Annotated in this window: 57 protein-coding genes, 1 pseudogene and 2 riboswitches (1 of these 60 running past the window's edge); of the genes and pseudogenes, 44 read left to right on the top strand and 14 right to left on the bottom strand. The window is 43.7% G+C overall.

Translation table 11 applies throughout. The features are described 5' to 3' along the window. From AWJ19_RS12605 to AWJ19_RS12565, 9 genes are all read left to right on the top strand, one after another. Nucleotides 1-224: the final stretch of a response regulator transcription factor gene (locus AWJ19_RS12605; RefSeq protein ID WP_082707860.1), read on the top strand. It extends 493 nt beyond the left edge of the window; the window shows 224 of its 717 coding nt (coding positions 494-717); its start codon lies beyond the left edge, outside the window; its stop codon occupies nt 222-224. After that, nucleotides 214-1599, top strand: coding sequence for a HAMP domain-containing sensor histidine kinase (locus AWJ19_RS12600; RefSeq protein ID WP_068724156.1), 1386 nt, complete (start codon nt 214-216; stop codon nt 1597-1599). Before AWJ19_RS12605 ends, AWJ19_RS12600 begins: the two co-directional genes overlap by 11 nt. A 17-nt stretch (nt 1600-1616) precedes the next feature. After that, nucleotides 1617-1799 (top strand): hypothetical protein, encoded by a 183-nt coding sequence (locus AWJ19_RS12595; protein ID WP_068724154.1) that lies wholly within the window; start codon nt 1617-1619, stop codon nt 1797-1799. Nucleotides 1800-2120: 321 nt separating this feature from the next. Continuing rightward, nucleotides 2121-2945: an acyltransferase domain-containing protein gene (locus AWJ19_RS12590; RefSeq protein WP_068724152.1), complete on the top strand. Its 825-nt coding sequence runs from the start codon at nt 2121-2123 to the stop codon at nt 2943-2945. A gap of 203 nt (nt 2946-3148) precedes the next feature. Next, complete coding sequence (locus AWJ19_RS12585; RefSeq protein WP_068724151.1) at nt 3149-4687, top strand: BCCT family transporter; 1539 nt, start codon at nt 3149-3151, stop codon at nt 4685-4687. A 94-nt stretch (nt 4688-4781) separates the two neighbouring features. Then, the gene (locus AWJ19_RS12580; protein ID WP_068724149.1) at nt 4782-4970 is read left to right on the top strand and encodes a hypothetical protein; all 189 of its coding nucleotides are present in this window, start codon (nt 4782-4784) and stop codon (nt 4968-4970) included. Between the two features lie 418 nt (nt 4971-5388). Then, the gene (locus AWJ19_RS12575; protein WP_068724147.1) at nt 5389-5832 is read left to right on the top strand and encodes a hypothetical protein; all 444 of its coding nucleotides are present in this window, start codon (nt 5389-5391) and stop codon (nt 5830-5832) included. Continuing rightward, on the top strand, nt 5811-9878 hold the full coding sequence (locus AWJ19_RS37275; protein WP_068724145.1) for a S8 family serine peptidase: 4068 nt from the start codon (nt 5811-5813) through the stop codon (nt 9876-9878). Before AWJ19_RS12575 ends, AWJ19_RS37275 begins: the two co-directional genes overlap by 22 nt. A 516-nt stretch (nt 9879-10394) precedes the next feature. Then, nucleotides 10395-11234: a hypothetical protein gene (locus AWJ19_RS12565; protein WP_068724144.1), complete on the top strand. Its 840-nt coding sequence runs from the start codon at nt 10395-10397 to the stop codon at nt 11232-11234. A gap of 286 nt (nt 11235-11520) precedes the next feature. Here the strand turns inward: AWJ19_RS12565 and AWJ19_RS36545 are convergent. The 4 genes and pseudogenes from AWJ19_RS36545 to AWJ19_RS12550 form a co-directional block, all read right to left on the bottom strand. After that, a pseudogene (locus AWJ19_RS36545) lies at nt 11521-11690 on the bottom strand (IS5/IS1182 family transposase); the annotation flags it as partial. A gap of 117 nt (nt 11691-11807) precedes the next feature. Next, nucleotides 11808-12278 (bottom strand): DinB family protein, encoded by a 471-nt coding sequence (locus tag AWJ19_RS12560; protein ID WP_068724142.1) that lies wholly within the window; start codon nt 12276-12278, stop codon nt 11808-11810. 60 nt (nt 12279-12338) lie between these two features. Then, complete coding sequence (locus AWJ19_RS12555; protein WP_068724140.1) at nt 12339-12905, bottom strand: TetR/AcrR family transcriptional regulator; 567 nt, start codon at nt 12903-12905, stop codon at nt 12339-12341. Beyond that, entirely contained in the window at nt 12902-13363 is a 462-nt protein-coding gene (locus AWJ19_RS12550; protein WP_068724138.1) for a nuclear transport factor 2 family protein, read from the bottom strand. The genes AWJ19_RS12555 and AWJ19_RS12550 overlap by 4 nt, the downstream gene beginning before the upstream one ends. Nucleotides 13364-13543: 180 nt before the next feature. Here AWJ19_RS12550 and AWJ19_RS12545 point away from each other — a divergent pair, with 180 nt between their 5' ends. From AWJ19_RS12545 to AWJ19_RS12525, 6 genes are all read left to right on the top strand, one after another. Next, nucleotides 13544-14164 (top strand): VTT domain-containing protein, encoded by a 621-nt coding sequence (locus AWJ19_RS12545; RefSeq protein WP_068724136.1) that lies wholly within the window; start codon nt 13544-13546, stop codon nt 14162-14164. Nucleotides 14165-14400: 236 nt separating this feature from the next. Continuing rightward, a complete protein-coding gene (locus AWJ19_RS12540; protein ID WP_157889998.1) occupies nt 14401-14997 on the top strand; it encodes a TetR/AcrR family transcriptional regulator in 597 nt (198 codons plus the stop codon). Then, a complete protein-coding gene (locus AWJ19_RS12535) occupies nt 14978-15217 on the top strand; it encodes a hypothetical protein (protein WP_068724133.1) in 240 nt (79 codons plus the stop codon). Before AWJ19_RS12540 ends, AWJ19_RS12535 begins: the two co-directional genes overlap by 20 nt. Nucleotides 15218-15819: 602 nt before the next feature. After that, nucleotides 15820-16125, top strand: coding sequence for a hypothetical protein (locus AWJ19_RS12530; RefSeq protein ID WP_068724131.1), 306 nt, complete (start codon nt 15820-15822; stop codon nt 16123-16125). Nucleotides 16126-16213: 88 nt separating this feature from the next. Beyond that, nucleotides 16214-16357: an SHOCT domain-containing protein gene (locus AWJ19_RS37600; RefSeq protein WP_347231111.1), complete on the top strand. Its 144-nt coding sequence runs from the start codon at nt 16214-16216 to the stop codon at nt 16355-16357. Between the two features lie 185 nt (nt 16358-16542). After that, nucleotides 16543-16944: a DUF1259 domain-containing protein gene (locus AWJ19_RS12525; RefSeq protein WP_068724127.1), complete on the top strand. Its 402-nt coding sequence runs from the start codon at nt 16543-16545 to the stop codon at nt 16942-16944. A 197-nt stretch (nt 16945-17141) separates the two neighbouring features. Here the strand turns inward: AWJ19_RS12525 and AWJ19_RS12520 are convergent, their stop codons facing one another. Together AWJ19_RS12520 and AWJ19_RS12515 are read right to left on the bottom strand one after the other, a co-directional pair. After that, nucleotides 17142-18257 (bottom strand): KamA family radical SAM protein, encoded by a 1116-nt coding sequence (locus AWJ19_RS12520; RefSeq protein ID WP_068724119.1) that lies wholly within the window; start codon nt 18255-18257, stop codon nt 17142-17144. Nucleotides 18258-18380: 123 nt separating this feature from the next. Further along, a riboswitch (cyclic di-AMP (ydaO/yuaA leader) is annotated at nt 18381-18522 on the bottom strand. Between the two features lie 64 nt (nt 18523-18586). Then, nucleotides 18587-19285 carry a DUF421 domain-containing protein gene (locus AWJ19_RS12515; protein ID WP_068724117.1) on the bottom strand — a complete coding sequence of 233 codons (699 nt, stop codon included), beginning with the start codon at nt 19283-19285 and terminating at the stop codon, nt 18587-18589. 165 nt (nt 19286-19450) lie between these two features. Here AWJ19_RS12515 and AWJ19_RS12510 point away from each other — a divergent pair, with 165 nt between their 5' ends. Together AWJ19_RS12510 and AWJ19_RS12505 are read left to right on the top strand one after the other, a co-directional pair. Then, nucleotides 19451-19810 carry a four-helix bundle copper-binding protein gene (locus AWJ19_RS12510; protein WP_068724116.1) on the top strand — a complete coding sequence of 120 codons (360 nt, stop codon included), beginning with the start codon at nt 19451-19453 and terminating at the stop codon, nt 19808-19810. Nucleotides 19811-19854: 44 nt separating this feature from the next. Beyond that, on the top strand, nt 19855-20202 hold the full coding sequence (locus AWJ19_RS12505) for a chloride channel protein (RefSeq protein ID WP_241781716.1): 348 nt from the start codon (nt 19855-19857) through the stop codon (nt 20200-20202). A gap of 67 nt (nt 20203-20269) precedes the next feature. Here AWJ19_RS12505 and AWJ19_RS12500 read toward each other — a convergent pair whose 3' ends face one another. Next, nucleotides 20270-21016, bottom strand: a complete 747-nt coding sequence (locus AWJ19_RS12500; RefSeq protein ID WP_068724112.1) for a hypothetical protein — start codon at nt 21014-21016, stop codon at nt 20270-20272. Between the two features lie 141 nt (nt 21017-21157). On the opposite strand from AWJ19_RS12500, the gene AWJ19_RS12495 reads away from it, so the two are divergent. Next, nucleotides 21158-22429, top strand: a complete 1272-nt coding sequence (locus tag AWJ19_RS12495; protein ID WP_068724111.1) for an MFS transporter — start codon at nt 21158-21160, stop codon at nt 22427-22429. A gap of 185 nt (nt 22430-22614) precedes the next feature. Here AWJ19_RS12495 and AWJ19_RS12490 read toward each other — a convergent pair whose 3' ends face one another. After that, nucleotides 22615-23067: a DUF305 domain-containing protein gene (locus AWJ19_RS12490; protein WP_068724109.1), complete on the bottom strand. Its 453-nt coding sequence runs from the start codon at nt 23065-23067 to the stop codon at nt 22615-22617. 179 nt (nt 23068-23246) lie between these two features. Between AWJ19_RS12490 and AWJ19_RS12485 the strand changes: the two genes are divergently transcribed. From AWJ19_RS12485 to AWJ19_RS34065, 3 genes are all read left to right on the top strand, one after another. After that, on the top strand, nt 23247-23705 hold the full coding sequence (locus AWJ19_RS12485; RefSeq protein WP_068724108.1) for a MarR family transcriptional regulator: 459 nt from the start codon (nt 23247-23249) through the stop codon (nt 23703-23705). 84 nt (nt 23706-23789) lie between these two features. Further along, a complete protein-coding gene (locus AWJ19_RS12480) occupies nt 23790-25313 on the top strand; it encodes a BCCT family transporter (protein ID WP_068724106.1) in 1524 nt (507 codons plus the stop codon). A gap of 72 nt (nt 25314-25385) precedes the next feature. Next, the gene (locus AWJ19_RS34065; RefSeq protein ID WP_347231110.1) at nt 25386-25958 is read left to right on the top strand and encodes a spore germination protein; all 573 of its coding nucleotides are present in this window, start codon (nt 25386-25388) and stop codon (nt 25956-25958) included. 504 nt (nt 25959-26462) lie between these two features. Here the strand turns inward: AWJ19_RS34065 and AWJ19_RS12470 are convergent. After that, nucleotides 26463-29420 (bottom strand): Tn3 family transposase, encoded by a 2958-nt coding sequence (locus AWJ19_RS12470; RefSeq protein WP_082707856.1) that lies wholly within the window; start codon nt 29418-29420, stop codon nt 26463-26465. A 49-nt stretch (nt 29421-29469) separates the two neighbouring features. Then, nucleotides 29470-30051, bottom strand: coding sequence for a recombinase family protein (locus AWJ19_RS12465; RefSeq protein WP_068724103.1), 582 nt, complete (start codon nt 30049-30051; stop codon nt 29470-29472). Nucleotides 30052-30368: 317 nt separating this feature from the next. Between AWJ19_RS12465 and merR the strand changes: the two genes are divergently transcribed. From merR to AWJ19_RS37590, 6 genes are all read left to right on the top strand, one after another. Continuing rightward, on the top strand, nt 30369-30794 hold the full coding sequence (gene merR / locus AWJ19_RS12460) for an Hg(II)-responsive transcriptional regulator (RefSeq protein ID WP_068724101.1): 426 nt from the start codon (nt 30369-30371) through the stop codon (nt 30792-30794). A gap of 248 nt (nt 30795-31042) precedes the next feature. Then, nucleotides 31043-31342 (top strand): hypothetical protein, encoded by a 300-nt coding sequence (locus AWJ19_RS34055; protein ID WP_082707854.1) that lies wholly within the window; start codon nt 31043-31045, stop codon nt 31340-31342. A 32-nt stretch (nt 31343-31374) separates the two neighbouring features. Further along, nucleotides 31375-31704 (top strand): mercury resistance system substrate-binding protein MerP, encoded by a 330-nt coding sequence (gene merP, locus AWJ19_RS12450; protein ID WP_068724097.1) that lies wholly within the window; start codon nt 31375-31377, stop codon nt 31702-31704. A gap of 3 nt (nt 31705-31707) precedes the next feature. Continuing rightward, nucleotides 31708-33348 (top strand): mercury(II) reductase, encoded by a 1641-nt coding sequence (gene merA / locus AWJ19_RS12445; RefSeq protein WP_068724096.1) that lies wholly within the window; start codon nt 31708-31710, stop codon nt 33346-33348. A 332-nt stretch (nt 33349-33680) separates the two neighbouring features. Continuing rightward, the gene (locus tag AWJ19_RS37595) at nt 33681-34094 is read left to right on the top strand and encodes a potassium transporter TrkG (protein WP_347231109.1); all 414 of its coding nucleotides are present in this window, start codon (nt 33681-33683) and stop codon (nt 34092-34094) included. Nucleotides 34095-34182: 88 nt separating this feature from the next. Further along, nucleotides 34183-35037, top strand: a complete 855-nt coding sequence (locus AWJ19_RS37590) for a potassium transporter TrkG (RefSeq protein WP_347231108.1) — start codon at nt 34183-34185, stop codon at nt 35035-35037. A 194-nt stretch (nt 35038-35231) separates the two neighbouring features. On the opposite strand, the gene AWJ19_RS12435 is transcribed toward AWJ19_RS37590, so the two are convergent. Continuing rightward, on the bottom strand, nt 35232-36098 hold the full coding sequence (locus tag AWJ19_RS12435) for an alpha/beta hydrolase (protein WP_068724094.1): 867 nt from the start codon (nt 36096-36098) through the stop codon (nt 35232-35234). Between the two features lie 277 nt (nt 36099-36375). Here AWJ19_RS12435 and AWJ19_RS12430 point away from each other — a divergent pair, with 277 nt between their 5' ends. From AWJ19_RS12430 to AWJ19_RS12405, 6 genes are all read left to right on the top strand, one after another. Further along, nucleotides 36376-37614 carry a cation:proton antiporter gene (locus AWJ19_RS12430; RefSeq protein ID WP_068724093.1) on the top strand — a complete coding sequence of 413 codons (1239 nt, stop codon included), beginning with the start codon at nt 36376-36378 and terminating at the stop codon, nt 37612-37614. A 51-nt stretch (nt 37615-37665) separates the two neighbouring features. Beyond that, a complete protein-coding gene (locus tag AWJ19_RS12425; RefSeq protein ID WP_068724091.1) occupies nt 37666-39246 on the top strand; it encodes a ClC family H(+)/Cl(-) exchange transporter in 1581 nt (526 codons plus the stop codon). A 68-nt stretch (nt 39247-39314) separates the two neighbouring features. Next, a riboswitch (cyclic di-AMP (ydaO/yuaA leader) is annotated at nt 39315-39453 on the bottom strand. A gap of 439 nt (nt 39454-39892) precedes the next feature. After that, nucleotides 39893-40558, top strand: a complete 666-nt coding sequence (locus AWJ19_RS12420) for an HAD-IA family hydrolase (RefSeq protein WP_068724089.1) — start codon at nt 39893-39895, stop codon at nt 40556-40558. Between the two features lie 36 nt (nt 40559-40594). Further along, nucleotides 40595-41800, top strand: coding sequence for a mannitol-1-phosphate 5-dehydrogenase (locus AWJ19_RS12415; protein WP_068724087.1), 1206 nt, complete (start codon nt 40595-40597; stop codon nt 41798-41800). Nucleotides 41801-42301: 501 nt separating this feature from the next. Then, a complete protein-coding gene (locus tag AWJ19_RS12410) occupies nt 42302-42784 on the top strand; it encodes a Na+/H+ antiporter subunit E (RefSeq protein ID WP_082707853.1) in 483 nt (160 codons plus the stop codon). 63 nt (nt 42785-42847) lie between these two features. Beyond that, nucleotides 42848-43621 (top strand): alpha/beta hydrolase, encoded by a 774-nt coding sequence (locus tag AWJ19_RS12405; protein WP_068724085.1) that lies wholly within the window; start codon nt 42848-42850, stop codon nt 43619-43621. A 242-nt stretch (nt 43622-43863) separates the two neighbouring features. Here AWJ19_RS12405 and AWJ19_RS12400 read toward each other — a convergent pair whose 3' ends face one another. Both AWJ19_RS12400 and AWJ19_RS34050 read right to left on the bottom strand, forming a co-directional pair. Then, nucleotides 43864-44904, bottom strand: coding sequence for an IS630 family transposase (locus AWJ19_RS12400; RefSeq protein WP_082707852.1), 1041 nt, complete (start codon nt 44902-44904; stop codon nt 43864-43866). Between the two features lie 1014 nt (nt 44905-45918). After that, entirely contained in the window at nt 45919-46476 is a 558-nt protein-coding gene (locus AWJ19_RS34050) for an NlpC/P60 family protein (RefSeq protein WP_241781715.1), read from the bottom strand. A 231-nt stretch (nt 46477-46707) separates the two neighbouring features. On the opposite strand from AWJ19_RS34050, the gene AWJ19_RS36535 reads away from it, so the two are divergent. From AWJ19_RS36535 to lgt, 3 genes are read left to right on the top strand one after another with little or no spacing between them, the layout of a single operon-like run. Further along, complete coding sequence (locus AWJ19_RS36535; protein WP_241781714.1) at nt 46708-47118, top strand: hypothetical protein; 411 nt, start codon at nt 46708-46710, stop codon at nt 47116-47118. A 38-nt stretch (nt 47119-47156) separates the two neighbouring features. Next, nucleotides 47157-47813: a YncE family protein gene (locus AWJ19_RS36530; RefSeq protein ID WP_241781713.1), complete on the top strand. Its 657-nt coding sequence runs from the start codon at nt 47157-47159 to the stop codon at nt 47811-47813. A 21-nt stretch (nt 47814-47834) separates the two neighbouring features. Beyond that, nucleotides 47835-48620, top strand: coding sequence for a prolipoprotein diacylglyceryl transferase (lgt, locus tag AWJ19_RS12385; RefSeq protein ID WP_068724081.1), 786 nt, complete (start codon nt 47835-47837; stop codon nt 48618-48620). Nucleotides 48621-48917: 297 nt separating this feature from the next. Here the strand turns inward: lgt and AWJ19_RS12380 are convergent, their stop codons facing one another. Beyond that, nucleotides 48918-49511 (bottom strand): hypothetical protein, encoded by a 594-nt coding sequence (locus tag AWJ19_RS12380; RefSeq protein ID WP_068724079.1) that lies wholly within the window; start codon nt 49509-49511, stop codon nt 48918-48920. A 179-nt stretch (nt 49512-49690) separates the two neighbouring features. Here AWJ19_RS12380 and AWJ19_RS12375 point away from each other — a divergent pair, with 179 nt between their 5' ends. From AWJ19_RS12375 to AWJ19_RS12345, 8 genes are all read left to right on the top strand, one after another. Further along, nucleotides 49691-49972 carry a hypothetical protein gene (locus tag AWJ19_RS12375; protein WP_068724078.1) on the top strand — a complete coding sequence of 94 codons (282 nt, stop codon included), beginning with the start codon at nt 49691-49693 and terminating at the stop codon, nt 49970-49972. A 14-nt stretch (nt 49973-49986) separates the two neighbouring features. Then, nucleotides 49987-50130 (top strand): hypothetical protein, encoded by a 144-nt coding sequence (locus AWJ19_RS35205; RefSeq protein ID WP_198536555.1) that lies wholly within the window; start codon nt 49987-49989, stop codon nt 50128-50130. A 431-nt stretch (nt 50131-50561) separates the two neighbouring features. After that, nucleotides 50562-52238, top strand: a complete 1677-nt coding sequence (locus tag AWJ19_RS12370) for a methyl-accepting chemotaxis protein (RefSeq protein WP_068724076.1) — start codon at nt 50562-50564, stop codon at nt 52236-52238. 436 nt (nt 52239-52674) lie between these two features. Further along, nucleotides 52675-52992 (top strand): metal-sensitive transcriptional regulator, encoded by a 318-nt coding sequence (locus AWJ19_RS12365; protein WP_054940734.1) that lies wholly within the window; start codon nt 52675-52677, stop codon nt 52990-52992. Nucleotides 52993-53016: 24 nt separating this feature from the next. Continuing rightward, a complete protein-coding gene (locus AWJ19_RS12360) occupies nt 53017-53217 on the top strand; it encodes a copper ion binding protein (protein WP_054940735.1) in 201 nt (66 codons plus the stop codon). A gap of 80 nt (nt 53218-53297) precedes the next feature. Then, nucleotides 53298-55727, top strand: a complete 2430-nt coding sequence (locus tag AWJ19_RS12355) for a heavy metal translocating P-type ATPase (protein WP_068724074.1) — start codon at nt 53298-53300, stop codon at nt 55725-55727. A 1068-nt stretch (nt 55728-56795) separates the two neighbouring features. Beyond that, nucleotides 56796-57146, top strand: a complete 351-nt coding sequence (locus tag AWJ19_RS12350) for a four-helix bundle copper-binding protein (RefSeq protein ID WP_068724072.1) — start codon at nt 56796-56798, stop codon at nt 57144-57146. Between the two features lie 236 nt (nt 57147-57382). Continuing rightward, nucleotides 57383-57568, top strand: a complete 186-nt coding sequence (locus AWJ19_RS12345; RefSeq protein WP_054940736.1) for a hypothetical protein — start codon at nt 57383-57385, stop codon at nt 57566-57568. The last annotated feature ends 103 nt before the right edge of the window (nt 57569-57671 follow it).

Here is a 57671-nt window from a genome sequence, read left to right as displayed (position 1 = left end):
TTCTGGCCACTCTGGCACAAAACATCCAGCGGGCCTATACAAGAGAGGAACTGGTGGAACGCTTATGGGGATATGACTTTGAAGGAGAGATCCGGGTAGTAGACACGCATATCAAAAACATACGGGAGAAAATGCATAATTCCGGTCTGAAGTATAATCCGATCCAAACGGTCTGGGGGGTTGGCTATAAATTTAACATTTCCGGTGATACCAATGAAAACTAACCGCATCGGTTTTAAATTAGGATTTGTTATTATCACTCTGTTTCTGATTGTATTGGTATTTCTGGGCTTTACGGTAGACCGTTTATTTACGGGCTTTTATAGCGACCGGATGCGTACGGAGACGGAGGAATTGGCTTCCCACTTTGCAGTGATGGCCCATTCGGATAATACGTCTGATGAAACAATGAAAACCTTTGCCGAATTCTCAAATGTTAGTATTTTCAACGTCAAACCGGATGGGGAAGTCGTTCTGCACTCGGGAACTCATGATTCTTCCGATCAGAAGATTATTCACAGCACCGATCTGGACAACATTTTTGCAGGAAAAAAAGTCAATTTCTTATATACCGAACCTTCGGGAATTCGTTACTTTGTATCCGGCCAGCCTATTTATGAGAATGGGGTGGCTACCTCTGCACTTTATGTAATGTCTTCTACGGAGAAAATGGAGCAGTCCTTAACGTCTGTCCGTAATCTTTTGATATTGTCAGGAATAGGCGCTTTTCTGCTGGCCCTTGGCATCACATGGATTATCGCTCAATATTTATCACGGCCACTACTCAAAATGCAGCAGGCTACCCGAAAAATCGCAGCAGGTGATCTGGAAACACGGCTTGACATCAACAGCAAAGATGAAATAGGCAGCCTGGCTTATGCAATCAACGATCTCGCAGTGGATCTTCAGCGGTACAGGGATACCAGACAAGAATTTTTCGCCAATATTTCTCATGAGCTGCGAACACCGATTACCTATCTGGAAGGCTATTCTCAAGTGCTCCGGCAGGAGCTTTATGAAACAGAAGAGGAAAAGAACAAGTACCTGGAAATCATTTATGATGAGGCATTACGGCTGCAGCATTTGGTGGAAGATCTGTTTGATCTGGCGAAGATGGAGGAAGGCAAGATCAGTCTCGAGCTGGACTCCGTGAATATGTCCGAAATGACGCAGCAAGCAATGCGAAAAGTAGAGCTCAAGGCAAGAGAAAAAAATCTCGGCCTGCTATACCATGAACAAGGAATGATAAAGGATATTCGTGCAGACAAAAAACGGATGGAGCAAATCCTCCTCAATCTGTTGGAGAATGCAATCCGTTATACCGAAAAAGGAAAAATCGAGGTCTCCGTATCTTATCACAGCAGTGCGTTTGTGTTAGTCATCGAAGATACTGGAATTGGGATTCCGAATGATGAGCTCCCGTATATCTTTGAACGCTTTTACCGGGTAGAGAAGTCCAGATCACGCCAGTTTGGAGGAACGGGCTTAGGACTGTCAATAGTGAAAAAGCTGGTGGAGTTACAGGGAGGACAGATTTCAGTATCAAGCCAGTTAGGTAAAGGCACGCGATTCGAAATTCAGTTTGACCGGCAGCCATGATGTCAGGAGGCAGGCTAATGAAAAAAATTCAATGGCTCATAGCGGCTCTTTTTATCGGTATGGGCTTAACGTGCATGACGATATCCGCAGTATCTTTTCAGGGCAATCCCTTAATCCAAATAAGCGGGATCATAAAGATGCTGGCATGTATTATTTTTATCGTATTTTTGTGTGCTGTTTTTATGAGGAAAAAACATTAAATTGAATTAATGACAAAAACGTTACTTTTGATTCTATTAAATTTTAAAAGGATTGACAGGCTGCCTACCATCTGGAACCCCTTATCTTTATGGAGGAACCACAACTTCAGGCTTTGATTGCTCCGGCACTTGGTCAGTGATAACAGCTATTCTGATATGGTGAGCCGTTAAATGAAAGGTTCATATACAACCGGAGTTTAGAAGATCGTCTCTATTCAAGCGAGGCGGTCTTTTTATTTTCACAAGAATTCGACTGATTAATCAAAACCTCACTTTGGGACAGAAAAATTTGATACTATTTAAATAAGGAGGGAATATAATATGAATTTAATTGATTTATGCGAAATGATTTGCTTGCCCGAGCAAATGACAGGCTCAGTACTAGAATTTGCAAGCGATTACAATGAAAAATCAACAGAGTCACTGTCTGCTGTTCTGGATGACCCATCACAATGGGAAAATGGAGTCAAAGAAATTGCCGGTGTCCTCGGAGAGGATCCGGATGGGAGCAAAATGCTTACTATTATGCTTCTTTGTGCAGTTGATTCACATAAAGAATACAAAAAAAGAGGAATTAGCGATGCCATTTTTACCGATACGATGAAGTTCTGCACCCGATTCGTAGAGGAACATCATAAGCTATACGGGACCTATGCATTTAAGTGGGCATGGTGGTTCCCAAGACAGCTTTCACTTCGCGAATTCCGGATCGGTGCTCTTGAATATGAAATGATCGAAAGGGAAAAAAAGAAATGGATTAACATACATATCCCCGCTGATGCCAGTATGGGGCGAGAACGTTTGCGGGAGTCCTATGAGGATGCCAGAGCATTTTTCACCCGGTACTTCCCGGATTATGGACAGTCGGATATGATGTGCGATTCCTGGCTGCTGTCTCCACACCTTACAAAGCTGCTGCCGGAGAGTTCAAAGATACTCGGTTTTCAAAGGGCTTTCGAATTAGTACATGTAGATGAAACGAACGACAGCTTTATCAGATGGGTATTCGGAAGAACTGATATTCCGGTACGCGAACTTAGGGAAGATACCTCCCTGCAGAGAAAAATCAAGGCATGCCTATTGGAAGGCTCTAATCTTGGCGCTGCCACCGGAAGACTACAGGAAGACCCTTGGAAGGAATCATAAAGCCGCCAAATAGGTACATCAACATTTTATATTCATGTCAATGGAGGAGTCTGCGCCAAGCAGACTCTTTTTGCTTTTTATCTGCTTGGTACCTGATAGGTTTATCTTAGAACAGGTTATTTTAACTTTATCCAAATATTACAGGCTGAATAAACACATACTGAAGAAAACCTGATTCATTTGACATCAATGGAGGTTTATTTATGGTTTTCACTATTTCAATTACCATTGTTGCGATTTTTGCAATATGGGGAGCAGTAGCCCCTGACCGGCTGGCAAGTACGGCTAACATCGCCTACAACTTCTCCATTCACAATTTCGGCTGGTTTTATTTGCTGGCCACACTGTTCTTCCTGATCTTTACGTTCTATTTAGCCTTCAGCAGGTTTGGCGGCGTCCGGCTTGGAGATGACGATGATGAACCGGAATACTCCACACTATCCTGGCTGTCGATGCTTTTTAGCGCAGGTATGGGGATTGGACTTGTATTCTGGGGCGTGGCTGAGCCTTTGTCCCACTACTTATCTCCGCCGGAGGGCGTAGAGGGAGGTACGGCAGAAGCTGCAAGGATTTCAATGCGCTATTCCTTTTTTCACTGGGGACTTCATCCGTGGGCTATTTATACGGTTATCGGATTGGCGCTTGCATACTTCCAGTTCCGCAAAGGTTATAAAGGCTTGATCAGTTCAACCTTTATTCCCTTAATCGGAGAACGGCTGGCTGCTGTCTGGCTCGGCAAGGTTATCGACATTCTGGCGGTTATTTGCACCGTATTTGGCGTGGCTACTTCGCTTGGACTCGGTGCTCTTCAGATCAGCGGAGGATTACATTATTTATTTGGAGTTTCTAACACGATAACAGCACAGATCGTCATTATCGCGGTAATGACCGTATTGTACCTCATCTCCGCAACGACGGGTCTCGACAAAGGCATTAAAATCCTCAGCAACACAAATTTAATTATAGCGGTGCTGTTAATGCTATTCGTGTGGGCCACAGGCCCGACCTCTTTTATATTTGATACCTTTACAACCACGTTAGGCAGCTACCTGCAAAATATCATTAATATGAGCTTGAGGCTGACTCCATTTTCAAGGGGAACCTGGGTCGGAGCCTGGACGTTATTCTATTGGGCCTGGTGGATCGCCTGGGCTCCCTTCGTTGGAACTTTTATTGCAAGAGTCTCCAAGGGGAGGACCATTAAGGAATTTGTGATATGCGTCATGATCATTCCGAGTCTGTTTGGTTTTATCTGGTTTTCGGTTTTTGGCGGTACAGGTCTTCACCTGGAAATGTTCGATGCTGCCCATTTAGCGTTATCCGTTAAAGAAGATACTACTACCGCTCTTTTTATCACTTTGGAGCAGTTGCCCTTAGGTACCCTAATCGCGTTTATTGCTACGCTTCTGATCATAATCTTTTTTGTAACTTCAGCTGACTCGGCTACCTTTGTGCTGGGCATGCTGACCTCAGACGGCAGGCTCAATCCCAGTGCAAGAGTGAAATTAACCTGGGGTATCCTGCAATCCGCCATAGCTGTGGTTCTGATGATCAGCGGCGGATTAAGCGGCCTTCAGACCGCCTCGATTGTAGCAGCCTTACCTTTTGCGATTGTCCTGATCGGGATGTGCTTCTCCCTGCTCAAGGCTCTGCAGGCTGAGGATAAAGAGCGCCGTCAAAGGGAAAAACGCCAACGCCAAAAGCTGAAACAACTGCTGGAGGAACAGGCACAGTCCCATTGAAGTAACATTAAATTACTTGAATAAGCACTTGGATATAATGGAAAACTTCAAAAGAACAAAAGCAGTATGATCTGATTTTCCAGGAGGTTAAGATATGACTACTCAGGATCCGAAGGAGCTTCTAAAGAAAAAGCACGAAATGGATGAGCAAAAAAGACAGTTCACCAATTTTGCACGCAGTGTCAGTGAGCATGGTGAGGTAGAAGCAGGCCAGGAATTCAGTAACGACCGGCTGTCTGATGATCAAAACCGTATGAAATCGGTTGAGAACAGACAAGATTGAATTTAGCGACGCCCAGGAATAAGCCGATCCCCCAAAGGATCGGCTTATTTTTTGTGTCAAAATACTCAAAGTTGCACAATGGCTTGTGTGGCCTGGCCTGCAGCATTTCGACTAGAAGCCGGAGGACAAGTACATAGTCTCAATGGAACCCGCGCTGTGCGCGGGTTTTCTGTTTTACGGGAACAAGTTCTTGTCCTGACCAAGGGCAGCTTGTTTGTTTATTTACATGCGCTAAACCCCTGAGTCAGCGCCATAGAACATAGTACTTAAGCATGATATCCGAAATACCTAAATAACTGTAAAATTGAAGGGATTATCCGGCAGATTACCTATTACATATTCCTTTACGCATACATATCAGAAAGTAAGGATTTTATGAAATGCCGGAATGAATGATTCAACGAACAGGGGGTTCCTAATGTCAAAAAATGATTACCGCAGGATCGGTGCAGGCGCTGTCAGCCTTACTTTGGCTGCTGCGCTGCTGCTCCCGGCTGGAGCTGCGTCATCAGCGCCATTCCTGCCTCCGCTTCCTGGTGGATTTGCGGAAGCTCCGGGCGTAACTCCGAAATGGGGAGGTGCTGCCGGAGATCTCGGGACGGCCTTCAAGGCGATGCTCGCTGAAATGCCGGCACCCAAAAATTATGTTCCGCACACCGACTCTTCATCTCCGATCAAGGTCATCGTCGAGCTGAGAAGCGAACCTGCCAGGGTTGTAGAACAAAGTGCGGGGAAGTCCTTCTCACCATCGCTCCAACGCAACAAGCTCCGCGCCGAGCATGCCGCTTTTAGACAGGCGGCGCCCGCCTGGGTGCTGCGGCAGGCAGCGAATTCACCGAGGTGTTTAACGGGTATGCACTGACGCTGCCGGGGAATCAGGTGGACAAGCTGCTTGATCTGCCGGGCGTCAAGGCGGTGTATCCGGACGAGGCCGTACAGGGGGCGCCGATAAGTGCGGAACCGCTGGCCGGTCCCATCCCTGATATTGCAAGCGGCGACTTGATCGGTGCAGACAGTCTGATTGGCCAGGGAATTACAGGGGAGGGGGTAAAGGTAGCCGTTCTCGACACGGGGATCGACTATAACCATCCGCTTTTAAAGGACCGGTATGCCGGCGGATATGATCTGGTCGATGAGGATGATGATCCTTATGAAACGGACAACCCGGATCAAATCCCTCCGGATGCCGACGGCACTCCTTATGAAACCGCGCACGGTACACATGTGGCAGGCATTGTAGCAGGCGTTGCTCCCGGTGCGGAGATTTATGCGTACCGTGTACTAGGCCCCTACGGCAACGGATCGACGGAGCAGACGCTGGCGGGAATCGAAAGGGCTGCTGCAGACGGCGCCGATGTCATTAACATGTCGCTCGGGTCGGGCTTTAACCAGTCCTACGCCCCAGATGCCATTGCAGCTGATAACGCGGTGAAGGCAGGCATTACAGTCGTCATCGCTGCCGGGAATACCGGAGAAAACGGCTCTTATACGCTTACTACTCCCGGCGGCGCACATCGCGCAATCACAGTCGGCGCCTCAACCAAGCCGGTCGTGACTCCTGTCATTCATATCGGAGACGCTGAGCCCGTTTACGGGCTGCGGGCATTCTTGTCTCCTGAGCTTACGGAAGAGGAGTCAGGAGTGCGGATAGTCTACGCAGGAGCAGGATCCGCAGCGGATTTTGACAAGGTTAATGTTCAGGGAGACTTCGTGCTGGTGGACCGCGGGGGCGGACTGGATTTTGCAGCCAAGTCTTTGAACGCCAAGAAAGCCGGTGCAGCTGCACTGCTTATCGCAAACAACGAGACTGAACCTGTACGCCCTTCCCTAACCCGGGCCGGGGATTATATTCCGACCTATGGAATTACGCTGGCCGAAGGGAAGGCTCTGAAGCAGGAGCTTGTGAACGGTGAAGGTACGCTGAGTTACGAGTTGATTAATGAACCGGAGAGACTGGCGGACTTCAGCTCGAAGGGACCGGGGCTGCCCGACTTCATCATTAAACCTGAGATCATTGCGCCTGGCGTTGACATCTTATCTTCCGTACCTGTGTGGGCTGGTATGGACGGCACCTACGATACGGCCTATGCCGAAGAGGAAGGGACAAGCATGGCTGCGCCTCATATAGCCGGTGCCGCCGCGCTGCTGCTGCAGGCGGGTGAGGATATGCTTCAGAAACCGCTGGATCCGGAACAGATCAAATCCATGCTCATGAACAGCGCAGAGCCGCTGACCGACCGCAATGGATTTGAGTACGGCTACTTCGAACAAGGTGCAGGTCTTCCGCATCTGGATCGTGTAATACAAAGTCCGGTTATAGCCAAGGTGTTCGAACAGCTGGATCTTGGAATTTCCGGCCTGGAGCCGGATCCTTATTATACAGGGTCATTGTCATTCGGAATCCAGAACCGGAACAGCACGGTTACCAAAACCGTCTATCTGGATAATTTGTCTGGTGCTCCGCTTGATTACAAGGCTGAAATTGAATGGTACACCAAACATGCAGGAATAAACGCGTATACAAGTGCCGAATCACTTGAGCTTCCGGCTGAAGGCTCCTCTTTTGAAGTTACCCTGTCGATTGGCGATGACGCCAGGGACGGGTTCTATGAGGGTGCGGTCAAGCTGACAGGAATGGAGGGTCAGACGCTGTTTCTTCCTTTGGCCGCAATATTAGGGGATCAAATGAAGCTTGATGCCGTTGATTCAGCGAATGTTAATGATCTGGTCTTTTCGCCGAACGGCGACGGCTTGTCGGATATGAACGGACTGTATTTCTCGGTGAATGAAAGGGTAACGGACCTGAATTTTGAGGTCTCGCGCTTTGACTTCAATACGGGAGACGGAGAGGTTGTCGGCGACATTTATGCGAATGGCGGCGATTATGCCAAAGGCCGGTATGAAGACGACTGGAACGGCAGGGTCTATGACAGCGGGACCGGAAAGCTAGAACCGCTCGAGGATGGTTTCTACATCGTTACACCGGTGTACGGGGAAGACCGGTTCCGGCTCGACGAACAACGGTTCAGCGTTGCCGTTGACACCGGCGCGCCCCTTCTTTCTTCCGTTATGCTGGATGAAGTGGAGCCCCGTGATGGAGAGCGGCAGGCGGTGCTGTATGGAGATATTGTGGACGACCTGCTGCTTGAGCTGATTTCCGGAACGGACGAGTATGTGATGGAGGATCTGATCGGAATAAGCGCCGTTTACGAAGCGGAGGACGGGGCCACACAGCAGGCGGACGGCGTTCTGTACCCGGACGGTTATTTTGAAATCGAGGTCCCGCTCCGCGAAGGGATGAATGATTTCTATATTTACGCCTACGACATCGCCGGGAATGGCGCGGCGGACGAAGACTACGCCCAGCTGCTGAAATACAGCACCGGCGCTGATGCTATTACGGTAACGCCGGCTCTGAGCGCAGCAAGCGTGAAGACCGGACAGCCGGTAACGGTTGAAGTCCGGTTCACAGCAGCCGAGTCGGTCTACGGTGCGATGATGAGTCTCGCTTATGACGGCAGGCTGCAGACTCCTGTCATTCAGCCGAGCGTCCAGCTGGCTACTTATCAGGAGGAGCATGATCCGGGGGTACCGCTAACGGAATACACTGATTCGTTCGAAATCTCCGACGGCCGACAGGTGGTGCGGTACGGTGTTCAGCTGACGAACAGCGTCTACTCCGGCGAAGGCAGCGTTGCTTCCTTTACCTTTGTGCCTGCCGAGGCGGGAAGCTATACGTTTGAGCTGGGAGACCTGCTGTTCTGGAACGAGGGGCGGACCTCTACTGCTGCAGCCGGACTTGCAAGAGCCCAGTTAACGGTAACGGATCCTGATGAGCCGGAACCGCAGCAGCCCGAGCAGCCTGGCAGTCAGCCTAATCCAGCGCCTGGAACGCCGGTACCTGTGACGGGGAATACTTTCTCCGTCCGTTCAGGAATACTTACGGCGAACGCAACCGGTGCTTCTGCTCTTCCGTCAGCCGTTCTTGCCGTATCAGACAAGGCGCTGAATGAGGCAATGCTGCAGGCACAGTCTTCGTATGCGATGCTTTCGTTAAGCGATGTGCTCTTCGCAAATTATTCGTCCGTCCGGTTGTCTCTGACCTCTGCACAGGCGGATAAGCTGAAATCTTCCGGTATTGGCCTTATGCTGGAAGGCCGTGAATTCACTTTATCCATCCCGGCAGAAGCTTTGTCAGACTTCACCAAAACGCAGGGGCTGAGTGTAGAGCTCTCGCTGAATCACAGTCCTGGCGTCCTGACGACAAGAGGCACGGCCGCTGTATCGAGCGCACCCGCAGTTAGCGTGAAGAATGGGTGGACATCAGGTACACCTGTCATTCTCCGCCTTCCGTTAAACGCCAATGCCGGTGATGAACGTAAAATCGGTGCCTATAAGAAAGCAGCGGACGGTTCATGGACATACCTGCAGTCCGGCAAGCTGGATAAAGACGGCAGCTTGGAGCTTGAAGTGAAGAGTGACGGAACGTATACCGCCGCAGCCGGGACCGGAACGTTCAGCGATCTGGCGGGGCACTGGGCCAAGGACGACATCGAAGTGCTGGCCGCTCATCAGCTGGTGGCGGGAAAAGGCGCGGCAGGCATGTTCAGTCCGAATGACACGGTTAACCGCGCGGAGCTGCTGACTCTGCTGGACCGGCTGCAGGGTAAAGGCGATACATGGCTGACGCATATTCGCGAACAGGATGCCCGCCGCCCGCTTACCCGCCAGGAAACGGCAGCGCTGGCAGCTGCTGCACTGAAGAACGGAGATGACGGGTCTAAAGTCAGCTTGCCTTTTGCTGACAGTCATGCAATTGCCCCGGATAACATAGCTGCAGTAGCTTATATGTTCGAACAAGGATATATGCGAGGGGAAGGCTTGCTCTTTAACCCGGCCGCACCTTGACCCGGGCACAAGCTGCTGTCATCCTAAGCCGGATTTTACAGGATTTACGCACCCCATAAGTTTTGGCAGGCAGTATATAAACCGCTTGACCATCGTGATGCTGAATACAGAAACTTGAAAGGCTGCCTCCGGGCAGTCTTTTTTTTAAAACTTGAAGTTTCATTAGACGAGTGGGAGGAGGGGGGAGAACATGACTGTACAAAGCCTCCAAGGTCATTAGAAGACAGGAATGACACATGTCGAGTTCCCGCAATTCCGTCTGTGATGAAGAGAACCATCCTTGCTCATGAGATTTCCGCAAGTTAAAAAGGATAGCGGCGCAGCGGTATATGTATAGAAATACCTCATCAGATAATCTCCTTAAATAATATAAAAATGCATTAGCTATGTTATGGGGATAATATCATAATTTGTCGTTTTAGATCATAGATTTCACGAAACTGCAAAACAATTGACCATAGGACAATATGATCTTATAATTGTTAATTAATGGCACATAAAGGGGTGAAATAGTATTTGTTGGAACTTAATGGCATGAATGCTGATTCGTTAATAGACATGCTAAAAGCTTCATTCTCCTTAGATAACTGGACAGCAATGATAGAAATATCAGACAAGCTTATTGAAGTGGTTTCAGTCATACATGCAACTAATCCCTATGGATTAGAAGCCCAAATGCTCAAGCGTTCGCTGGTTTACTATTTTGGTTTTAGCCTTTGTGCAAAGGGGATTGCTCATCAGAAATTAGGAGAATATAACATTACAAGGGAACATATTAAAAGGTATTCAAATCTGAGCTGGGTAAAGCTTTATGATGAAGATTCATTGTCGGAAATTGAATATTACAAAAGTATTGCCGTAGCAAATGCTTTTGTAATCGATTTGCTTGAGGGGAACAATAGCGTCCTGCCTGAATACGTGGAATTCCTTAAGACATGCGACAAAAAAGAGTTTACTGCCGGCTTGCTAAACATCTTAGACTCAGCGTTAAAATACAATTACTCAGTGGATTGGGCATTGGACGAATTACAAGGTTATGTTGAAATAGCCGATGCTTCCTCACCTGATGTAGATGTTCATTACTACATAGAATACATCCATCTATTATCTATTTACTTATTTAAAAGAGGCAAAATAGAATATGCAATAAACCTGATAATTGAAAATATTGAATTTAGTGGTAGACTAAGAGATGAGGCGGGTTTTAGAAAAGCAACTGCCTTTTATGAACTTGTTAGAACTGACGCCAATGCTTCCCAGCAGCAGGAGTATCACTACATAATGAAAAAAATCATAGAGAGGGAGTTCAATGATGAAAAAGAAGCTTTTGTTATTGACCACCGTATTACTGATTAGTTCATTCGCCATTCTGACTGCGGCAAGTGCTGATGGGGTGTCCAGTGTTGTTTATAGCGGCACAGTAACAACCAATACCCATGGCATGGGCCACTAAATTACTATTATCCACTTCATTTTATTTTGTCATCGGACAAGAACATGTTTCATTAGAACCCGCGCTGAGCGCGGGTCAGATTGTCGAGAAACCCAGGTCATAAAAAGACCTTGGGTTTCTTTTGCATTTCACTGACGGCCCGCGAACGGGAAAACGAGGGGTCACCCCCGTTTTTCCCAGCGATCCAGCGTCAAAAGTAACCTTCCATTTCGGGAACAGCCCTTGCTTGGAATGAAATCTCCGGTGAGCAATAACGGCAAAGATCTTTCGGTCCTGCTGAACGTGGCAAATCGGCGTTGTTAATACCCTGAATCTAGTGCAATGGCTTCTACTTCAAATCCAAAACGTTCTTGCTGGCGCTATCTACTTTGCGAAGTAAGTGATCTTGGGGAACCAAATCTTCAATAGAAACAAATTCGTAAGCTTGTTGTTTGTCTCAATTTAATTGAAGAAGAAAAGAGAACCCCTTGCTAATCCTAACTGTTAACTATGCTCTTGATATTCTTAATCGTCGCAAAGTGCATGGCTTCATGGTAAATTAGAAAACCCAGTAACTGTTCTACCGTTGTGTAGGTAAATCCTGTAGACGACTTGTAGTGGGGATTGATTTCCTCTTTCAATTTACTTGAAAGCACCGATTCAACCCTATCCATTTGTTCGGTTAACAAATTAATGATTTGAGACTTCGTTGGAGGCTTTATATCCCAGTCGGAAGGTTTAGTTCCCGGATTAAACATCGTGTTAAAATTAGCAGGATATTTCGTTTCTTCCCCGGTAAGCTGAAAAGCAAACTTCTCAAATACAACATACATGTGGCCTAGATTCCATATCATATTGTTTTTCAATCCTGCCGGAATGATTTCCGCATCAAAATCACTTATGCTCCGCACATAATCAACTGTCTGACGGCGAACAAATCCCAATTGATCCACGACAAAATTACTCATTATTGTGAACCTCCCTTAAAGTCACTGACGAACGTTGAATAGATCAGAATATTACTACTGCTAATCCGCTATCGTTTTTGAGATTCGCTGTGCCAGGTTTGCCAACGTACGTTCAAAAAAGGATTCATCATTAAGTGCTCTGCTCAGAATTAATCCCCCCTGAATACCAGCAATCGTTTCCTCTGAAACTTGGTCAGCAGCTTCTTGGGAGATGCCTGTTCGAACTAGTGCCGCACTTAATGCTTCAATCCATCTTACAAAATACTGCCGAATAACCGTAGCAAATCGATCCCTGGTTTCGTCTAAAGCAAATGCACCAATAAGACAGATACGCTGACCAGACTGAAAATAAGTATCGACCTCTTGCCACATATTATCGATGGCTGCCCGGGGTTCATGCTTTTCGAGCGGTTCAAAAATGTTACTGATAAACCATTGATCAATATGAGCTAGAATTTCAGCGGCCATCTGATCTTTTCCTCCGGGGAAGAAATGATATAAGCTTCCTTTAGATAGACCTGTTCGGGCTGTTATTTTACTCATGGACGCACCCTCATAACCCAGCTCACGAAATACCTCAGTAACGAGAGAAGTTACGTCAGATTTTTCAAAAACGGTACGAGTCATAGGTTTAACTCACTTAGGCTAGGATGATCAGCGGGACGCGTGCCGAGAGGCCAATGAAATTTACGTTCCTCTTCTTTAATCGGCATGTCATTAATCGAAGCAAATCTGCGTTTCATCAAGCCGTCATCAGCGAATTCCCAATTCTCGTTCCCATAAGATCTGAACCAATTGCCGCTATCGTCATGCCATTCATATGCGAATCTTACAGCAATACGGTTATCCGTAAATGACCAAAGTTCCTTGATAAGCCGGTAGTCAAGCTCTTTGGCCCATTTCCTAGTTAGTAAAGAGACAATTTCTTGACGGCCTGTTATGAATTCACTCCGATTTCTCCAATAACAATCCTCAGTATATACAAGTGAGACGCGCTGGGGGTCTCGACTATTCCAGCTGTCTTCTGCCATACGGGTTTTTTGAATTGCCGTTTCACGAGTGAATGGGGGAGTTAAATTAGTCATTACATTTCCTCACTTTCTATACCGTTTGTATTAGTATATACGATCGGTATAGTGATGCAAGTTAATCTTCCTAATCATAATGATTCGAAAATTGAAACCCCCGTATCCAAATGCTAAACTACACTGTAGAACAACGCTCCAAATATTTGAAATACTGCGGAAGGTTGAGCACAACAGCTTATGAAAATCCAGAAAATTTCAGGCGGTATTTTTTATTTAATGATCCTGATGATCGTTATCCTTTGGAGGAAAGATCTGATACAGCTGATGGAAGCTATGCATACAGATAACTGGCCAGCTATACTGGCTGTAGCTTCAATGATCGGCATGGTTCCTATAATTCCTTACGCTATTGTGTCTGGTATATTGGGAATTAAGTTCGGATTATGGGCAGGAGGGGCCATGAGTGTGGTTGCCTCGACAATTGCAGCCATTATGACCTACCTGATTTTCATCACCGGGAAGGGACGAATCCAGACTAATTCTTCTATAAGCAAGTTTAATTATTTGCATACACAGATTCGTAATCGAGCATTTTTATTTGTACTGATTGGAAGGATGCTGCCTTTTGTTCCGGCTGCCGTTATTAACGGATATGCAGGACTGTATAAGCTTCCATTCAAAACATTTATAGTTGCTACAATCTTAGGAAAGGTTCCTACGATGTTTGTCTTTGCTTATATGGGGCTGTCTGTAGTTTCAGAATCGACTTATTGGCTGCCTGTTATAATATTTTATTGCATTTTTTTAGGCGCGATTTATATCATTTATAAGAAGTTGTTTCCGGTAGCACAAAGGTAACCCATTTCGATAAAGGATTCCTGCTGACCGTTTCATTAGGTCCCCATTTGAGTCCGCGCCCAGCGCGGGTTTTCTTTTTTAAGGGATCAAGTTCTTGTCCTTTGCTCAGGACAATCAGCCGGAATTGGTGGTCGATTATTACATTAGCACGATCGTACTAATATATCTTGAATAATTAGCTCGATCGTGCTAAATTTAAGTTATAAATTATAAACAGGCAAAGTGATGTGAATTGGATGCGTAAGACCAGGGACACTGTATTACTTGCTTCGGAGGAATTGCTTGCCCAAATAGGTTATGCTAGCTTTTCGCTTGGACAGATTGCCGAACGTTTGAAAATTAGCAAGGGAGTGGTGACTTACCATTTTCCCCAGAAGGATTTGATTATCAATGAGATAGTGCAACATTACTTCCTAGATGCAGCCGAGTACATGGAGGCTCATATGGTCTTGGATCGATCGGCGCCTGAAGCCCTGGCTTCATATATCAAGACTAACTTAAACTTCGTTGTGAACAATCCAATTCGGACTTTGGCGATAAGCCAGATCATAGGAAACCATAGAGATAAAGAGGGGAGGCTAGTGTTCGCGGATCAAGATGATCAGATTCTCCAGCCTCTTATTGAGATTTTTGAGTACGGACAAAAGGAAGAAAAAAGCTTTAGAGCCTTCCAGCCTGAATTAATGGCTGTGCTGGTAAGAAGTGCGATCGACACTTTGAGTGGTCGAATAGCAAAAGGTGGAATTCCGGATATCAACCGCACCATTGAGGAAACCGTTAATTCATTTATTTTAGCTACGAGGTGTGATGATAATGAAGAAGCTTCAAAATGACGCATTGCAAATGACCGGAATTGTTTTGAGTCTAATCGGTCTTGCAACAGTCTTACAGCCGTTAATCCGCTTATTATTTGGCAAAGAGTTGATCTATCGATTCCCCGGAGTGGAGAATGGCTGGATTTCTTTTAGTGTTTGGGCAATTGTATTGCTCATTGGACTTGTGCTGGTCTCTATAACGAAACCGTTGAACAAAAATGATAAACACAAAGGCTGAAATGCTCCTATAACGCAGGTCAGATTTAGTTCACGTGATGAGCACAAGCAAGACAAACCATTAAGAAGCATGATTATTAAAACAACTCCTAACGAGTTGTTTTTTTATGGCCAAACAGGGGATTTGCCGGCAAAGGGTCTAAGTTCTTGTCGGAAGACAAGAACATAGTCCCATAAGAGCCCGCGCCCAGCGCGGGTTTTCTGTTTATGGATGAATATCTTGTCCTTTGCTCAGGACAAGAACTTGATCCCATTGCCGAAAATGGACAAGAACATGGTACTATTGCCGATTTGATGAATGTCTAAATAGAAGTAGAAGCAGGGTACAAACTTGGTGACTCTATAAATCGCAGGAGAATGATAACCGAACGACCAGACAAAAATACAGATATAAAAAACGACTGCAAACCCTTCGAATGATTTTAACCCTCCTTCTGTCCGTAATGTAAGTTCTTGGCGACAAGCTTCTTGTAAAGCATGTTCTGTACCCACAAACAGTAAGATGAGATTGGATTGAATTGTATTCTCCATATAAAGCCCATAAATGCTTCATCAATTCCACAAGGATCTCTTGTACTATGAGGTTACAGGAGGCGAAAAGAAATGAACGCGAAATTATTAACTGGCGTGGGCGCTTTTATATTAACCTTGGGAATCGGTTCCGCAGTATACGCGGCTGGAATTGATTCCGAGATATCCAAAGGTGTCGTTTCTTCCAAGCACGAGGTATCGAAGCAGGAGAAGGATTTTCACCATAAGGCCAACATGAGCGAAAAAATGAATGATAATGGTATGAGGGAAATGATGACAGACTCAGATATGTTGAACATGATGGAAGGTACCACAATGGACGAAATGATGCAGCGTAACCATAAGACAGATATCCCCGGGCATAGCGTAAGTATTTAATAGCTTTTATGAACTAAAATCTTGAACTGCTACGAAAATCATAACCATCAGCCGATTCTAATTCATCCTCAATAGCGGTTCTGACACCTTGTTGATTGGGGGAGAGGGAAACTGGAATACCCGGTATAACGATAATAATCCGGAGCGGATTTTGGATGAGCGGTTTGCAAGAGGAGAAATCACGGAAGAAGAATATTTCCGGATGAAAAGCATCCTTCGTGACCAATTGTAAACGGACTAGAACGTCTAGTTTATGGCAACTACAGGAGGGGAGCCCATAAGAAATCAAACGTTAGTCAGGAATCCGTGACACCATCACCTAATCCTTCTTAATAACACGTTTATCCCCCGCACCTCCAAACATAAGGCCTTTCGTTAATGCATAATCTTAAACAAAGGGCAAAAGGAGGACCGGGTATGCAGGATATCAGTGGGCTGTGCCGCCAATTTGCACAAATTCTTGGCGGTGAACATAAGGTGGAGCATGGAGTATGTATGGTGAATAGAGGTCGCAATCATCACAATAGAGTCAGTATCTTGGGAAGACCAAGTCAATCCGGACTTACTCTTCATTCCATGTGGTCATTTGAATCAATCGATTCTGAAGGCAAGACCCTAAACTTAGGCGAAACAGCACTTTTTCAAGAAGAAGTATTTCCATTTACTTGGCATTTACAACGGAATGGCATTTTGCTGTCGGCTCTGCACAACCATTGGTTAATGGACAACCCTCATTTAATATATGCGCATTATGCTTCTGTTGAAGATCCACTTTACTTTGCCAGAAAAGTGTCAGAAGCGTATAAGTTATTAAAATAATTGGAGCCTTACGAAGGCTAACATCCTTCTTAACCCGTATAGATGATTAACTTGCTAGACTCGGGGCTTCACACAAAAGGTTGGTTAGAAGACATCGAAACCGTTTAGATATCGGTTTCGATGTCTTATTTTTGTAAGACTACTTAATTCGAACAAACTGTCTGCTAATGAACAAAATTTCTAGAGGGCTAAAGCAATTAATGGATAAGTGATTTGCGTCGAGCCAGGATTTCTTCGCCTCCTGGAAGATCATCGAACCATTCGGCGTCTTTTGGACAATCCATTATCATAAATCTGCCATATTCATTGTATTTTGACTGATGGTACTTTAAGTAGGCTTTTCCGTCCTGTATCGCAAGTATTTCAATTTTGCCAGTCGCATGGCTCATTGACAAGCGAACTCTTTTACCTAACCCGGAGGTTCTCGCTTTAGCTTCTTCAACGATGTTGTAAACTTGTTCAAGAGGGAGGGTAAAGTCCCGGTTACCGGCAACCGGACGATTCACAAAGAAATAATACGGAGTGACTCCTGCCCAGGAGAGTCGGTTTAAAAGTTCGCCTAGCACGGCGGGGTCATCGTTAATGCCTTTTAAGATGGGGGTTTGATTGACGACAATGGCACCGGCATCATGAAGCGCCTTAAACCCTCTTTGAGCTTCGGCAGTGATTTCTTTAGGGTGATTAATATGAGCCATTATATAAATACGCTTCTCTTCAGTCGAATATAGGCGAATTAACTTCAGCAACTCTTCATCTTCGTAGATGCGCATGGGGTTAAATACAGGCATTTTGGAGCCCAGTCGAATCACTTTGACATGCTCGATACTCCTTAGACGTTCAATAATCGCTGTAAGTTTTGTTGTCGAGAGGATAAGACTGTCGCCGCCCGTCAACAGGACGTTATTGATTTCGGTATGGGCAGAAATATAATCGAATGCGGGGGAGAGATCAGCCGCAGCTTCACTCACATCATTACGGAACAAGCGTTTTCGGAAACAATACCGGCAGTATGCTCCGCAGACTTCTGAAACCAATATCAGAGCGGTTGTTGAGTACTTGTGTTGGCATCCGGGAACTACATAATTATCCTCTTCGTCCGAAGCATCCCAGCGGCCGTATTCCTGAAGTTCGTTTTTACTGGGGATGACCAGCTTCCGAAGGGGGTCATCCGGGTTATTCCAGTCGATTAAAGAGAGATAATAATCATTCACCCGGAAAGCAAAAGTATTTGAAATCTCTCGCAACTCATTTTTTTCGGAATCGGTCAACCTATCCATTTTCTTGATATCTGTTATGTACTTCACTTTTTGCACCTCAAACACTCCTTTTATTCAGAGATTTGCTTGAGGGAGAACCATGCAGTGGCGACTGCAACCGTCAAACCAGAGGATGAAAAAAGAGACCCCTGTAAGGGTCTCTGGTATTCCAGCATAAAACAGACCCATCCACTGCTGACGAGGTTAGCTGACGGACTCGGGTAAGATGGTACCCTACATTCCCAAAGGAAAATGATTCGCCCCAAAAAAACTGGTTCCCCCGCTTTTCAACAATTGGTTGAAAACTAAGCGTAGTTCCAGTATAACCCAAATTTTTTATGAGAGTCAAAAATATTATTGGGCCTGCTTGAGTGACTAAAGGTTACTTAATGCAACGTACCTGTCTGATCCTTTCTCGTATCCAGGTATACGGTACCCGCCTGATCGATTTGGGCCAAAGTCACCTCCTCTATACTTTTTATGTTCCTGTTGTTCAGGAGTTCCGATACCCAGTTGATGTCTTTCTCAATCGCATCCAACCCCTCCTGCAGGATCTCCCCGTCCATAATAAATGTGCTGGGAACACCCCTGGTCTTCTGGGAGATGTTCAAATCCAGCTTTGAAACCGGCATAGCATCTGTTTTACGTTGGACAGAAAGTGTTCCATCGGTTTCAAAGACGGCGAGCTCCACTTCGTCAGGATAAAACACATCTTTCTTTCGCAGCAGCATCAACAAATCATTATAGGTCATCCGGAGTTTCGACATCTCTTGGTCAAGGATCTGGCCTTGTCTCATGAGGATCACGGGTCCCGAATCGATGACTCTCCTTAAAGAGAAGCTCCTTAATGATAAAAAACCGGAGACAAGTGCCAGCAAACAAAACACGCTTAAAGCGGAAATCCCATTGCCCAAGCCTATATTTTTACTGAAAATTAAGCTTCCCCCCATTGAGCCAATCGTTACGCCAGCAACAAAATCAAAAAACTTCATTTGAGAGACCAGCTTTCGCCCAAGGATTCGTGCCCACACAAGCAAGATAATAAACACAAGTGCTGACCGGATAATAATATCAAAAGCACTCATTAAAATCCCCCCATAGATGTTGTTATTCTTAACATTTCTCCATGCCTGCAGAATTATACCGTAAGACTGTAAAATAATGGTCCTCAATCACGTTGATAAATCGGGCTTTCTTATCGAATAATAAGCGTGCTTAAGGAATTAATAAGTGAACGGGGAAGTAAATAAATGATCATTTCCAACTCGGTAACTCCAAAACATTACGACAACTGTATTGAAGCTTGTGTAAAATGCGCTCAAGCTTGTGAAGAGTGCTTTGCAGCTTGCCTTCGAGAGTCTGATGTGCAAGCCAGAACCTCGATGATTAAAATGCTGAATGACTGCGCGGAAATCTGCCTTCAGGCCGTTCAATTCATGAGCAGAGACAGCATGTTTGCGAAAGCAAACTGCGAGCTGTGCGCACTTATTTGCGAAGCATGCGCCAAAGATTGCGAAACCTTTAAGGATGCGCATTGCCAGGACTGCGCAAAGTTCTGCCGCGAATGTGCAAAAGCTTGTCGGGAAATGGCAGGAGCTGTAACGGCTTAAACGAAAAGAGCAGGATTATCCTTTCTTAAGGGATCATCCTGCTTTTGTATAGTAAACATACATTGGATATTCGTACACTTATTTGCAAATTGGTTAATGGCTTTCTTGGAGGAAACTCTCTAAATGAAGCTTACTTCCTAATTGTTGCGATGGCCGGATATCTGACTGCGAGCCTGAAAGCTTACATTTCGGGCATTATTCTCATAACGGAGATGACAGGTTCCTTCACGAATCTTCTATCTATCGGGATCGTAAGCCTTACGGCTTATATGGTGGCTGAAGTGTTTCACTCCCGGCCCGTCTATGAAGTGCTGCTGGAACGATTTCTTCATGGAAAAAAAGCGGTTGGCAAATCCGGTGCAGACAAAGTCATTTTTGAAATTCCAATTTAACATCTGGATGAGGATTTCACTGAAGGGGTTCCGCTAGATCAATGGTTATGTTTAATACCTGCGAATACTAATGTCCAAAGTGAACCAAGTATGGAACAGTGGTTACCTTTCCGTCATGCTTAAATTGCCCCCAAATCTTGTATAATCCGGTGGAAGGATAATTTGTTATAAATTGAACTTCATCTTTAGATGGAAGCTGCTCTAGCGGGTGTGAATGTAAATAGTGCGCCGCATGTTCACTTAGAATAACAACATGGCCCATAGCACCTAAATAAGGTTGTAATCCATAAAAGGGCTGCTTGGTTTGGTCATCTTTAAATGTAAAACGCAGCAATCCTTCGCTCTCCGAAAATGTCGTTTGAAGCTCAATTTCCAATCCATCGACGGAGCGGATAGACGAAAGATCTTCAGGCGGAGGAGACATCCTTTGACCTTCAACATCGATCTCATATGTTTTTAATTGTGCTTCACCATCCTCCGGATAGAATTCAGCGAATAATTTATACTCACCGCCGGCTGGGAATTCGATTTCACAAGTAAACGTTCCTCCGCCTTTATACTCCGGATGGTAATGGTTGAAATAGGATAAATCCTTCCTAACGAGAACTAAGTGCATGAGCTTTTCATGACTGACTAAAAATCGTTCAACAGGATCGCTCTTTGGATCCGTAATCGAGATAACGAGCTCTTCCGGTCGATTGCTTACAGGCCGTCCTCCGGCAAAATTCCAAATGGTTTCCATGGCAAGCGGATAATCGCGCTTCATATTATCGTGTGAAAATGAGTGACGTCCATCTTGGTGATCATTCTGCACCCGAAGCCCTCCTGTAGTTGATCTTCCTCTGATTGTAGCTTTGCAAATTCTGAGGTGCTTTATTCATGAAATCGTTATGTTTGCAGCATACTACCTCCGTAAGCAGCTGGCCTTGTCAAGCGGCTGGAAAGGAGCAAGACTATGCCCATAGCTAAGAGCCCGGTTGTAACCCTTCGCATTTTGCTGACAAGCATTCTTCTTCTTCATTTGGGCAGCTATATGGTGCTGCCTCTGTTGCCTATATTCCTCAATCTGGAAAAGGGAATAGCCATCGCTAAAATTGGACTTATTCTCGCTGTTTCACCTATAGCCTTCCAAGCCGGCAGCCTGTTAGGGGGGCTATTATCCGATCGATTGGGACGCCGAACCATTATTAGCGTAGGAGCATGGATCAACGCTTTAGCTTTAGCAGGCTTTGCTTATTTTCATTCATTTTCGTTATTTTTGGGCATGAGTTTATTAAGCGGACTGGGGCTCGGACTAAATGCTCCAGCAACCAAAGCAGCAATCGCCACCATTGCTTCCACAGCCAGCAATCAAACAACGGCATTCTCATTACGTGGAATCGCAGCGAATATCGGAACGGCTGCTGCGGGATTATTAACGTTTTACGTAGTAGGGGGGATGTCACCATTCGTCTTCTTGATAGCCGCCGTGATATTCGCGGTGTTGGGACTGGGAAGCTGGTTTTTTCTGCCAAAGGAATGCGGGGATAATATTCCATGCGAGAAAGTATCTGTTCGATCCTACCTCGAGGTTTTTAAGAATAAATACTATATGCGCTTTTCCCTCGTCAGTATTCTTGTTTGGGCAGTGTATACCCAATTTAGCTTAAGCCTCCCCTTGAGAGCAGCTTCCATTCTCCCTGATCCAAGCAAAGTAAGCTTGGTCTGGACGATAAACAGTGTTATTGTAATCATACTGCAGACTCCCATATCCAGATGGATCATTAACAAAGTCCATACTTTTGCAGCTTTAGCATTAGGCATGTTATTTATTGGGGGTGGGCTCGGCATGTTGTATTGGTCCGTTAATTTTTACGGGCTTATCTTGTGCGGTGCGGTTTTCATTGTAGGCGAGATGCTTATTGTACCTACTATGGATAGTGCCATAGCGCGGCTGGGCAGCGCCAAAATGATCGGAATTATGTTCGGGATTGCTAATTTCGTATCGGGGATTGGTGAGGGAGCAGGAAAATGGATAGGGGGACGGTTAATCAGTTCAGGAATTCAAACGGTGGTACCCTGGCTTTCCTATACATTGGCAGCTATAGGAGTGAGTGTGCTTTGGACCATACTGCTAGCAATGGATATCAATAATAAGAAAAAAATGAACCCTGTAATTTCAAGTAGACAAACGAATCATTATCGGACGTTCGCCGACTGGATTCTCGGACGTGAACGAAGAAGGTGAATCTAAGACGCAATAGGATGATATTGGATGAGGTTTGGATTGGGATAACGGCTATCAACAGAGCGAGCATGCAGCATTCGAGCAGAATAGAGCAGGAGTCCTATTTCGAGGACTTGAAAAAAGGCCGACCAAGGATAACCCCCTTGAACGGCCGCTTTTGCATCTTAAGTTAGGGTGCCTTGCTGTCACTTCTTATCTTCTAATTCTTTAATCAGTTCTTTCATCTCCGCGATTTCTTTCCGTTGAGCCTCAATAATTTGATCTGCTAGTTCCCTTACACGAGGGTCAGAAATATTTGCCCGTTCGCTTGTCAGAATAGCAATTGAATGGTGGGGAATCATCGCTTTCATCCAGGCAACGTCACCAACCGTCGTTTGGCTTCGGACCAGCCAGAGCGAAAGGGTAAAGACCACAACACTGACTCCAAGAATTACAGCATTGACTATTCGCTTTGTATACATCTTCCACATAAAGAGAAGCATGACGATTGCCATCGCTGAGCCCATAATCAAGGCCATATACATTCGGGTCTGACTGCTGTAGATGTGATCCAGTTGGAATACATTGAGAAACATCAGACCGTACATGATTACGGTAGAGACTGCAATCATGATTCCAAAACGCGCATACATTTTCATAAGTACTCCTCCTTTGTGTCCTAATACATTTGCTTAACAGGTAAAGATCGTGTTTAAAGAATTAGTAAGCTTGCCAACCATTTTTTAAACATTTAAATTAAAAAAGAAACAAAACAAACAGCAATATGAGCATTTTTTAGCATTAAAACCTTAAAATCTTAATTTAGGAGATGTTACTTGTGGAAAATCATCCATCAGAGAAATTATCCGTTATTTTTTACCGGGTCAACCGAAACTATCAGTATCTTATGGCGCTTCACCTTAAGCCGTTTCAGATCACACCGGAGCAGTGGAATGTCTTGAAATATCTGCAGGAACAGGATGGACTCACCCCAAAAGACCTTACCTATATGGCGGATAAGGATAAAACAACGATTACCCGGATTATTGAAACATTGGTGGAGAGGGGGACCGTAACCAAGGAGATGAATCCGGATGACCGCCGTTCTTTCCGCATTTTCCTTACTGATACAGGCAGGGAACTAATCCGGGAAGTCCAGCCGATTCCGGACCTTGTGAACAAGAAGGTCTGCAGGGAATTGTCTGTGGAACAAATCATTGGCTTAAAAGAAATGCTGTATCTTATGCAAACTCAGATTTCCCATGAGATTGAGATATACGCAGACAGGGATAGCTGATCACATTTCCCGAAATATAACAGGCTAAAGGTACACATACTGAAGAGAAGCCTGTACATATTGAATACCAATGGAGGTTTATTTATGGTTTTTGTAATTTCAATTGCCATTGTGGCGATTTTTGCATTATGGGGAGCTGTAGCCCCTGGCCAGTTGTCTAATGCAGCCGATATCGCATACAATTTCTCCATCCAAAACTTCGGCTGGTTTTATTTGCTGGCTACCCTGTTTTTCTTAATCTTCACTTTTTATTTAGCCTTCAGCAGGTTTGGCGGAATCCGACTTGGAGATGACGATGACGAGCCGGAATATTCCACGTTATCTTGGCTGTCGATGTTATTTAGCGCAGGGATGGGAATCGGGCTTGTATTCTGGGGAGTTGCTGAACCGCTGTCCCACTATTTATCACCCCCGGAGAGCGTAGAGGGAGGTACGACAGAAGCAGCGAGAATCTCCATGCGGTATTCCTTTTTCCACTGGGGACTGCATCCCTGGGCTATTTATGCCGTCATCGGCTTGACGCTTGCTTATTTCCAGTTTCGCAAAGGATATAAAGGCTTGATCAGCTCCACCTTTATCCCTTTATTGGGAGAACGGCTGGCGGCCGGCTGGCTGGGAAAAGTAATCGATATTCTGGCGGTGATTGCCACTATTTTTGGGGTAGCTACTTCGCTTGGACTCGGGGCTCTTCAGATTAACGGAGGTTTGCATTATTTATTCGGGGTTCCTAACACGGCAGCATCCCAGATTGTGATTATCTCTGTAGTGACCGTACTGTTTCTCATCTCCGCTACTACAGGTCTGGACAAAGGAATTAAACTCCTAAGCAACACAAACCTAATAATAGCCGTTCTCTTAATGCTGTTCGTATGGGCGACAGGACCGACCTCTTTTATATTTGATACATTCACAACCACATTAGGCAGCTACCTGCAGAACATCGTTAATATGAGTTTGCGATTAACTCCATTTTCGAGGGGAACCTGGGTCGGAGCGTGGACGTTGTTCTATTGGGCTTGGTGGATCGCTTGGGCTCCATTTGTCGGCACTTTTATTGCACGGGTATCCAAGGGAAGGACGATCAAGGAGTTCGTAATTTACGTCATGATAGCACCGAGCCTATTCGGTTTTGTCTGGTTTTCTGTATTTGGCGGTACAGGCCTTCATCTGGAATTGTTTGATGGCGCCCGCTTGGCAGCAGCCGTTAAAGTGGATACGACTACCGCTCTTTTTATCACACTGGAGCAGCTGCCCTTAGGTACCATCATCGCGTTTATAGCTACGCTCCTGATTATGACCTTTTTTATCACTTCAGCAGATTCGGCTACCTTTGTGCTGGGTATGCTGACCTCGGACGGCAAGCTTAATCCCAGCTCAAGAGTGAAGTTAACCTGGGGGATTCTGCAATCCGCCATCGCTGTGGTGCTGCTGATTAGCGGAGGACTAAGCGGCCTTCAGACTGCCTCTATAGTAGCAGCGTTACCTTTTGCCATAGTCCTTATGGGAATGTGCTTCTCCCTGCTCAGAGCGCTTCAGGCTGAGGACAAAGAGCGCCGGCAAAGGGAAAAACGTCAACGCCAGCAGTTGAAACGATTGCTGGAGGAATAGGGAAGCGTTAAGGATTTCTACGGATTTGACTCGCGGACCCCCACATATCCTCGGGAATATATTGAAGAATATTTGCAAAGCAATAAAGTATCCATTTTTCTTTCTTTTTTGAATACAGAGAGACCGGATAGTGTAACTGCCGCATTAGCTGAAGGAAAGGACACCCTGCTTGTGGACGGATCTCCCTTTGCAATGATTGCGCCTGCCATTTATATTGCCATAACCACCTGTCATCAGGATTTCCTCCCAACACAGCTACTGTTAAGTTTAATGTTTCATCGGGAAGGGGTTCCGTTTCCAGCTTTTGTGGAGGCCGTACTAATGGAGATTACCATTGAAATTATTCGGAAAGCTGGAATCCAGATGCCGCGTAATATCGGACAGCCGGTCTCCATTGTTGGAACAATAGTAGTAGGACAGGCAGCTGTAGATGCGGGATTTGTAACAGCGGCCAAGAGTATGGTGGTTGCAATTATCGGGATATCCAGCTTTGTCATTCCAGCAGCTTATATTATGTCGATTGCCTTCCGGATTAAACGGTTTCTCTTCATGGGTGTAGCCGCATGCATAAAGGTGTCCCTGCTGTGGCTAAGTCCACTGAGCTTATCTTTCCAATCGCAGGATTATTACTGGCAATTCTGCTGATATCTCTTTTACACGGTGCAGAGTGGAATCGGCTTCTCCCGTTTATGGAAAACGGGGCGGGCCGATACTACACGGTACGATGATGATTGTTGGTTATCCTAACAGTGAAATCGCACTAAGTTTGTTTTTGGCTCCAAATTTGAAATCCAAACAAATGTATCGAAAGGATTTATGGCAGAGCAGTATATTGAGAGGCCTTGGCCTGATTTTCCTGACAATAATGGTCACCGTTGTGCTCGGAGAAAATATCCCGCCTAATATTTCATGAGCCAGCCAATTCACAGTAAAGACAGTGACAGTGGGAGGGTTTTACGAACGGATTGAAACAACTGTAACGGTAATTTGGTTTATCGTCATGTTTTACCGGATGATTTTCACCTTATATATTTGGGGTACCGCCAACAAAACGCGGAAAACGTACGCTAAGCCCATTGATTGAGTAATAAGCCGGTTTTCCCCGTACGTTAAGGGGAATCGGCTTCGAAATTCACAACGTGTTAATTGTCAGTAAAGAGGTTTCTTTAATGGCCGTAACGACGTTAGAGTAGTTGCTTGTTTTAGATCAAACTTGTACTCCCCTAGAAAATTAATATGCTCCCATCCTAAAGGTGAGGTATGTTGCATTAGTTCTTCTTTAAACGTTCCTTGGGTCTTTTTATATTCTGTTGCTTGAGACAAATAGACAGTATTCCATACGCTGATTGCATTAATCAAAATGTTCAAGGCGCTGGCTCGTTGGAGTTGATCTTGCAGTGCGCGCTCCCGTAACTCCCCGTGTTTACCGAAGAAAATCGCTCTGGCCAGTGCGTTCATAGCCTCACCTTTGTTCAGCCCCCTATGAATCTTCCGGCGCAGGGCTTCGCTTGATATGTAATCCAAAATAAAGATTGTCTTTTCAATGCGCCCCATTTCACGTAGAGCGGTTGCTAAGCGATTCTGCCGCGAGTAGGAACCGATCTTCCCCATGATAAGTGATGCAGATACTGTCCCTTCTCGAATAGAATGGGCTAGCCGCAGCACATCATCATAATTTTCCTGAATGACCTTCGTATTGATTTGACCACGCAGCAGTTTCTCCAGTTTTGGGAAATCAGCAGGCTTCCCGATGGTGTAAAGCTTAGAATCTGAAAGATCTCGTAAGCGCGGCGCAAATCTGAACCCGAGTAGTTGAGTTAAACCAAAAACTTGATCTGTATATCCTGCAGTGTCCGTATAATGTTCTTCGATGGTCAAGTCAGTTTCATGATGAAGTAGTCCATCGATCACATGAACAGCATCCCTAGCATTCGTGTTAATCACTTTAGAATAGAAGCTTGAAAATTGATCACTGACAAAACGATAAATGGTTGCGCCCTTGCCAGTTCCGTAGTGCGGATTAGCATCCGCATGAAGCGCAGCTACGCCAATCGGCACTCTCATTCCGTCTGACGAAGACGTGGTGCCATCGCCCCAATATGAAGGCAAAGATAATTTGTGGTGGAAGTTGACGAGGACAGCTTGAGCTTTATTCATTGCATCCTCATATAGCCGCCATTGTGCCGTATTGGCCATTTGCCGGTATGAAATATCTGGCGTGGCATCCCCCATCTTGGTCAATCCAATGTTCGTTCCCATCGCCATCAGTGTTGCCATGAGAATTAACGTTTCTTCTTCATTGGGAATCCGATTTGTTGAAGCATGGATAAATTGTTCATGAAAACCAGTCCAATGTGCTACCTCCATTAAGACCTCAGTCAATTTAATACGTGGAAGTAGTTCGTACAAGGATGAGCTAAAATTTCTGGCATCCTCCGGGGTATCTTTCTCTAGGCGGCTAATGTGAAGTTTTCCTTGCTCAACGTTAATACCTTCTAGATCCTCAATGTTATTCGAAACCCATTCTAAGCGCTGTATCAGAGATGCGGTACGTTCGGCTAGGTAATCGCTCGCAGTCATGCTAACTACCAATTTTGTTGCATCCGGCTGAATACGGCTCCATTCATCTTTGGAGACAAGATACTCATCAAAATCTTTATGCTGCCGGCTCCCGACAATGGACACATCACCGGAGCGAACATAATTACGCAGCTCAGTTATTACAGCCATTTCGTAATAATGACGGTTAATCGTTCCGTCATCATCGTAGACATGCTTTTGCCAACGATTTGTTACAAAATTTAAGGGCGCGTCTTTTGGTACTTTACGTTTACCCGTTTCATTAATGTCCCTTATAACATCAATAGCCTTCATAAGTGGCTCTGCGGATTTAGTAGAACGGAATTCCAACGTTTTCAGAAGTGTTGGTGTATATTTGCGCAGCGTGTAAAACTTCTTCTCCAGCAAATCCAAATAGTCGTAATCAATGGGACGGGCCAGTCGCTTTGCTTCCTCTATAGATGCGACGAGCTGATCCCAGGGCATTACCGTCTCCAGCGCAATAAATGGGTCTATGCCTTCGTCCCTAGCTTTTATGAGTGCTGCGCCAAGATCAGCATAATGAACCACCTTTTCGTTAATCGATTTTCCATTTTGTTTTTGGATTTCTTCTTGAGCCTTACGCCCTTTGGAATGTAGCTGTAATATCTGACGGTCGTGAATTTCAAATGCTTGATCCGTTAAATCTTGTGTTAGATCGAGTAAATAAGCAACTAAAGTAGCATATTTCTTGGGGTCATCGAAACGACGGAAGGACTGCGGTTCATACCTTGCCCCGATTTTGGAGAGCTGACGTAATCGGTTTGGATGGATTCCTTTTGTATCGATTTGAAGCTGGACTTTTCGAATATATTCCAGTTTTTCAATGATCTTAAGGAAAGCATCTGGGGAACAGGTGCCTGGTACTTCTCTTAGCCATGCCAGATACGTTTTGTTGCTCTCCGGCATTGGGGATAGGATGTTTTCAAGTTTATCGATCTGTTCCACTGATAAGGAAGAAATAAGCATTTTATATATTTTCTCCTCGGCCCGTTGCCTCACTTCCCACACAACCCGTTCGATTGTAGTCATCCCAGGTATAATGATTTTCTGTTTTCGCAATTCATCAAGGGCTACACGGATTAAATACATGGAGTTACCATTTTCAAACGAAAAATTCAGCATGATATTGGATAAGAACCGATATTCACGGAGCGTGAAATTCCGGTACCCATAAGTTTGCCGAATCTCCTCCATATGTTCTCGTCTAGTCGGTTCCCGTTGGGCATAAAGGGGAAATACATCAGGCGCCACGCCAACCTGCTTGGCAATGTAGCTTATTACTGAATCCGGTATGTGTTTCAAATCAGATAAAGACCATCCTGGATAACGCAGGATGGCCAATTGAACGGCAAAGCCTAATCGGTTATGATCACGGCGATGTTTATTGATGATATCGAGATCGTGTTGCGAAAATGTATAGTACGTACCTAAATCCCAATCGTCGTCTGAAGGGATTTGCATAAATTCTGCGCGCTGGTCTAATGTTAATAATTCCTTTCCTCTCAACGGTTACACACCTTTCACTAAAATCAGAAGTTCAGTCAATAGGAGATTTTCAGGTCACCTGAAGACTTTGTGTAGTCTTATTCCGGTTTTTAAGTGTTTGATAGATTTTTGCTTTAGATACACCGGTTCGTTCTGTTATTTCCTTAATGGTGTACTTTTCACTATCGTAAAGTGTAAGAGCCATGTCAATTTTGTTTTTATCCATTGGAGGACGACCGCCTTTCCTGCCTCTCGCACGTGCAGCCTGTAATCCAGCAATGGTTCGCTCTCGGATTGTCTCTGCTTCCATTTCCGCCAGTCCAGCCATGATAGCAAAGAAAAGTTTTCCGGCAGGCGTACTCGTATCAACACCAAGAGTAATGATCTGCAGTCCAATCCCTCTTTCCTGAAGGCCATGCGATAATTCGATTAGTTGCCGCGTGGTTCTTCCCAAACGATCCAGCTTCCAAATGACAAGCGTATCACCTGGTCTCAAATAATCTAGGCAACGGGTCAGCTCCACTCGATCACTTTTCTTCCCAGAAGCCTTCTCCTCAAATATTCGCTCGCAGCCAGCAGCTTTTAACGTGTCGATCTGTAGGTTCAGTGATTGATCAGCTGTCGAGACACGAGCATAACCAATTTTGGCCACATGAATATCTCCTTTTTGTCTATTAAACATATATTTATGATAATTTATACACTTTGAATTTTATACGACTTAATAGACAATAACAATGCTATTTCTTACTGTATTTTAAGCTATGCGCAAAAAGTCTACAAAACGATCGTTTTGTAGACCGATAATAGATTCAACAGGCTGATATATAATAAAACGCAGACGCGGCGGCACATCGTGGTTTTTGTGATTTAATTAGAGGGTAGCATATTCAACTTCTTGAAGGGAAATAATGCTCCTTGACCATGTACCATGGTACATGGTTTATACTTTATTTAGAGGTGATGAAAATGAATTATCGCTCCGGAGATATTTCTAAATTGTGTAACGTTAACAAAGAAACATTAAGATATTACGAACGAAAAGGTTTGATTCATGAACCAGTAAGATCGGATGCTGGCTACAGGCTTTATCCGGAAGATACGATAAACCGAATCATGTTCATTAAACGGATACAGGAGCTTGGTTTTACATTGTCTGAAATTGATAAATTGCTTGGTGTTGTGGATAAAGACGATGTGAGATGTGCGAATATGAATGATTTCGTTGTTCAAAAGCTGGAAGATGTTCAGTCGAAAATTAGAGACTTTCAACGAATCGAAACGATGCTAAAAGATTTAAAAGACCGCTGTCCAGATGAAAAAGCAATACACGAGTGCCCAATCATCGAAGCGCTCATTGACAATAATCAAAAGGAAAAGGAGGAAGTCCAATGAAAGAAAATGCAAAAAAATAGGTTGGGGCTTTTTAGCTCTGCTTTCCTGTCCTTGCCATCTCGTTTTGATTCTCCCTTTACTTGCGGGAACTACGCTTGGAGTATATTTTGCTGTCCATCAAACAGCCGTTAGTGTTATTTTGGGAATCGTATTTGTGATTTCTCTTGTCATGATGTTTAAACGAGCCTACAAACAAGCAAAAACCGATGAATCATACGATTGCTGCTCAGTTCCGGAGCGAAAATGAGGTGAATGATTTTGAGAGAAAAAATGACAAGCTTGGCAACGGTATTTTCAGCTTTTCTTATGTCCGGCTGTTGCCTCGGACCCTTAATTCTCATTCCACTTGGGTTATCAGGTTTTGCAGGAACGCTTGCAATTTTTTCAATCAAGTACCAACTGTTTCTTATGATCATGACGTTATTATTTCTTGGTGTATCGTTTTATTTGGTTTATGGACGAAAGTGCAAAAAGAAAAGTACGGTCATCACATTATGGATATCGACCGTTTTGGTTTTAGGAGCATTTTTATATTTATGGTTGGCTGAAAGTGGACTGTTATAAGAAAGAGGTGTGTTACGTGAGAGCAACAATGGGAATTATGATGTTATTAACTCTTTTATTATTGGGTACTGCTTGTGGTAACAATGAAAAAACGGTGGAAGCTGCAGCTGCGCAAAGTACTTCCGTTGCAAATGGATCAGCGACGTTCACGGTGACGGGACTTGATTGCTGCCCGCCTTCAGTGATTCAAGATTTAATTTCAAAGGTCGATGGGGTTAGCAAAGTAGACATTGAACCCATGGGAAACAAAGGGAAAGTTACGGTTTCCTTCGATGATAAAAGAACTGATTTAAAGCAGATTCAAACATCGGTTACAAAATATGGATTTGGCGTAATAGGAGGATAAAAAATGAAAAAGTACCGTATACATGTGCAAGGCATGACTTGTACCGGCTGCGAAGAGCACGTTGCAACGGCACTTGAAAGCATTGGAGCTGCGAATATTGAGGCGAGCTTTCGACGCAATGAAGCCACGTTTGAATTACCGGATGACGTTGCGATCAAAACAGCCCAAAAAGCCATCAACGAGGCAAAATATCAATCCGGAGATGCGGAAGTTATCGAATCCCATGATGCTCCGGTTCTCGGCGATGAGGGCGACTATGATTTTCTTATCATAGGTTCCGGTGGGGCAGCGTTTTCCGCCGCGATTCAAGCGGTTGAACATGGTGCAAAAGTGGCGATCATCGAGCGAGGAACGGTAGGCGGAACCTGCGTAAATGTGGGCTGCGTGCCATCGAAAACCCTGATACGTGCCGGTGAAATCAATCACTTAGCCAAAAACAACCCTTTCTTGGGGCTAACTACATCTGCAGGAACGGTGGATTTGGCAGAGCTAGTGAAACAAAAAAATGAACTTGTAACCGAAATGCGTGAACAAAAGTATGAACATTTGATTGGTGAGTACGGATTTGAACTCATTCGCGGAGAGGCAAAATTCGTTGATGAAAAAACCATCGAGGTGAGTGGACGAAAGCTTACCGCGAAAAGATTTTTAATCGCGACAGGAGCTTCACCATCGATTCCGGATATTCCAGGTTTAAAAGACGCTAACTATTTAACAAGTACGTCACTGCTTGACCTTAAAGAATTGCCAAAAAGACTTGCTGTGATTGGCTCAGGTTATATTGCACTGGAATTAGGTCAGTTGTTTCATAATTTAGGGTCAGAAGTTACGCTGTTACAAAGAAGTCCTCGGTTGTTAAAAGAGTATGACCCTGAAATTTCCGAATCTGTGACAAAAGCAGTCACCGAGCAAGGGATGAATCTGATTACCGGTGTCACGTATGAGCACGTTGAAGATAATGGGGATTTGAAACAAATTCATATTTCAGTAAACGGCGAAAAGAAAGTCATCGAAGCCGAGCAGCTACTTATTGCAACCGGCAGAAAACCAAATACCGAAGCACTGAATTTTCGTGCCGCGAACGTTATTATTGGTTCCAAAGGCGAAATCGTGGTCGATGATTTTTTAAAAACCTCAAATCCTAGGATTTACGCCGCAGGCGATGTGACGATGGGTCCGCAGTTTGTGTACGTGGCTGCCTATGAAGGACGCATCGCGGCGGATAATGCAGTAGGTGGGTTAGAGAAAAAAGTAAACCTTGAAACTGTTCCGGGGGTCACGTTCACTTCACCGGCGGTGGCGACAGTAGGACTTACGGAAGAGCAAGCCAAGGCAAAAGGATATGAGGTGAAGACTTCTGTTCTTCCTTTGGATTCGGTGCCTAGAGCACTTGTAAATCGCGAAACAACAGGCATTTTTAAATTAGTTGCTGACTCCAAGTCGTTAAAGGTGCTCGGCGTTCATATTGTCGCCGAAAATGCTGGAGATGTGATTTACGCCGCCACACTTGCTGTAAAATTCGGTTTAACGGTTGAAGATTTACGCGACAGCCTAGCTCCCTATTTAACGATAGCTGAAGGATTAAAACTGGTGGCTCTTACGTTTAATAAAGATGTATCCAAATTATCCTGTTGCGCTGGATAAGGTATATTATTTGGGGTAATTCACATGGTTGGGGAGAACGATTTCAATAAACTAGGCTGCCCAGGCAGCCTGTTTTTGCGCAAATATGGCTATAGAATCTTATAAATAACCTTAGCGTACGTTTTCCGCGTTTTGTTGGCGGTACCCCTATTTGAGCTCATGGCCTAGCAGATTTATTCGACCACGTAGATCTCCAATGTTTATTGTGTTCCCTTTACTTCTTACTCAGGTAAATATATAATTGCTCTAATTGTGACCACAAAAATGTAGGAGCCTGCGTACAGCAGGCTCCTTCTGTAATTATTATTATTAGCCAGTCAGGAGCTAACACGATGCCAAAAATAAAGATCCCCTTATTTGTTAGGAACTTAAATTTAACATCATCAAGAATCATTTTCCTGGGCTTTGCAGTGCCTTTAATCGTAGGAGCTATATTATTGAATTTGCCGTTTTCTTCTTCAACAGGGGAGAGTGTGGGCTGGTTGAATGCACTCTTTACTTCTACCTCGGCGATCTGTGTCACTGGATTGGTTGTCATTGACACCGGAAGTGATTTTTCCCATTTCGGGCAGATAGTGATCCTGTTCCTGATTCAACTTGGCGGTTTAGGTTTTATGACATATGGTGTCTTGATTGCCGTAATTATGGGCCGGAAGATAGGATTAAAGGAACGCATGCTCATTCAGCAATCTGCTAATGCAGTTACGCCTCAAGGGGTTGTTAGGTTGTCACTAATATCTTTCTGATTTCAATAATTGTTGAGGCTGTCGGAGCCGTTATACTTGCACTGCGGTGGGCAGGTGAAATGGGACCGGCAAGAGCTATTTACTACGGGTGTTCCATTCTATTTCAGCCTTTAATAATGCAGGATTCGCTTTATGGCCGGACAGCTTAAGTCGATTTGTTGGGGACCCGTTGATTAATATTGTTATCTCACTGTTGTTTATCATTGGTGGGATTGGGTTCATTGTCATCCTTGATTTATACCGGAAAAGAAGATGGCGGGATCTCTCGTTGCATACCAAAATTGTACTCATTACTTCCGGGTTTCTTTGTTTAGCTGGTTTTTTGATTGTATTTATGATTGAACTCTTTAATAGCCGGACCTTTGGCATGCTTTCGTGGAAGGAAAAAATATGGGCTGGATATTTTCAAGGAGTCGTTACACGGACTGCCCGTTTCAACTCTATTGATATTGGAGCGATGCTACCAGCCTCCCAGTTTTTCATGATCTTTCTTATGTTCATTGGAGCCTCTTCTGGATCAACAGGCGGCGGTATTAAAACAACTACCTTTACTGTACTTCTTTTGAGTATCATTGCAACGGTAAAAGGGAGCACGGATGTACAATTTTGGAAAAAGCGCATACCACAAGAAATTGTATTCAGGGCGTTGGCTGTAATGACAATCTCAATGGGCGTGGTGCTTACAGCTACATTTCTTTTAACAATTACAGAATATCCGGAGCATAATGATTTCCTTGCACTGCTGTTTGAAGCAACCTCTGCTTTTGGCACGGTCGGAATGTCCATGAACCTGACAGCTGGTTTATCCGATGCAGGAAAATGTATCATCATCATTACGATGTTTATTGGAAGACTTGGACCCTTAACCTTGGCTCTTGCCCTTGCTCAAAAGAGTGTAAAACAAAAATATCGTTACCCTGAAGATAAATTACTGATAGGCTGATTCTAGGTGCAACGGTACAAGTAATGTTGAAAGTGCGGATTGCAGCAATGCTCCTGTGCTGTTATCCTACTGGAAACTATTGACTTTATTTAAGTTAAATCCCATTCAGTTTTGCCTCGTTCTCACACCGCTGCATGCTACAACCATGACTAACCCATAAAGTATGATGGATGAATGATAAAGCAAGTATGAGGTTACGAATCTACAGCAGTCAGGAAAGAATTCAACTTCTTATGAACAGAATCTGCTCCTCTTCCCAGCCAGATTAGATGTCCCCAGCTTTCAAGAAGACAAAGTTGTGACCCTGAGATATGATATTGTGCAGCATATGCATGCTCAGGTAAAACAGCATTATCATATTTGCTGTGCATGATTAAGGTTGGACATAAAATGCTTTTCATTTCAGGTACAAGAGAAGAGGCCGTTTGCCTTAGGTCAAACATGAAGCCATGATGTGAACGCTGACGCTGAATCATGGCAGAAAATTGGTCGATGTCATCTTCATTCCATTGAAGCATAATTTCATCTGCCGGAAGTTTGCTGAAGGATGGGAGCATTTGCTTCACGACAACTTTAGGAACGCGGCCACTGAGATAAGAAAGCAGTCTCCATGTGTATTTTTCTCTGGAGGGATGAAATAGTATTCGGGCTGCTTTATAGGTTGTGTCATTTTGATCGTGCCACTTTTGGGCTACTGCAGACTGGAGTATGAGACTGCTGACACGTGTTGGATACTTCGCAGCAAATGTAATACCGGTTGGGCCGCCGGCAGACACAGCTATGACATGGACCTTGCTAATCTGGAGAGCATTCAATAATTGATAATAAGCTTCACAGGCTGAATCCAGAGAGAGTCCCAACTCCTTGCTTGTCTTTCCGTAGCCTGCCCGAGAGGGAGTAAGGATACTGTAGCCTTGTTCCAATAGATTACTGTATCCAAGCTCCTCGTGGCAATCAGAGTGTCCTCCATGAAAAAGCAATATCGGCTTCCCTGATCCTACAAGAGTATATTCTATTCTTGATCCATTCTTTAATTGAAAAAACTTAGATAATCTCGACATGATCCGCCTCCCCATCTTGTGTTCATAGATATATCTTAAATCAATAAAGTTAGTGCGGGAAGACGCGATTCTGGTTATATACCGAAGGAGCCTGCCAACAGCGGGCTCTAATGATAAACTCATGGATATAATGGGTTATTGAATATCGACAGGGAGGACGGGAAATGAATAAGGGGACATCTGCTGCGGAATAGCCTAAATAGCGATTATTCATTCACTGCTGTATATTAAGCTGCTTGATACAGGTACGAAATATAAAATTAAATAGGGGTGTACTATGAATCATTTTAATGATGTATTTATTCAGATTTTAATTCTGCTTGCCATATCCATGGCGGTCATTGCAATTGCAAAAAAATTGAATCAGCCCTATTCCATCGCGCTTGTAGTGGTAGGGCTTCTGCTGGGATTTCTGCATGTTCCTGTTTTGGTGGAGGCAGAGGCTTTTATCACCCAGTCGCATGTGTTTCAGGCCATAATCATCTCCTTATTCCTGCCGATCCTCTTGGGGGATGCCACCTTAAAGCTTCCTTTCGCTCATCTCCGGGAACAACATAAGCCGGTGCTGGCCTTAGCTTTTGGAGGAACCCTGCTGTCATTTCTCATCATCGGCCTGGCTGTTTATTGGGGACTCGGCCTTCCGCTTATTGTTTCCTTTACTTTTGCTGCGCTGATGAGTGCGACAGACCCCATTAGTGTGATTTCGATTTTTAAATCTTTGGGTGTCCCGAAGAACATTGTTACTATTATTGAAGGAGAATCTCTTTTTAATGATGGAATTGCTGTAGTACTATTTCAAATATCTTCGGTATACCTGCTGTCTTATATGGAAATGGGCTGGGCAGGGGTTGGCAGCGGCATTTTGCTGTTCCTGAAATTTTCTTTAGGCGGAATCCTTATCGGAGCGGTAATGGGCTATTTGTTCTCGCAATTAATCCGTCTGTATGATGATTATCCGTTGGAAATCGGCTTCTCCATGCTGCTGTTCTTCGGGAGTTACTTTATAGCGGAACATTTTCATGTATCCGGAGTTATTGCTGTCGCGGTAAGTGGACTGATCTTTGGGAATTACGGTTCGCGGATAGGCATGTCAGAGACTACAAAGGTAAATATCAATTCTTTTTGGGATGTTATCACCCTGGTAGCTAACTCATTGATCTTCCTGATGATTGGACTTGAGATCAGAAATATTAATTTTACCGATAAATGGCTGCTTATTATAGCTTCGATTCTTATTGTGCTGGCAGGTCGGACTCTCGCATTGTATGCCAGTCTTAGCTTTCTGAAGAATTTCCCGGCCTCTTGGAAAGTTGTATTGAACTGGGGCGGATTGAAGGGAAGTCTCTCCATTGCACTCGCATTAAGTCTGCCTGCAACTTTTGAAGGCAGGGAAGATATTCTGGTCTTAACCTTCAGTATTGTCCTGTTTTCCCTTCTTGTTCAAGGGCTGTCCATCAAACCGCTGGTGAAGAAAATGAAATTGACCGGGGATAATGTTATGGAAAAGTCTTTATGAAAGCTGTAAGATAGTAACCGTGTCAAAAAATTAGCAAAGAAGGTCCTGCAATTGAATGAAAATGATACCCGGAAATCGCTGAACATCTGGTTTGATTTTAAGTTCCGGCTGCTGGCCGGCGGAATAGCTGTAGGCGTGTTGTCCGGTGTAGTCGTCGTGTTTTTCCGGTTTGTCCTGGAGTATGTACTGGAACAGGTACTTATTTTTTATCGTTATCAGCTTAATCATTCATGGATCATACCCTTGTGGTTCATCGTTCTGATTGTATCCGGATGGGCAACGGGTATGCTTGTAAAAAAACAGCCTGCGATTTCAGGTAGCGGGATTCCTCAAGTTAAAGCGGTACTCCAGAATAAATTAGAGGTGAACTGGTGGAAAGCAGTATCTGCCAAATTCATTGGAGGAACCGTTAGTATCGGCGCGGGATTATCCCTCGGAAGAGAAGGCCCATCCATTCAGATTGGCGCATTGGTGGCCCAAGGCTTCAGCAGGTTAATGCGAAAAACAAAAACGGAAGAACATATGCTGATTACCTGTGGAGCAAGCGCTGGATTGGCCGCGGCATTTAATGCGCCTATTGCGGGCGTGATATTTGCATTAGAGGAAGTGCATATGAATTTTTCTCCTCTGGTTATGATTGCCGCGCTGGCTTCCTCACTTATGGCGGATTTTGTATCGAAAGAGTTTTTTGGACTAAATCCGGTTTTTCACTTTTCCAGTATTGGCGCGATTCCGCTTAGTCAGTATTTCCATTTGATCCTCTTAGGGTTTATCGTAGGTGCAGCAGGAATCGGGTTTAATAAAGGCATATATGCCTTTCAGGATTTGTACCGGAAAATAACGTGGCTGCCTGCTCATTACAGACCGGTCATTCCTTTTGTGATGGCTGGCATTCTCGGGTTATGCCTGCCTTCAGTTCTTGGGGGCGGGAACAATCTGGTCAATGATCTGGTAGCCGGTGCATTTCAAATAAAGCTTCTGCTCATTATCCTGGCAGTCAAATACTTATTCACTATGTTTAGTTATGGTTCGTCTGCTCCAGGCGGCATATTCCTGCCGATGCTGGTCATTGGCGCATTAATCGGTGTAATATACAGCAAACTGATGAATGGTCTGATTGGGGCGCCTGTACTTAGTGAAAGCAGTTTTCTGATCTTGGCCATGGCCGGATTGCTCACTGCCAGCTTAAAAGCTCCGATTACAGGCATTATTCTAATTACCGAAATGACAGGCTCATTTACCAATCTACTCTCCACTGGCGTGGTTTGTCTGGCGGCATACATGACAGCAGAGTTATTCCGCTCTTATCCTGTTTACGAGGTGCTTCTTGAGCGTTTCCTGCACCAGGGCAGAGGAACACGCTCACCTGAATCTTCGGAATCTTCGTCAAAAATTATTCTGGAAATTCCCATTCATCACGGCGCTCTCCTTGATGGTCTCTCTATCAAAGAGTTCTCATGGCCAGCCCAATGCCTGATTGTTTCGGTCAAACGCGGTTCACAGGATATGATTCCTTACGGCGATTTAATATTAAGAGCAGGAGATTATCTGACTATTCTAACGGGGGACCATAATGTTCCTGTTGTCAACGAATCTTTGGGGCAAGCTGCAAATATCAGCCAGTTTCAATAGCAGGCGGGTCAAAAGAACACAAAAAGAGACCCTTAGCAAGGGTCACTGGTTGATTAAAGTACATAAAGCAGACCCATCCACTGCTGACGAGGTTAGCTGACGGACTCGGGTAAGATGGTACCCTACACTCCTATGGAATGATTCGCCCCAATAAACTGGTTCCCCCGCTTTCCGGCTGAAGAACCGGAAACTAAGCGTATTTGCATTATACCTATGATGCTTTCAGAAGTCAAAAGGCTTTTCTGAAGATCTTACAATTGCATGTTGTAGACGAAACGTTCAACCCCTGGAATCTGAAGGAGTTGATTTTTGCTCGTAAAAAAGGCAGGGAGGAAAAAAGAGTTAATCATTCAGGAAAATGTTGTTAATGTGAGGGAAAAAACCTGGTGTATCAAGGGATTCGGGTTGTATTGCCAATGTGGGCAGCCGAAGAGTACATCGATAAAATAGCACTGGTTATATGCTTGTCTCTCCACAAATGTAACCGCAATCATTACGTGATATGTTAGCTGACGTGCTTGACGTAATCTGAAAGCCTTTGTTATGGTTTTTTTAGACAAACGCAAACAAAACAATTTTTTTGTAGCGCATTATTCTTTCCTGCGTAAGCTAGTCTGACCCAATTAAGCCTGAGGAGATGATTGATTTGATCAAGGGTATTATTTTTGACTTCGACGGAACTATTATCGACACAGAGACCGCTTGGTACACTGCCTTTAGTGAGGCCTATGAAGAACATGGAGTGGAACTGACGCTTGAGAAGTATTCAACCTGTATTGGCACTAGCTTGAATAGCTTTAATCCTTATGAGTATCTGATAACGGATTTGAAGCTGGATATAGACCGGGATAAATTTAGAACGGATGTTCAGCTGAGACACAGCAAACTGATGGAGCTCGAAGAGATGCGTCCGGGGATTCAGCATTACCTTGATTCAGCAAAGGATGCCGGACTGCGCATGGGATTAGCTTCAAGCTCATCCATGGAATGGGTCGGCAGATACCTGGATCAACTGGGGATTAGCGATTATTTTGAATGCATCCGGACTTCTGATCATGTTAAAAATGTGAAGCCTGACCCTGAACTTTATAATCAAACCTTAGCGTATCTGAATATTGCTCCAGAAGAGGCAGTGGCCATTGAAGATTCACCAAATGGAGCGAGGGCAGCGGCAGCTGCCGGAATGAACTGCGTAATTATCCCGAATGCTATTACCTCATTCCTGGAGTTTGATGACGTGTCTTCTAAAATAGAATGCCTAAGCCAGCTGGATTTTGAGCAGGCAACCTCCCGGAGCTACTTCAGCAATTAATTAACCTTAAAAATTCATTCCAAGGGGGACAACGTATTGAGAGCCGTTCATTTTGGTGCAGGCAATATTGGCAGAGGATTTATCGGACCCATGCTGTCTAACTCAGGATACAGAGTTTGTTTTGTCGGAAGAAGCACTAGTAAAATAGCCCAGCTGCAAGGGCGGGGCCAGTATTCTGTAACGTTTGCCAATGAGAATCGGGACCGTTATATTGTCGATAACGTGACTGCAGTCAACCTGGGGGATACTGCAGAGGTAGCGAAGGAAATCGCTAAAGCCGAAATCGTGACAACAGCAGTGGGGATAACGGCTTTAAAAGATATTGCCAGTACACTTGCGCGGGGAATTGAGCTGAGATTGAGTAACGGTGAGCAATCCAAACCGCTTCATGTGTTTGCCTGTGAGAACGGAATGAAAAGCAGCCAGCAATTGAAGGAGGCTGTTTACCGGCATTTGAAGCAATCCTGCAAGGAGCTTGCAGATCGTTTTGTCGCTTTTCCAAATGTGATGGTTGACCGGATCGTCCCCGTTCAAAAAAATAAAGATCCGCTTGAGATTCTAGTAGAACCATTCAGTGAATGGGTCATTCCCCGCAGTGATATGATTGGTGACTATAACGAAATTAAAGGCGCACATTATGTGGATTCACTGGATCCCTACCTCGAGCGCAAGCTTTTTACTGTAAACACCGGCCATTGCAGTGCAGCTTACTTTGGATACATGGAAGGTTATCACAGTATTCAAGAGGCCATGTCAGATCCGGGTATCAGAGACCGGGTTCAAGGGGTTCTGCGTGAGACTGGAAGCTTGTTAATTCATATGTATGGATTCGATCCCGAAGTTCATGAAAGGTATATACAGAAAATGATGGGCCGCTTTTCGAATCCTAACTTTACAGACAGCGTTAATCGTGTTGCCCGTTCCCCGCTTCGAAAGCTTTCTCCATCAGAAAGACTGGTTAAACCCGCTATGCTTGCTAATGAATTGGGCTTGGAGACAACATATCTGGTGCTTGCTATTTCCTATGCGCTTTTCTTCGACGATACCAAGGATCAGGAAGCCGTTGTTCTTCAGGAGACTATCCGTAAACAAGGCGTTAGTGAAGTGATTAAAACAAAGCTGGGAATTCCGGTAGAGCATCCGCTTCATTACCAGATTGTTAGGGGATATAATAAGCTTTGTTTGCAGTATCCGCATATGTCGAGTAGCGGATTTCAGTCTATGTTTCTCCGTATTCGTTAATCAATCTCATAATAAAATTCGGATAACAACCCGATTAATTAGATTCGCTGAAAGTTTTAAGTGCCAATTACTTTTGATTTTATAAATGAAAAACAGGAGCTTCCCGCATAAAAAGGAGATAAGCTCCTGTTTCATTTGTATGCTTCATATCTCTGATTTCAACAAAAAGTCATATTGCTCTCAACGGCTTTTCGCCGTCTTTTACAATATTTATCCAGATCATCTTAATACAATCTTAATGTCTCGGATGAATACTTAACGTTATCTTAATGACTCCCATGGTATACTTCTGCTTAAAGGAATTCGGCTTATACAAAGCTACAGCAATTTTGGGGATTCCAACTCGCTTAAATAGAGAATTTGGTCTCATTTATAGGCCTATTAATTCAACAAAATAAGTATCAAACCGGAGGAGCCTGCCAACAGCAGGCTCTTTCTGTGTTTTTTACATATTAGAGGATCCGCTGACCTATGTTAAAAACACAATAAGGAGTGGATAGTGTGGCTTTACAAGTCTTATTAAATCTGTTAATCGCTTTTCTTTGGATGGCGATAAACAACAGCAGTTCCAGTGCAAACTTCATAATCGGGTATCTGTTAGGTCTAGCATTTTTATTAATGTTCCGAAAAGCAAACCCACAGAAAAAGCCGTTTTATCTTATCCGCTTTTGGGCAATATTGAAGCTGTTACTCATTTTTTTACGTGAGTTAATTCTCTCGAGTTTTGTTGTAATTAGTCACATTCTTCGACCCAAATTAACTATTCGTCCCGGCATTTTTGCTTACGAAACTTCATTAACCACATCTTGGGAGATAACACTCTTATCTAGCCTAATCTGTTTGACACCGGGGACATTGACCCTTGATATTTCAGGAGACGGTAAGACTCTGTACATTCACGCTATAGACATTAAAGATGCTGAGAAGCTTGTTGAGCATATAAGAGGAACCTTTGAACAGGCAATTGCAGCAGTAACGCGCTGATTATTTATTATGTGAGGGGAATGGAGTCATCCAGGCGATCAACAGTGAAAGGAGTCATTTGACATGCCACATGTTCAAGTCAATGGAACTATGATTTATTACGAGATGTACGGAAGTGGTCTTCCTATTGTTTTTATCCATGATTATTCAACCTCGCATCATCTATTTGCACCGCAAACAGAGTATTTCAGTAAACGTGCTAAAGTTATTGTATTTGATTTGAGAGGCAACGGAAAATCAGGTAAGCTGGATGTCGAAACTAGCCGGATTATAGATACTCAATGTGAAGATTTGAAGGAATTATTAGAAACTTTATCTATTGATCGAGCAGTAATTGTAGCATCCTCCAGTGGAGCCGTACTTGCCCTCAAATATGCCTCACTTTATCCCGGCAGAGTAATAAATCTGATTCTTGTTGACAGTTATTTTAATAGTGATGGAACAGCTCTAGGAGGTAAAGTAAGAAATACTCTAGAAATCATCGCATGGGCATCCCATTACCTTCCTGCTGAAATGTTTATCCGTTCTTTAAGAATCACTTATAATAACTGGCTCGTAGCTTATCACATCTTGAAAAAGGAACTTATTCAGCAACGAACCACGGAATTAATTAAGCAGCGGCTGGCTCTCAGATACACTATTAATTGTATAGATTCATTAGAATTAAAAATACCTGTTTTTTATATATCTGGAAACCGCAATACTTGGATGCTGGAACAGGTGAAAAAAACGGTGTCTCATTTCCTCAAGCCCAACTCGCAGTCCTGGAGGATGCAATGTATCCAAGCCATTTGTGCCAGCCGGAACTCTTCAATCGACTGCTGCTGGATTATTTAAAGGATCAGCAATGTTTTCAATCGGTTAATCAATACGGATAATTAGATACCGGATAACAAGTGGGGCGGGCATAGACCTTGCAGTTGTAAAAGCGATCATTAATGCTCCTTCAGACAAGACGATGGGTTATGGTTTCGGCTTCAGGCGAGAGGGAAACCAGGAAAAAACGGGAGGGGAGTGAAACTACAGAAGAAGAATATTTCCGGATAAAAAATTTCCTTCTATATAGAACGCAATTAAGTTTATAACCTGATGAGGAGACGATCTATCGTTTCTAATGGATGCTTGTTGATTCTTCTCATGAATTGACTTACATGAAGTCTAATCTTATAGAATTTTTCAAAAAAAATGTTGTTCACTACGTCAGCTTTGAGCCATAACCAAAGTCCTTCAACGGGGTTAAGGTTTGGGCTATAAGGTGGTAGAAAAACAAGTTGCAGACGCGGATGCTCCTTTAGAAACAGTTGTAACTCGGTAGCGTGATGAATCCGACTGTTGTCCAAAATCAAAGCCATTTTTCCATTGGGATACGCAGAGAGAATATCCTGTAAGAACAGAATAAAGGCCGCGGTGTCCGCTTTTTCTTCTTCTCGGTGATGAACTTGACCGGTTTCATAGTTAATGGCACCGAATAATTTGGCTCCTTCATGTCTACCGTACGTTGGTACTTTGCGTTGTTTGCCACGAGGAAACCAATTGTACTGAAGGGCTTGATACGAACGAATCATGGACTCATCTTCAAAAAGCAGGTGGTCTATTTGTTCAGCTTCGATCTGTTTCTTGAGCTGAGCGAACGTGTGCTTTCTGAAGTAAGCCTGAGCTTCCTCGTTGGCGTACGCAAGCGTGTATGTGGCTTTAGTAAAGCTAAAATTCATCCGTTTTAGCATTGCGCTAATTCCACGTACGCTCATGGCAACACCATATTCCCGTTTGATCCATTCCGCAACCAGTGGCAGAGTCCAAGTATAACGAGCCTCGAAACCCACATCGATAGGCGAATGCTGCTCCAGCATCGCGGCTAACTGATAACGTTGTTCTTCCGTAAGTTTTGTCGGTTGCCCAGGAGAATGATCCAATTCTAAACCTGCGAGTCCTTGGGACTGATAGGCTTGCCAATAAATACTGATCGTTTGACGCGCACGACTAAGTAGCTCACCTATGTCGTCAAAAGTATGGCCTTCGAGGCGAAGGCGAACCGCTAAATATCTTTCGTAAAGCCGTTTATCTGAAGTTTGTTTCATCGCTGTATTCAATTGCTCAATCTCTTTGTTACTCATTTTCATCGCCGCCTCGAGTTTATTTACTAGGTATTACCCGATTTGGCGACGAGAAAATTATGTTAGTTCATTAAATGCGTTCTATATAGATCGCATGTAAAAATATGTGTTAGAAAAACTTGGGAGCCCTCCATAAGGAGAACAGCTCCTATTTTATTTTCACGGTTGAGTCAGCTTTCCTTGGACTTTTTCAACGATAATCCATGAAATTAGGACTAATTAGACAATCCACATCGAAACTTCTTATTATGTGGGTAATATAATTAATTTAGGAAGAACACAGCGCTATTATCAGGAATATTGTAGGAAAACAAGAACATAGTCCCATTAGAACCCGCGCCTGGCGTGGTTTTTTTGTTTTAAGGGATCAAGTTCTTGTCCTTTACTCAGGACAAGAACTTGATCCCATTGCCGATAGTGGACAAGAACATGGTACTATTGCCAATTTGATAAATATCAAATAACACTTGTCTCAAAAGAAAATATAGACTGATGGTTTAGCCATTGTATCGTAGCTGCTAATTTCAAAACCCCTTCCTTTGTATCCTTGCTGTGTTGCCATAGAAGAAATTTGTACTGTATCAAAGTAATCTCTTTTTTTAATTTCTCCTACAAATATAAAATCGTGTGAAGGATAGTCATTAGAACCTTTTCTAGGTTTAAAGTGAAAACTGTCGAAAATATATCGAAACGGCATATTGTAAAAAAAATGAGGGGAGAACTCCTTGCGACTCAGTAGATTGAAATGTGCTCTAATCATAATTTGTTATTTGGCATCAAATCAAACAGCATATGCTAAAACGAATGCAGACCAATATAGATTCATACTTACCTTGTTAACGCCCGAAATACAAAAGCAATTAGACATTTATTACAAAGATAAACTGAATGAAAAGCTGTGTTTGACCCATTGCTTGATCCATTGAACGTATTGGTTAGGTATAAAGATTCCCATATCATTGCGAATGTAACAGTTTTTATACTGTATCATAGCACGGCAACCTTTAAGTAAGTATAGCCTTACTTTTTTAAAACACTTCCTCCGAAAAGAAAGCGCTTTTCCCATTGAGTACCCTCAATCGTATCGATTCGAACTCCACCCGATTTTTTTGAGTAGGTTTGTAGGATTTTTCCGTTTCCCAAATAGATTCCATTATGAGTAATTCGTGATGTATTTCTATTAATTCCTTGATAATCTGAAGCTTTATTTCCACGGTAAGACATAAAGAACATAATATCTCCAGGCTTTAGGCTTTTCCAATTTGTTGTATAAGACCCTTTGCTCTTGATGTAGGCACCTTGAGTTCTCGAATTAGAGGGTAAAGTGATTCCTGCCCCTTCAAGATAGGCTTGTCTAACGAAATCAGAGCAATCAAAGGTTCTAGTATTACTTCTACTGGATCCAAATTCATACGGGGTACCTAAGTATGTCATTCCTTTGGAGATGATACTATTCCTTACAGTACTTATAGACTCTTGCGAAGTATAACTAGCTGCGGATGACGTCGTCGATTGCACACCGAATATACTGATTGCCAGAGAGGTAGAAAGCAATAAAATGGAAAAATTCTTTTTCATGATAGACTTCCCTTCGTTTGTTTTTTGTGAAACTGACGTCATCCTATCACAGGATTCAAAGAATTGTTTAGGCGTAATATTTGGAATGTTAATTAAGATGTTTTCCCACAAAAAACACATACTTAACACATAAATGATAGTTAAAATTAAAAACACTTAGAGAAATGGCATGTACATTTAGCTATATTTTTAGGGAAGTCTTAACAAGTAAACTTCATGGAGATGAACAATATGAGAAAAAAGTGGATGAATGTCCTCACCGTAGCCATTTTAAGTGTTAGCATTACTGCCTGTGGATCGGCGCAAAAGAATAATTCAGATGCGACTCCATCTGCAACTACTGCAACAAATGCTGAATCTACTACCGGTACCTCGAATTCCCAAAATAGCTCACCAGTGATTTTATATACTGCTGATGAAGGTGGTAGTATTACTAAAATTGATGCAAACACATACAAAGTCATTAAGTCGATCGATATTGACGGTTCGGTTCATAACGTACAAATTTCACCCGATGGGAAAACGGTAGGAGTTACAGTGGTTCCTACTATGGGGGAGATGGAAGAGGGAGCAGAGAACGCGCAAAGTGAACATGAAATGAATGGGTATGCTTATTTTTTAGCACATCATCAGACGAACTAATTCGAAAAGTTGAGGTCGGGGCTCATCCGGCTCATATTGTGTTCACAAATGATGGGAAGTATGTATTGGTTACGAATAATGAAGGAAACGATGCATCTGTAATTGATGCCAAGTCCTTAAAAATAGTAAATTCCATTCCAACCGGAACGGGACCGCATGGATTTAGAATATCCACAGACAGCAAATATGCCTTTATAGCAAATATGGCCGAAGACACGGTAAGTGTGTTGGACTTGGATGCTATGAATGAAAAACAAAAAATCAGTGTAGGTAATACACCTGTAACGACGGGAATCACGAGTGATGGAAAAATCCTTGTCGTTCCATTAAACGCAGAAAATGCAGCCGCTGTAGTAGATTTGGATTCTTCTAACATTACAAAAGTGCCTGTCGGTAATGGCCCTGCTCAGGTATACATTTCTGCTGATAATAAATATGCCGTAATAGCGAACCAAGGTACAGAAGAAAATCCGTCACATAGCATTTCAAAAATTGATCTCGTGACAAAACAAGTAACAGCAACGACTGAGACAGGCACAGGGGCGCATGGTGTAGTCATCAACCCGGATGGCAGCAAGATCTTTGTGACGAATATGTTCGATAACACCGTAACAGTGATCGATAATGAAACAAATCAAGTGATTACAACAATCAACGTAGGCGCGACTCCGAATGGTATCAGTATTACTCCATAACGAGGCTAAGGAGGAAATGATTTGAGAGTAATCTTATTCGAAGTTGCAGGACTTTCGATTAGATCCTATGGCGTAATAGTAGGGTTGGCAGTGCTACTTGCGATAGGTGTTGCATATTATTTAGCTCGAGGGACCAACTATCAAAAACATATATTGAATCTAGTCTTCTACGTAATATTTAGTGCAATAATCGGCGCAAGAATATGGCATGTATTCTTTTTTCAGTGGGGTTATTATTCAAAACATTTGGGGGAAATATTCGCGATTTGGAATGGTGGCATTTCAATCCAGGGAGCGTTAATAGGTGGTTTTATTGCGGCAGCTTATTATGCGCGGAAAGAGAAGATTTCTTTTTGGGGACTTGCGGATATTCTAGCGCCGGCAATCATATTTGGACAAGCTGTCGGCCGAATTGCCTGCTTTTTAAATGGAGATGCATTTGGGGCCCCGACCGGGACTGGCTTCGGAATTGTTTATCCAGAAGGGACTATAGCTTTCGAGCGCTATGGTTCAGTTCCGTTATGGCCTGCTGAAATATGGGAAGGTCAGCTTGACTTAATCGTCTTTGGTATTCTTCTAGTCTTGAAGAATATAAAGTTGCCTAAAGGTGGACAATTTTTAAGTTATAATATTATGTATGCCCTGGTCCGGTTTTCTATGGAATTTCTGCGTGGAGATTCACCGCGTTATGCGTTAGGCTGGACAGCAGGTCAGTGGACGAGTATGAGTATTCTTGTTATTTCTCTGTCTGTGTTCCTTTATTTCTTCACAAGGAACCAGGTGAAAGAGACAGTACATAGGGTGTAAGGTGCATGAGTGGAAGAGAACATCCTTTGTGCTTATCGCATAGCTATTTTGGATCTACCATATAGGTAGTGTTGATATCATTGATATAGCTCCGCAAGTAACTAGTAGTCATTTGCCTGGGGTGAATGGATTAAAACCGGCTCTGCCGTGTTCTTCAGTTATGGCGGAGTACAGTTGTATCTGCCACCATGGGAACGTCATGGTGGCTTTTTTTTATATAAGGCCAACTCTTCATATTACCACTTTAAAACTGTCTGGTAGCTATCTTATGTGAACATTGAACCCGACCCTCAAAGATTAATGATTTGTATGGTTCGTATTCTGAATCGTTTTTTGTAAACCTAGCGGCTTCGCTTGTTCAGGATCGTTATGATTTGCAACGGTGACATATACCATAAGGACTGTTGAAATGAAGAGGAACATGAATAGCGGTGAACTCAAGACCTTAAAAGTACCTTCGATTACGTTCTCGCTAGATAAGCGCTGCAACAATAAAGTGTGGGCAAATTGCAAGAATCCGGATACGACCATAAAAAAGAATAGAACATCTTTCCATTCTGATTGAGGAAACATTTGTATCAGCATAACCCCCATTAATCCGGCCATCATCCCAGACGATGCTCCGTTTAAGAACGCCCCCAAACCCATCAGTCCTCCTATTATGCTTCCAGAAAAGATCCCTAGAAGGACACCTAACACCAAAGATTGAACAGGGCCGGCAATATAGAGGCCGCTCAAAGTACCGCCTCCAAAACCAACAATCATCCCGACTACCATAGGCGAAACCATTCGAATCGATTCTGTAACTGTCGCCTTAAATCGCAGGATAATGACAAAAGACCAGACCAAAATGAAGATATAAAAAACAACTGCAAGTCCTAAGGATGACACTTTAATCCCTCCTTTTAATGTGAGTTTGGTTGAATAAGCTACTTGTAAAGCGTGTCCTCTACCTACAAACAGTGATATGAGAAAGGATTAAAATGTATTCTCCATTAAAAGCCCATAAATGCTACATAAATTCCACAAGGATCTCTTGTACCATGGAGTTACAGGAGGCGAAAAGAAAAATGAATGCGAAATTATTAACTGGCTTGGGTGCTTTTATATTGACGTTGGGAATCGGTTCCGCAGTATACGCTACAGGAGTTGATTCCGACATCTCCAAAGGGGATGTTTCTTCCAAGCAAGAGGTAGCTCAGCAGGAGACGTATTTTCACCATATGGCGAACATGAACGATACAATGAACGATGAAGTTATGACGGATATGATGAGCAATACCGATATGTCTGAAATGATGAAGCAGCCAGGCATGGACGAAATGATGAATGGACTTGATATGGAAAAATGATGGAAGATAAAGACATGAGTGAAATGATGAAAAAACCGGATATGGTGGACATGATGGAAGGTACCACAATGGATGAGATGATGCGGGATTCCAATATGGATGAAATGATGCAAAGAAACCATAGGACAGATATCCCTGGGCAGAGCGTAAGTATTTAATAGACTATATGATTAAAGTTTAAGGAGGTTATTTCATGAGTTGTTGCGGAAACCATAACCAGCATGACAGTCATAACAATCATCATAAAAAAGGCCCAGCCCATCGTCTGATGATGATGATGTGTTGTATACTTCCGATCGTGCTGTTCGTTATTTTAATCATTGCTAATAATGTAAGTGGTTCAACAAGTAATATGCTTGCCTATAGTGTATTGTTGTTATGCCCGCTTTCACATCTCGTACTTATGCCTTTAATGATGCGAAACAAAAAACACTAATTGTACTGCATCAAGTGAGATTTTACCGATTTATTCTGATCAATAACTGTCAGTCTGAGAGATCGCGCACTCCTAAGTTGGGGTGGCGGTCTCCTTTTCTAACTAGCCTTATTAGAGCTATCTTCATGTGAATAACAAAGGTGGAGGAACGAAATGAAGTTATCCAGCAAACTGATTCTATATATAAGCCTTTTCATTTTAATACTCATCGTTTCCTTCAGTACTTATGCCATCGCGAATATGAATGCCCAGGTTACCCACCTCGCAGAACAAAAGATGGTGTCTAACACAAAGTTAGCGACTGCACTGCTAGATGTTAAATTTCCCGGAGAATGGACGCTGAAGGATGGGAAGTTGTTTAAAGGCGAGGTCTCTATAGAGGGAAATCATGACGTTGCTTTGTTCGTTGGAGCATTAACTGGTGATGATATTGTAATTTTTAAAGGCGAGAAGGGTGTAGCTGCATCGTCTAAGGGTAGCCATAATATGAACATCACAGAAATAATACTTGAGTCGAACGTAAAATCCATCGTCTTAGGTGGAAAGTCGTATGTAGGTGAAGCGCATGATGGAACTGAAATGGCGGTCTATGAACCCATTAGATCCTCAGACGGAACTGTAATTGGGGCGTTCCATATTAGTATGGGCAAGGAAATGTATAATCAGGCAATTAGTCGTTTTAAAGTAAAAATGATTGTATTTACGATGATCGGACTCCTTATCGCTTTATTCCTCACCGCTCTTTTCACAAGAAAATTAACCGCACCCTTAAGACAAGTCACTATCATGGCGGAACGAGTTGCATATGGCGATCTTAGTATCACAGATATCCCCGTCACTTCTAAGGATGAGTTGGGTATCCTTTCGAGAGCATTTAATCTAATGACTCATAACTTACATACACTAGTGTCTAAGGCTCAGCAGGCCGCGGATGAGGTACATAAAGTTTCTGGTGTTGTTCAAATGCATATCAATGGCGTAGGAGATTCATCACTTGAGATCGATCGTACCTTGCAATCCATACTCCAAGGTGCATCCAAACAGGTTGAGGGCATGAATCAAAGTATGGAGGCCGTTGAACATATCCAAATTAGCATACAAGAAATCGTTCAAAGGTCATCACAAGTCGCCAGTGCATCGGAAAATATGGTTGTGCATGCGGATCAAGGCAACGATTGGCTTCTAAGCATCATTTCTGTAATCAACCATTTGAACACATCCATCACACATGTAGCTAGTAAAATACAACAATTATCGGATAGCTCAGGCAGTATCGGGAACATTGCGACCGTTATTACCGATTTATCCTCACAGACCCATTTGCTGTCGTTGAATGCTTCCATTGAGGCTGCGCGTGCAGGAGAAGCTGGGAGAGGATTTTCTGTGGTTGCAGATGAAGTGAAAAAACTAGCTGAGCAGTCTGAAAACTCAGCCCAAGAAATAAGAATACTCATTGAAAAGGTTCAACATATCACCAGTGAAGCAGCCGAAGGGATGAACACAAGTTTAGCTCAATTAACAGCGGGGAACCAGCACCTAATCTCTGCAGGGAAATCCTTCGAACAGATCATTATCTCCTCTCAACATGTAGCTTCTCAGAATCAAAATGTATATCAAGCAACAAGACAAATGTCAACAGATTCTCACTACATTTCTGATTCTGTTGCGGATGTGACTACGATTGCCGAACACACTTCTTCTCGTATTCAAGGTGTGGTCCAAACTTCGGATATGCAAAGTCAAATGGTTAACCAGATATCAGGGGCTCTTGAAAACATGTCCCAATCGGTTGACCAATTGCTAAAGTCTATCCGTATCTTCAAACTGTAGCATCATGTACGGCCAATCACTAGACTTACCTTAATGATATATAGAACAAGCCCGTTGATATATACCACGGGCTTGACAGTCTTTATTTGATGGTGCCGTTCAGGAAGTCAAATTCCTATCCCATTAGAAAGACGATCAAGCGAAGCTTATCAATATGAGGCACACTATAATTATCTCAGCTAAAAGCCAATTATCATTTACATGATTTCAAGGGTTTCCGAAGACCGTGACTTCGTCTATCGTGATCAAACTGAGGATCATTGTGGGCTGTAATTAACCGCAGTTTCTGCAAAAATTACAAAAGGCAGAGGTTATATACAAGTGCATAAACAAAGAGGTTAAATGAACAGACTAAAAAAGGAGATGAAGTACTTCCTAATCCCCTGTTTACATACGGTAGGGGGGTATGGTATATTGATGGTGAGAGGTGAGGCACATGGAACAATCAGTGGAACAGACTGCATCTCATGGACATCATCGAAAAAGTCATCATTCTGATCAAACGAAGGCCAATCTAATGACCCGGTTAAACCGGATTGAGGGTCAAATTCGTGGGGTTAAAGGGATGATAGAAAAAGATACCTATTGCGATGACGTTCTAAATCAAATTGCGGCGATTCAGTCGGCTCTCAATAGCGTAGGGAAAATGGTTCTGGAAGGTCATATGAAAAGCTGCGTGATTGAACGAATCCAATCCGGCGAACATGAAGTGATTGATGAGATTCTGGTTACCATGAATAAATTAATGAAATAAACAAACGATATGGGGGAATGAAAGATGAAGAACGAAACATTACATGTAGAAGGAATGTCTTGCGGACATTGTGTAAAAAGTGTTGAAGGAGCCGTTAAAAACATTGGGGCTGATGCAAAAGTGAACCTGGAGAAAAAGACAGTTGAGGTCGTTTTTGATGAATCTAGTGTATCCTTGGAAGCCATAAAGAATGCCATCGAAGAGCAAGGTTACGATGTCGTCTAAGTCCGTAAGCAGCCATCGTCAAGATGGCTCCTTTTTTTCAACACAATGTACCCCCTGGGGGTATGAGGGAGGGATAGATAATGAGTTCAACGATATCTAAAAGTGAGGAGCAAACAACCTTACAGATCACAGGAATGACTTGTGCTGCTTGTGCCAACCGGATCGAGAAAGGATTAAGAAAAATGGATGGGGTGACGGAAGCAAATGTGAATTTCGCCTTGGAACGGGCGACTTTGACGTTTGATCCCAAACGTGCAACCATTCCGCAAATGCAAGAACAGATTGAACATTTAGGCTACGGCACTGTAAAGCAAACCACGGATTTCCAAATCACTGGGATGACATGCGCCGCTTGCGCCAATCGGATTGAAAAGGGATTAAACAAAATGCCCGGTGTTGTAACGGCGAATGTTAATCTTGCCCTTGAAACAGCCCGGGTCGAGTACGACCCAGCGACTGTTACTTTGGAAGACATGCAAAAAAAGGTGGAGCAACTCGGGTATAAGGCCATGCCGAAGGAAGGGCAGCAGGACGCCTCCGCACATAAACAAAAAGAAATCTCTAAACAAAAAAGACGGTTTATCATTTCAGCCCTTCTCTCTTTACCATTACTATGGTCCATGATCAGCCACTTCTCGTTCCTATCTTGGATTTGGATGCCTATGATTTTCATGGACCCTTGGTTCCAACTGATTTTGGCTACACCAGTTCAATTTTATATCGGTGGCCATTTCTATGTTGGTGCGTATAAAGCGCTGCGTAATAAAAGTGCCAATATGGACGTTCTGGTAGCCCTCGGGACTTCGGCAGCATACTTCTATAGCCTCTATTTGACGCTCGAATGGGTTCAAGCCGGTGCGGGGGCTCATGGACCGGAAATGTACTATGAGACCAGCTCTATCTTGATTACACTGGTCATCCTCGGGAAATTGTTCGAGGCTCTTGCCAAAGGAAGAACGTCTGAAGCGATTAAAACACTGATGGGTCTTCAAGCCAAGACGGCATTGGTTGTTCGCGATGGACAGGAAATGACTATCCCTGTCGAAGAAGTCGTGGCCGGTGACATCGTAATCGTAAAACCAGGGGAGAAAATCCCGGTTGACGGCGAGGTGGTGGAGGGGGCTTCTTCCGTAGATGAGGCTATGTTAACTGGAGAAAGCCTGCCGGTTGAGAAAAGAACGGGAGATCCTGTCATTGGTGCAACGATTAACAAGAACGGAGTACTTCGAATTCAAGCGACCAAAGTCGGAAAAGAAACGGCCCTGGCTCAGATTATTAAAGTGGTTGAAGAGGCCCAAGGTTCCAAAGCTCCTATTCAACGTGTAGCAGATGCCATTTCAGGTATATTTGTTCCGATCGTCGTAGCGATCTCGGTTCTTGCGTTTATCGCTTGGTTTGTTTGGATTACGCCAGGAGAGTTTGCAAACGCACTGGAGATTGCGATTGCGATACTCGTCATTGCTTGTCCTTGTGCCCTGGGACTTGCGACACCGACTTCCATTATGGCAGGTTCAGGAAGAGCCGCAGAGTCGGGAATCCTGTTTAAAGGCGGTGAACACCTAGAAGCTACCCACCGCATTAATACCATCATCTTAGATAAAACCGGAACGGTGACAAAAGGCAAACCGGAACTGACTGACGTCGTGGTTTCCGGCTGGATGGAAACAGATCTGCTGGCCCTTGTCGGCGCGGCAGAGAAGAACTCCGAGCATCCTCTGGCTGAAGCTATAGTTGCTGGGATTATCGCTAAGGGTATCCAATTGCCGAGAACGGACACGTTTGAAGCGATACCTGGGCATGGTATTAAGGCAAATGTGATGGGCAAGGAAATTCTCGTGGGTACGAGAAAACTCATGGCTCAGTTTCAAGTGTCCATCAATCATGCGCAAGATCAGATGGACCAACTGGAGCAGGCAGGCAAAACAGCCATGCTGATTGCTGTAGATCGGCAGTATGCCGGTATAGTAGCGGTTGCAGATACCATTAAGGAAACCTCGGCACAGGCTGTTAAACGGCTTAATGGCATGGGGATCGAAGTCATTATGATTACGGGTGATAACCATCGAACAGCTGAAGCAATTGCCAAGCAGGTTGGAATTACGCGTGTATTGGCTGAAGTTCTCCCCGAAGGTAAAGCAGATGAAGTAAAGAAATTACAGGCTCAAGGGAAAAAAGTCGCAATGGTCGGAGACGGCATCAATGATGCTCCCGCCCTTGCCATGGCGGATATTGGAATGGCGATGGGTACAGGAACAGATGTAGCGATGGAAGCTGCTGACGTAACTCTCATGCGAGGAGATCTCAATAGTATTCCGGATGCGATCTATATGAGTCGAAAAACGATGGGGAATATACGGCAAAACCTGTTCTGGGCGCTTGCGTATAATTCTATCGGTATCCCGATAGCGGCGATTGGTTTGCTTGCACCTTGGGTTGCTGGAGCAGCTATGGCATTAAGTTCAGTTTCTGTGGTTCTGAATGCGCTTCGGTTGCAGCGTGTTAAATTGTAAACTTATTGTATTATATTGGGGAGAAGAGAAGAAGGGTATAATCCAATAATGGATCATGCCCTTTCAATCGTCTCCCCTTATCATTTTTTAACAACTACACTTTGAGGTTGTAATGTGGTGTGATCTACCTAACGTATTGCTTTTTTCGAATCTAACGAAGGGTAAATCTATTCTATAACCATCCTCACTACATTGGTCACCGTACATTGTACGTTCAAACAACACGATCAGGAGTAAGTACGTATAAATCTTCAAACTGTTCTCAAAAATATTCTCATACAAGCAGCATGAGTATTTGTATTATCACCGTAATTTGGAGCACTATTTCAAAACGAAAGTCCGGTTGTTTACGCAAACATACCCTATGGAGACCCGTTATATTTAGCGAGAGTCCTTTGAAAAAAATAAATCGAACGGTTTTTCTATGGGTTCAACACCTTACGAGGAATATGGCAGTGCCCCTTCGGATTACGTTAGGATTACCCCTCTGGGATCGAAATCAAATCACTTTTGATTTTAAAGAGAGGCCAATCCCAGTTTCCCTCTTTCTGAGATATTTCCCGTTGAGGTGGCCCATGGTTAACTGTTCGGCATAAGCGAAAAAATGCTAGTTGTCAATGAGCACATTCTCATATGTTGCTGGCCGATACTGAGGTCTGCGGTCAGAAACCACTATACATAAAATAGAATGACGAGGCATGGCGCTGTTTGTCGTGCATGGCATTCATAAAGTGTATTTCAATCAGGGAATCATTTGCCCTGTAAGCTAATAAGCTGTTTTTACTAATTCATCGTTATCTGCGATTCTAAGACCTTTTAGGAATGTCTTTAGCATCTTACCGATGAGATTTTAAGCTATTATCCCCTAGATGGCTCAAGTTCGTAGTAAATCAAAGGTAATGCTTGGATTCGTTAATCTGAGTACGTATAACTCTGGATCATAGAGCAATTCAATCGCATTATTAGAAAGCGGAGTCTCCGGACGTGTACGTGTATATATTTGGTCTTTATTTAGATAATAACTAACGATCAAACAACATTCAAATAATGAAAAGAGAGGGAATGAAAATGTTACTTGCCAACTCCGCTACTCCAAAGCACTATACGCATTGTATTGAAGCCTGCCTAAAATGTGCACAGGCTTGCGAAGAATGTTTTTCAGCATGCCTAAAAGAGACTGATGTTCAAGCAAGAACCTCAATGATCAAGATGCTGAACGATTGCGCAGAAATCTGCCTTCAGGCAGCTCAATTAATGAGCAGAGACAGTATGTTTGCGAAGGCAAGTTGCGAGCTGTGTGCCATGGTTTGCGAAGCATGCGCCAAAGATTGTGAAGCGTTTAAAGATGCCCATTGTCAAGAATGCGCAAAATTCTGCCGCGAATGTGCAGAAGCTTGCCGGCAGATGGCAAGAGCGTAACGAGTGCAATGAAACATCGAGCAGGAGTATCTCGAATTCAAGAGATACCCTGCTTTTTTAGGTTAGGTGTATTGGTGTGCATCGGATTTTATTTAAGCAGTTGGAGGGTGTTTTCTCCCTTATGAGCAAAATCACACACAAAACTCAAATAAAGAACACGAATCTTACATATTAATCTCTTAAAATAAAGTCAATCAAAGATTACACATTTAAGAATTCAGAGGAGGAATAAGGCAATGGCATGGTCATGGAATCGGGTATATATAGTGCCGTTAAGTATAGGATCGGTTTTGTTTGGGGAAAAGACAGTGAATAAAGTAATCTCTAAACAAATAGAAACGGATTGGACCATTCACGCAGACTATTTCGAGGCAGCGGTACAGAATGAACAATTAAAACGAGAACTTTCCAGCTTACGCTAAGTTTTATAAAATGATCATTATGAAAAAAGGAACTGATCCCATCAGTTCCTCAGATTGTCGAGAAACCCAGGTCTTTAAATGACATGGGTTTCTTTTGTATTTC

Origin of the sequence: Paenibacillus sp. DMB5, from assembly GCF_001517085.1 — a bacterium.
Taxonomy (GTDB): Bacteria; Bacillota; Bacilli; order Paenibacillales; family Paenibacillaceae; genus Paenibacillus_AQ.
The sequence above is the reverse complement of the archived record's forward strand: the minus strand, read 5'-3'. Positions and strand labels throughout refer to the sequence as shown.

Bases quoted from the DNA above. Each gene is read 5' to 3' on its own strand.
- AWJ19_RS12600 (WP_068724156.1), top strand. From the start codon at position 214: ATGAAAACTAACCGCATCGGTTTTAAATTAGGATTTGTTATTATCACT.
- AWJ19_RS12595 (WP_068724154.1), top strand. From the start codon at position 1,617: ATGAAAAAAATTCAATGGCTCATAGCGGCTCTTTTTATCGGTATGGGC.
- AWJ19_RS12590 (WP_068724152.1), top strand. From the start codon at position 2,121: ATGAATTTAATTGATTTATGCGAAATGATTTGCTTGCCCGAGCAAATG.
- AWJ19_RS12585 (WP_068724151.1), top strand. From the start codon at position 3,149: ATGGTTTTCACTATTTCAATTACCATTGTTGCGATTTTTGCAATATGG.
- AWJ19_RS12580 (WP_068724149.1), top strand. From the start codon at position 4,782: ATGACTACTCAGGATCCGAAGGAGCTTCTAAAGAAAAAGCACGAAATG.
- AWJ19_RS12575 (WP_068724147.1), top strand. From the start codon at position 5,389: ATGTCAAAAAATGATTACCGCAGGATCGGTGCAGGCGCTGTCAGCCTT.
- AWJ19_RS12560 (WP_068724142.1), bottom strand. From the start codon at position 12,278: ATGAGTAATTTTGTCGTGGATCAATTGGGATTTGTTCGCCGTCAGACA.
- AWJ19_RS12555 (WP_068724140.1), bottom strand. From the start codon at position 12,905: ATGACTCGTACCGTTTTTGAAAAATCTGACGTAACTTCTCTCGTTACT.
- AWJ19_RS12550 (WP_068724138.1), bottom strand. From the start codon at position 13,363: ATGACTAATTTAACTCCCCCATTCACTCGTGAAACGGCAATTCAAAAA.
- AWJ19_RS12545 (WP_068724136.1), top strand. From the start codon at position 13,544: ATGAAAATCCAGAAAATTTCAGGCGGTATTTTTTATTTAATGATCCTG.
- AWJ19_RS12540 (WP_157889998.1), top strand. From the start codon at position 14,401: ATGCGTAAGACCAGGGACACTGTATTACTTGCTTCGGAGGAATTGCTT.
- AWJ19_RS12535 (WP_068724133.1), top strand. From the start codon at position 14,978: ATGAAGAAGCTTCAAAATGACGCATTGCAAATGACCGGAATTGTTTTG.
- AWJ19_RS12530 (WP_068724131.1), top strand. From the start codon at position 15,820: ATGAACGCGAAATTATTAACTGGCGTGGGCGCTTTTATATTAACCTTG.
- AWJ19_RS12525 (WP_068724127.1), top strand. From the start codon at position 16,543: ATGCAGGATATCAGTGGGCTGTGCCGCCAATTTGCACAAATTCTTGGC.
- AWJ19_RS12515 (WP_068724117.1), bottom strand. From the start codon at position 19,285: ATGAGTGCTTTTGATATTATTATCCGGTCAGCACTTGTGTTTATTATC.
- AWJ19_RS12510 (WP_068724116.1), top strand. From the start codon at position 19,451: ATGATCATTTCCAACTCGGTAACTCCAAAACATTACGACAACTGTATT.
- AWJ19_RS12495 (WP_068724111.1), top strand. From the start codon at position 21,158: ATGCCCATAGCTAAGAGCCCGGTTGTAACCCTTCGCATTTTGCTGACA.
- AWJ19_RS12490 (WP_068724109.1), bottom strand. From the start codon at position 23,067: ATGAAAATGTATGCGCGTTTTGGAATCATGATTGCAGTCTCTACCGTA.
- AWJ19_RS12480 (WP_068724106.1), top strand. From the start codon at position 23,790: ATGGTTTTTGTAATTTCAATTGCCATTGTGGCGATTTTTGCATTATGG.
- merR (WP_068724101.1), top strand. From the start codon at position 30,369: ATGAATTATCGCTCCGGAGATATTTCTAAATTGTGTAACGTTAACAAA.
- merA (WP_068724096.1), top strand. From the start codon at position 31,708: ATGAAAAAGTACCGTATACATGTGCAAGGCATGACTTGTACCGGCTGC.
- AWJ19_RS37595 (WP_347231109.1), top strand. From the start codon at position 33,681: ATGCCAAAAATAAAGATCCCCTTATTTGTTAGGAACTTAAATTTAACA.
- AWJ19_RS12435 (WP_068724094.1), bottom strand. From the start codon at position 36,098: ATGTCGAGATTATCTAAGTTTTTTCAATTAAAGAATGGATCAAGAATA.
- AWJ19_RS12430 (WP_068724093.1), top strand. From the start codon at position 36,376: ATGAATCATTTTAATGATGTATTTATTCAGATTTTAATTCTGCTTGCC.
- AWJ19_RS12405 (WP_068724085.1), top strand. From the start codon at position 42,848: ATGCCACATGTTCAAGTCAATGGAACTATGATTTATTACGAGATGTAC.
- AWJ19_RS12400 (WP_082707852.1), bottom strand. From the start codon at position 44,904: ATGAAAATGAGTAACAAAGAGATTGAGCAATTGAATACAGCGATGAAA.
- AWJ19_RS34050 (WP_241781715.1), bottom strand. From the start codon at position 46,476: ATGAAAAAGAATTTTTCCATTTTATTGCTTTCTACCTCTCTGGCAATC.
- AWJ19_RS36535 (WP_241781714.1), top strand. From the start codon at position 46,708: ATGAGAAAAAAGTGGATGAATGTCCTCACCGTAGCCATTTTAAGTGTT.
- AWJ19_RS12375 (WP_068724078.1), top strand. From the start codon at position 49,691: ATGAATGCGAAATTATTAACTGGCTTGGGTGCTTTTATATTGACGTTG.
- AWJ19_RS35205 (WP_198536555.1), top strand. From the start codon at position 49,987: ATGAGTGAAATGATGAAAAAACCGGATATGGTGGACATGATGGAAGGT.
- AWJ19_RS12370 (WP_068724076.1), top strand. From the start codon at position 50,562: ATGAAGTTATCCAGCAAACTGATTCTATATATAAGCCTTTTCATTTTA.
- AWJ19_RS12365 (WP_054940734.1), top strand. From the start codon at position 52,675: ATGGAACAATCAGTGGAACAGACTGCATCTCATGGACATCATCGAAAA.
- AWJ19_RS12360 (WP_054940735.1), top strand. From the start codon at position 53,017: ATGAAGAACGAAACATTACATGTAGAAGGAATGTCTTGCGGACATTGT.
- AWJ19_RS12355 (WP_068724074.1), top strand. From the start codon at position 53,298: ATGAGTTCAACGATATCTAAAAGTGAGGAGCAAACAACCTTACAGATC.
- AWJ19_RS12350 (WP_068724072.1), top strand. From the start codon at position 56,796: ATGTTACTTGCCAACTCCGCTACTCCAAAGCACTATACGCATTGTATT.
- AWJ19_RS12345 (WP_054940736.1), top strand. From the start codon at position 57,383: ATGGCATGGTCATGGAATCGGGTATATATAGTGCCGTTAAGTATAGGA.